Origin of the sequence: Flavobacterium flavipallidum (assembly GCF_038289905.1) — a bacterium.
GTDB lineage: Bacteria > Bacteroidota > Bacteroidia > Flavobacteriales > Flavobacteriaceae > Flavobacterium > Flavobacterium flavipallidum.
In genome coordinates this window covers 1-57,671 of sequence record NZ_JBBYHU010000028.1, presented here as the reverse complement: position 1 = coordinate 57,671, position 57,671 = coordinate 1, and the positions used below count along the sequence as shown (strand labels likewise).

Below are 57,671 nucleotides of genomic sequence, written 5' to 3'. Positions count from 1 at the left end.
GGACTTTAATTTATAAAACTTGAGAATGATTATTTTTTCTCAGATTTTTCCATTTTAGCTTTCAAAGCAGCTAACACATCATTGTTATCTCCTAAAGTAGCAGCAGGTGCATTAGTAGAAGTAGCAGATGCATTATTATCAGCAGCAGCTTTCACGTTTTTCTCTTCTTCTTCACGGAAGATAGCAGTGTGAGAAGCAACTACTCTTTTGAATTCTTTGTTGAATTCAATTACTTTGAAATCAGCAGATTCACCTTTTTTCAATTTCTTACCGTCTTCTTTTTCTAAGTGACGAGTAGGAATGAAAGCAACGATATCTTCACCAAATTCTACAGTAGCTCCTTTGTCAACGATTTCAGAAATCTCACCATTATGGATAGTTCCTACAGCGAAAGCTTCTTCATATTTATCCCAAGGATTAGCAGTAGTTTGTTTGTGACCTAAAGATAATTTACGTCCGTCAACATCTAATTCTAATACAACAACATCTAATTTCTCACCTACGTTTACAAATTCAGATGGGTGTTTGATTTTCTTAGTCCAAGATAAATCAGATATATAGATTAATCCGTCGATTCCTTCTTCTAATTCAACGAAAATTCCAAAGTTTGTAAAGTTTCTAACGATACCTGTGTGTTTAGAACCTACTGGGTATTTAGAAGTAATATCAGTCCAAGGATCTTGAGTTAATTGTTTGATACCTAAAGACATTTTACGATCGTCTCTGTCAAGAGTTAAGATAACTGCTTCAACCTCATCACCTACTTTTACGAAATCTTGAGCAGAACGTAAGTGAGTAGACCATGACATTTCAGAAACGTGGATTAAACCTTCAACACCTTCAGCAACTTCGATAAATGCACCGTAATCAGCGATTACAACTACTTTACCTTTTACTTTATCACCTACAGTTAAGTTAGCATCTAATGCATCCCATGGGTGAGCATTTAATTGTTTCAATCCTAATTGAATTCTTGTTTTCTCATCATCGAAATCAAGGATTACAACATTTAATTTTTGGTCTAATTCAAGAACTTCAGATGGGTGGTTGATTCTTGACCAAGATAAGTCAGTGATGTGGATTAATCCATCAACACCACCTAAGTCAATAAACACACCGTAAGAAGTAATGTTTTTAACAACACCTTCTAATACTTGTCCTTTTTGTAATTGACCGATGATTTCTTTTTTCTGTACCTCGATATCAGCTTCGATAAGCGCTTTGTGAGATACAACAACATTTTTGAATTCGTGGTTGATTTTTACCACTTTGAATTCCATAGTTTTGTTTACGTAAACATCGTAATCTCTAATTGGTTTAACATCAATTTGAGATCCTGGCAAGAACGCTTCGATTCCGAATACGTCTACGATCATACCACCTTTAGTTCTGCATTTAACGAAACCATTAACGATTTCTCCCGTTTCATTAGCAGCAATAACTCTATCCCATGATTTGATTGTACGTGCTTTTCTGTGAGACAATACTAATTGACCTGTTTTATCCTCACGGATGTCGATTAATACTTCTACTTTATCTCCAACTTTTAAGTTAGGGTTGTAACGAAATTCGTTTAAAGAGATAACACCTTCAGATTTAGCATTGATATCAACGATTACGTCTCTATCAGTAATTCTTACAACAACTCCTTCTACTACTTCTTCTTGGTCAGTAGAGATGAAAGTTTTAGATACTAATTCTTCGAATTCTTGTAAGTTTTTCTCATCAACTGCATCAATACCTTCTTCGAAATTGTGCCAGTTAAAATTTGCTAAAAACTCTTCTTGTGATTTTAATTGTTCAGACATGCTGATTAAAAATTTGTATTCTGTGTTCGCTTGAGCTTCTTAATGTGATAGAAAACTACAGAAGTGTTTATATAAATAGTTGATACCTAAAGGAAACTCTTATTCACCAAAAGGTGCGCAAAATTAAAACATTTATTTGTAACCACAAAACAAATCAAACTGATAATCACTAAGTAAACTAAATAATAAGCTAAACAGCGATTTTTATTGGTTTTTGAAGCAGAAAGTATTGATTTCTATAAGAACTTCCCTCCTGCTGTCCGCTCTATCTCTTGTCTCATCCAAAAGACGAGACAAGAGGATGCCACTTCCATCAGGGCTATTTAGAGCGTTTCATTCCCAAAATTTCTTTTGTAAAGATATTTTGATATATTTGAAAAGAAAAGAACTTCGCCAATCTACCTGATTTCGGGTGCATATACAAAGTTTGTTTCACCTATATACAAGTTATGCCTCAGTTTACAGAACCAAAACACCGACAGAAATATGAATAACAATGAAGTTAAAAACCATTTGATATTTTTCAAACAGAACATTGTCAATTTAAGAGACCAAGATTTATACCCAAAAATAGACAGATATTTTGACAGAACTTTGTTTATACAAAATATTGACTTTTTAGAAAGAAATAATTTGATAGTTGAAGACGATAATCGAGATTCTATATACTCCATAACCGACAAAGGAGAAGCTTTTTTAAAGCAAATAATTGAAGAAGATAAATATCTTGCCGAAAAAGAAAGAATAGAATTTGAAAAATCGAAAATAGATTTAGACCTAGCACAAAAAATGCTTAAAGAATATCCATACACAAAATGGTTTGCTAGAATTAGTATTTTCATTGCAGTAGTTTTAGCAATTTTAGAAATAATACAATGGAAAGACAAATAACTGAACTCACGCTGCCACAAGAATCCTTTCGTGTGGTAATTAAACATAATTATTAAAACTTAATGAGATCCTTCCTTCGTCAGGATGACAAGTTTGCGATAAAAAAAAGCCCTTCAAAATATCCTGACTTCAAAATACAAACTACTAAAAAACAACCATCCCAAAACTGAAAATTTGACATTTCTTTCTTAAAAATTAATAAAATTTTCAGAAACAAAATCATATCAAAAAACACAACAACTAACTTATTGTCAGTTTATTCCAAATGGTATTTTCTTTGTTATTCAATTATAAAAAGATTGTTTAACTTAAAATTTTATTATTATGACAGTTGTTAGATATCAAAACCAATGGCCTAGTTTATTTGACAGATTTTTTAATAATGATTTTGAAAGTTGGAATAGAGACAATTTTTCAATAACCAACACTACTTTACCTTCTTTAAACATAAAGGAAAACAAAGATTCTTTTTTTGTAGAAGTAGCTGCTCCGGGATTTGAAAAATCAGATTTCAAAATTGAACTGAATAATGATTTATTAACCGTTTCTTCTGAAAAAAAACTAAACAATGAAGTCAAAGACGGAGAGCGAATTACCAAACAAGAATTCAGCTACCAGTCTTTCAGCCGCTCCTTTACACTCCCTGAATTGGTAGATGAAGAAAAAATCTCAGCCAAATACGAAAACGGAATTTTGGCAATCAACATCCCGAAAAGAGAAGCCGCAAAACCAAAATCTCCAAAATTAATTGACATCAAATAACAGTTAACTTAAAAAACACTCAAAGAGGTTATCGATTAAAAGATAACCTCTTTTTTTTATGTCCCTGACCAAAATATTCTTTTTAAGAATTACATAAATCATCTTATGCAATACGTCTAATAATCAACAGCTCTAACCGACTATACAACAGCAATATATATAAGTAACCCGTTGGGTGAAATTATTAAAAAACGTTAGTTCGAGTGTTTTTTGTATAGTGAAACGGAACAAAAAATGTATCGAGAACCGTTTTTAATGAAATTTTTCTTGTTCTCGATACGATTTTCTGTCGAAAATCACTCGAACTGACGAAAAATTTTCATCAAAAACTAGTTTCACCCAACGGGTTATATAAGTATAAAAAAATTATCTGTTTTTTATTTGTATTTATTCTAAATAAAAATAACTTTACAAAAAATTAATATTTCTACCATGAGAAAAATTTGCATTATAGCCCTATTAAGTCTTACCACAATAGTAAGCGCACAAAGTGGTTCAGTAAAAGGAAAGATACGAACCGAAAACACTCCGGATTATTTATTTTCGACCGTTATAATTAAAGAAAACAATCGTCAGGCAGATGCTGATAAAAATGGAAATTATGAACTTAAAAATTTAAATTCCGGAACCTATACCTTACTTTTTACAGCTTTAGGATACATTAGTCAGGAAAAAAAAGTCACCTTAACCGAAAACGAAAATACAATCATTAATGTTACTTTGAAAGAAAACATTAATGCTTTACAAACGGTGGAAATTATCGGTAGAAAAGAAAAGTCATATAAAAATACCCGTTCTTTTATTGGTGCAAAAACTGAAATTGCATTAAAAGACCTGCCACAATCCGTTTCTTATGCGACAAAAGAACTAATTGCCGATCAGGGAACGATGCGTGTGGGCGAATTAGTTAAAAATTTTAGTGGCGTAACACAATTCACCTTTTACGATGATATTTCTATCAGAGGATTTAGAATCAACGGACAAAGCAACACCCAGTTATTAAACGGATTACGAACTTCTACCGGTTTCTGGAAACAGCCCTTAACCAATTACCTTGAACGTGTAGAGGTTTTAAAAGGTCCTTCTTCTGCCCTTTTCGGAAATGCTTCTCCGGGTGGTGTGGTGAACAGAGTTACTAAAAAACCATTGGATCAGGCTGCTAATAGCATCAGTTTTTCAACCGGAAGTTTTAATACCCTAAGAGCTTTAGGTGATTTTACGGGACCACTTAATGAGGATAAAACACTTTTATACCGCTTGAACATTGGTTACGAAAATGCCAACTCATTTAGAGATTTACAATTTGACAAGAACATCGTTATTGCTCCTTCTTTTTCATTCCTGCCTAACGACAAAACACGTGTGAACTTTGATTTAATTTACAACAGTTCCAAAAGTATTCTGGACAGAGGACAATCAACCTATGAAAATGATTTGTACTCTACCAATATTAGACAATCTCTCAATGCAGCAAACGACTACCTTAATGAAGAAACCTATATTCTTACCACTTCATTAAATCATCAATTTAATGACAAACTTTCCTTTTCGGCTTCCTATATAAGAACAGGATACAACGAGGATTTATTGGAACACCGCGGAGCCAATAAATATGCGGTAGATGGTGATGGTAATTCTATCCCAACTTCGATTGAAATGCAGGTTTTTATGAGAAAACGTAAAAGATATATCGATAACATTTCTAACTTTTTTGTTTACAAAACTAAAACTGGAATACTGGATCACAACTTAGTTTTAGGTTTTGATTATGCACAAGAAGAACTTCCTGCTGGTGCTTCTCAAATGGAAGCAAAAGGCTATCGAAATGCTACAAATACTGGTGCGATCAACACCTATAATCCTAATAATAAAAGTGCTTATTTATTAGATGCTAATGGAAATCCAGTTCCTAATGTCGCTCATTTCGATTTGACTAACCCATTGGGTTCACAGCAACTTAAAGACATGAGCAAATATTTTTATACTAACAGAGCCTTCGACCCTACTTTTTATTCTACTTATGGAATCTATTTGCAGGATCAAATAAAACTAGGTCCACTGAAAGCCTTACTTGGTGTGCGCTATGACGAATATATTGACAGAGAAAACTACACCAAAGACAACGAAAAGAAAGTAAAACAACATTCCTTTTTGCCACGTGTGGGACTTACCTACACTTTGACACCCAATATTAATTTATACAGTACTTATGTAAAAGGATACAATCCGCAAACGGCATCAATAATTTCAAATCCTAATGCAGGAGGCCCTTTTGATCCCTTGGAAAGCAATATGATTGAATTTGGTGGAAAATCATCATGGTTCAAAGAAAATTTATACGTGACTTTAGCTTTTTATAAAATCAAAGAAAAAAATAGTTTATACAATGCCAATGATTCCAATAATGTGGATCTAATGAGAGCCATTGGTGAACAGGAATCTAAAGGAATTGAAATTGACCTTAATGGTCGAATCACCAATCAATGGAGTATTTCGGCAGCTTACTCATTCAATGAAGCCAGTATTACCGATAGTCCGGTAGCAAGTGAAATAGGCCGACAAAAACCGAACACACCTAAACACCAAGGGAATATTTGGACAAGATATAATTTCACAGAAGGAGCTTTGAAAGATTTTGGATTGGCTTTTGGTTCTAATTTTGTTACCAGACGTAATCTGAGTATTAGTGCTACTCAAACAATTCCGGGTTATACTGTAATGAATGCAGCTTTATATTACACTATTAATAAATTCAAAATTCAGTTGAATGCCAACAATATAATGAACAAAACCTATTGGGTAGGTGGTTACGATTACATTCGCTTATTCCCGGGAGCGCCAAAAAACTGGTTATTAACTTTAGGTTATTCTTTTTAATTGACTTTTATTTGCAATCCCAAAAAAAATTATTCAACAAAATTCGTATGAATAAACAAATCAAAAAAAGCATTGGAAAAATACATTTATGGCTCGGACTTGCGTCCGGGCTTGTTGTATTTATTGTAGCCTTAACAGGAAGTATTTTAGTTTTTGAAGAAGAAATTGATCCCTTCATTCACCCGGAATTTTACAAAGTTGAAACTGTTGGAAAATCCAGAATACCGATTGACTTTGCTATACAATCATTAAGAAAAGAATACGCAACAGATAGTATCAATCGTATTTATACGTTTAATGATCCTGAACGTACCATTCTTGTAATGGGCAAAAATACCAAAGGCAACACTTTCTTTTTTGCTGTTAATCCTTATACCGGAAAAATCGTCAGTAGTATGGAGCAAAAAAAACATTTCTTTTCCATTGTCAATAAATTACATCGCAGTCTTTTACTTGGAGAAACTGGAAAATTCATCACAGGTTGTTCTTGCCTAATTTTTATAATCATACTATTAAGTGGCCTATTTTTATGGTGGCCCAAAAAACTCAAAAACTTAAAACAGCGATTAACAATCAAATGGAATGCTTCTTTCAAGAGAGTCAATTGGGATTTTCATTCCACTATTGGTTTTTATAGTTTTTTATTTTTATTAATTATTGCTCTTACAGGACTAACCTGGTCCTTTAAATGGTTTGAAAACAGTCTCTATTATCTAATGGATGGTGTTGCAAAAAAACCATCTATCAAAGTGGCAAATCCTCCTAAATCAAAGTTACTTTCTGAAGAAACATTTTTCTATCAAGACATTATTGATGAAACCAATAAAATCTATTCGTATCAAGGAAATGTTCAACTAAGAATGCCAAACGATACAATTAATAGCATTTTGGTCACCAAAGAAAATACGGAAAGAACAATACCTAATCAATCCAGTATTGCCTATTTCGACCGATATACGGCTAGAAATATCCAAATAAAACCTTATGAATCCTTCACAAAAGGAGATAAATTAAGAAGACTTATTTACCCCATACACACAGGAAGTATCTATGGTTTACCAACTAAAATTATTGCTTTTTTAGTATGCCTTTTTGCTGCAAGTGCACCAATTACAGGATTTTTAATTTGGTGGGGACGAAAAAGAAAAAAACACTAAAACCTGTTTTCAACTTCTTTGAAGTAAAATCATTTAATAAATTATTAACTGATTTTTTGTTTGACTAAATCCAAAACCAATTCAAATTGTTCTTCCCTGTTTAAATTAGAATTATCAATTTCGATAGCATCATCTGCTTTTACTAATGGCGAATTACTGCGATGGGTATCAATATAGTCACGTTCTTCTACATTTTGAAGTACTTCTTCAAAAGTTACCTGATCCCCTTTTTGAATTAATTCATCATAACGTCTTTGTGCCCGCGTTTGCGCACTGGCAGTCATGTAAATTTTAAGTTCGGCATCCGGAAAAACAACTGTCCCAATATCTCTGCCATCCATCACAATACCTTTGTTTTTACCCATTTGCTGTTGCTGTTCTACCAATTTAGCACGAACCTCCGGAATTTCAGCTACCTTACTCACAAAACTAGAAACTTCAATGGTACGAATTTGCTTTTCGACATTTTCACTATTCAAATACATTTCGGCAAAACCTAATTCAGCATTAAATTGAAATTGCAAAATGATATTTGGTAAACTTACAACCAAGGATTCTTTATCCAAATAATCGGTTTTTATATAGCCTTTTTGCATAGCAAAATAAGCAATAGCGCGATACATGGCTCCTGTATCTACATATACATATCCTAATGATTTAGCTAGTTGTTTAGCTAATGTACTTTTTCCTGTAGAAGAAAATCCGTCAATCGCAATGGTAATCTTTTTATCCAAAATATAATTTTTCTAAGTTGCTTTTTAAAAGCAATAAAAGTACATTTTTTTGAGTTTAGCAAACAAAGTTTTTCAGGATATAATTTTAAACAAAAACGGCTATTGAAATTCTCAATAGCCGTTACTTATACTTAAATTAATAATTATTTCACTTTAGTAAAAGGAATCTTTTGATCTTCACTTACAATTAAGTCAAAACCAGATTTGTCATCTTTAAATTTCAATTTTAAACCTGTTCGTTTAGATTCAAACAAATTCTCTCCTATTGGCTCAACAGTAAAAGTTGCATAATCAGGAATTTCTACATTCAAAAACGTATTCTTTTCAGTGATTGTAATTTTATAAGAAATTCTAGAATTAGAATACACACCTAAATATTCATCAGCTACTATAGCTTTTTCTACAATTCCTTTAGAGGCTGTCCAAACATTATTTGCTTCATTACTATCCGGAAAAACATGCTCTGGATCTAAGGTAATACTTTCTATTTCTTCAGTCGAATTATGTTTAAAAGTCCACTCTATGTTTTTTTGCCAAATTTCTACCGGCAATTTTACTCGGTCTACTTTTCCACTTTTGAATTTAATATCGAGAACAACCGGCATTGGTAATTTTTCGAAATTTTCAATTGTAATAAAAACACCTTTTGAAGGATCGTTTTTCACATATTTAATTCCATTGATCCCCTGATCAAATTTCCAGTTATTATGAAACCAACCTCTCCAAAACCAGCTCAAATCTTCGCCTCCAACATTTTCCATAGTTCTAAAGAAATCATCAGGTGCAGGATGTTTAAATGCCCAACGCTTAATATATGTTCTAAAAGCCAAATCAAAACGCTCTGGCCCTAAAACTTGTTCTCTAAGAATCACCAAACCAGCACTTGGTTTAGAATAACACAACTCACCGATATGAGCTTCTTTCATATTATCAGGAGAAGTCATAATAGGTTCTAATCCTGGGTCAGTATAAATAAGACTTGCCTCATGCATATCTTCTTTTTCGTCTTTATACTCCCCTTTATTAAAATCAACATTACTTAAGGAATTGATAAAAGTATTAAAACCTTCATCTTGCCAGCCAAAAACACGTTCATTTGAACCTACAATCATAGGAAACCAGTTGTGACCAAATTCATGATCAGTTACTCCCCACAAACTTTTACCTTTAGATTTCCAACTACAAAAGACTATTCCCGGATATTCCATTCCGCCTTCATTTCCTGCAACATTTGTAGCAACCGGATAAGTGTATTCAAACCATCTTTTAGAATAATTTTCAATTGAATTTTTAACATATTCAGTGGAACGACTCCAAGCACTTTTTCCAGCGCTTTCTTCAGGATAAACTGAAAGTGCCAATGATTTTTTTCCGCTTGGTAAATTAATTCGGGCACCGTCTAAAATAAAAGCCGCTGATGAAGCCCAGGAAACATCTCTAGCATTTAACAATTTAAACTTCCACGTTTTTACTGCTGAAGCATTATTTTTAGCTGCCAAAACACCTTCTAATGAACGAATCATCACAGTGCTTTCGCTTGCTTTAGCTTCATTATATTTTTTAAATTCTTCCGCCGAAAAAACTTCATTAGCATTTGTCAATTCTCCAGAACATACAACAATATGATTAGATGGTGCTGTAATCGAAATATCAAAATCACCATACTCCAAATAAAACTCTGACGCTCCTAAATAAGGATTTACATTCCATCCCTTAAGATCATCATACACACACATACGTGGATACCATTGCGCAATGGTGAAAATCTTACCATTTTTAGTTTCTAAAACACCTGTTCTATCAGAACCTTCATTTGGAGAAATATAAGAAAACTCGATTTTGAATTCTACTTTTCCCCCTTTTGATTTTAATTCTTCAGGAAGGAAAAGCTGCATACGCGTATCACTTATGATATATTTAGCTTCAACTTCATTAATCCTTTTGTTATCGATTTTAGTTATTTTAACCGATTTGATTTTGTGACCTCCGTCGAAAATTTGCCCTTGACGCCCATTTCTACTACCAATAACAGGAACAACAGCTTCACCGCGAGAATCTCCTCTAAATAAGTTTTGATCTAAATTCAACCACAAAAACGACATGGTATCAGTACTATTATTGGTATACGTAATAATATCTGATGCTGTGATTTCGTTTGTTTTTTCATTCAAAACAGCTGTCAATTTATAATCGGCACGATTTTGCCAATATTCCGCTCCGGGCTGTCCACTGGCTGAACGTGTAGTTGTTCCATTTTTAGTGTAAAAAAATGGTGCAAAAGCATCGCGATAATTATAATTAGAAATTTGTTTTTGAGTAGCATTTTCCTGAGCAATCAATGCAGAACCTCCTAATAAAATTGCTATTTGAAAAACAGCGACCGACTTATTTATCTTCATATATTTACATTTTGTTACAAATAAATAAAAAAAAAGACACATTTGTTGAATAAAAATTAGCTTTAAATTAATTTTAAGATTTATTCTAAAAAATTTTACTGAAATATAATTACATTAGCATTAATATTTTAAAACACCCCCATTGACAACAACAATTTCAAACCAATATCTTACGGCTAAAATCAACCACAAAGGAGCTGAATTATTTTCGCTTAAAACTACAAACACTGAGTATATCTGGGAAGGAAATCCTGCTTTTTGGGGCAAACATTCTCCGGTTTTATTCCCAATTGTAGGCACTCTTAAAAACAACACCTATTCATACAATAACACAAACTATCAATTATCCCGTCATGGTTTTGCTCGTGATATGACTTTTGATTTGATAGAAAAAACAGAAAACAGTGCCACTTTTTCTATTCAATCTTCTCAAGCAACTCTAGCCAATTATCCTTTTCTATTTGAGTTACAAATTGGCTATTCATTAGAGGATAAAAAATTAAATATAACTTACAAAGTAATAAACAAATCTGCTACACAGATGCCATTCTCTATTGGTGCTCATCCTGCATTTGCTTTAGCAGGAAATTTTGAAGATTATCAATTGGTATTTGAAAATGAGGAAGTTTTAGAATACAATTTATTAGAAGACAATTTAATTGTAAATACCACCGAAATTTTAGAAAAGAAAAATAGTCTTGTTCTATTAAACTATAAACTTTTTGAAAATGACGCCTTGATTTTCAAAAATTTAGCTTCTAAAAGCCTAAGCATTTTGCATCATAAAAGACCATTCTTAAGAGTAAACTATCAAGGCTTTCCACACTTAGGAATCTGGACCGTACAAAACGCCCCATTTCTTTGTATTGAACCTTGGTATGGTTATTCTGACACCAGCAAAAGCAATGGAAATCTTTTTGAAAAAGAAGGCATCCAAATATTAGAAGCAAATGGAATTTTTAACTCCAATTTTAGTATTGAAATTATCTAATCAAACTTTGGTAAAGATTTGACATACAACTCTTCTACTTTTTTCCTCGCCCAATCTGTTTTTCTTAAAAAGGTCAAACTAGAATTAACACTTGGGTTATGAGTAAAACAACGTATTGGGATTAATTCTGCCAAAGTATCAAAACCATAAAAAGCAGCTAGTTTTTCTACAATAACTTTTAAAGTTACACCGTGAAGCGGATCATTTGACTTTTGTTTTTCCATAAAAGCAAAAATAATTCAATTTCGCTTAAAAATTGTGGAATTTTGCTAATTGTTTCTACATTTGCAACCATGCTAAAAACAGTCAACATATTAAATAAAAGAGCACGATTTGATTATGAAATAATCGAAAAGTATACTGCTGGAATTGTACTTGCAGGAACTGAAATCAAATCAATCCGTTTGGGAAAAGCCAACATTGCCGAAAGTTTTTGTGAATTTAACGGTAAAAATGAACTCTTTGCTATCAACACTTATATTGAAGAATACGCTTTTGGAAATCAATTTAATCACAAATCCAGAAGTGAGAGAAAACTGCTTTTAAATAAAAGAGAATTAAAAAGTCTTGCCCGAAGTGTTCAGGCAAAAGGTTTGACTATTATCCCATTGCGATTATTTACTAACGAAAAAGGAATTGCCAAACTGGAAATCGGGCTATGTAAGGGTAAGAAGAATTACGACAAACGAGAATCATTAAAAGAACAGGATACGAAACGAGATTTAGACAGGATTAAGAAATCGTTTAACAGCTAAACCTAATTACATAGCTTCTTAAAACAAATCAATATGCTGTCTGGATTAAGTTCCAAATAACCCCAAAAAAAGTTTTGTAATATGGAAGAATGTATTTCGGTTTTTGACATGCTAAAAATAGGTATTGGACCTTCGAGTTCACATACTTTAGGACCTTGGCGAGCCGCCGAACGTTTTTTAAACGAACTAAAAGACCAAAATATTTTCCATTCAGTTACTAAAATAGAAGTCAACCTCTACGGCTCTCTATCATTAACAGGAAAAGGACACGCAACTGACTTAGCCATTATGCTGGGCCTTAGCGGACAAGACCCTGAATACATGCCGGTTAAAAACATCGATTCTATTATTCAGGCTATTCAAGCAGACAAACAACTCCAATTAGGCAACGAATTTTCTATTTCATTCGATGCTTCCGAAGCTATCATTTTCAATAAAGAATTCCTGCCTTTTCATGCCAATGGTATGACCTTAACTGCGTTGACTATAGACCAAAAAAAATACAGCAACACTTATTATTCTATTGGCGGTGGTTTTGTAGTAAATGAAGATATTGATAGTTCAAAAACAAAATTAGATATCAAATGCGCTTTCCCTTTTCAAATTGACAACGCCACACAATTACTACAACATTGTAAATCAGAAAATAAAAAAATCTCTGAGATTGTTTATGAAAATGAAAAATCGATGTTCACAGAGAAAGAAATTCACGATGGATTAATTCGGATTTGGGACACTATGCTGGAATGCATGTATATAGGCTGTCATTCTGAGGGGATTCTACCGGGAGGACTTAATGTCAGGCGTCGTGCTTTTGATATGCACAAAAATCTAATTGGGACAGCTACTTACAATTCGCCACAGAGTTGGCTGGAACAAATCCGATTGACGGAAGTTAAATTCAGACAAATTTTACAATGGGTTAGCTGTTTTGCTCTGGCTGTTAACGAAGTAAATGCTTCTTTAGGTCGAGTAGTTACGGCTCCTACCAATGGAAGTGCTGGTGTTATCCCTGCCGTATTGATGTATTATTTGGTCATTGAAAACCATAAAGCTGGAGAAGAAGAAATCAAACAGTTTTTATTAGTTGCCAGCGAAATTGGAAGTGTTTTCAAGCAAGGTTCAACCATTTCAGCTGCAATGGGTGGTTGTCAGGCCGAAATAGGTGTCTCCTCTTCTATGGCTGCTGCTGCTCTTTGTGAATTGATGGGAGGAACACAGGAACAGGTTTTAATTGCTGCCGAAATTGCCATGGAACATCATTTAGGATTAACCTGCGACCCAATTGGAGGTTTAGTCCAAATTCCATGTATAGAAAGAAATACTATGGGAGCCATTAAAGCCATAAATGCCGCCGAATTAGCCCTTGGCACAGACCCTAAAAACACTAAAGTTCCTTTGGACAAAGTAATCAACACCATGTGGGAAACCGCCAAAGATATGAATACTAAATACAAAGAAACTTCAGAAGGAGGATTAGCTATTGCCGTAAATATGGCGGATTGCTAATTTTTATCTTCTAATAAAGGAACGAAACGAAATTCACCCAATTCATGCTTTTCGAATTGGGTTTCGTTTTTACGAATCAACAAAGTCATGATCTGAATTTCATCACCCACAGGAATGACTAATCGTCCCCCTATTTTTAACTGCGCCATCAAAGGCTGCGGAATAAAAGGTGCTCCAGCAGTAACAATAATACTGTCAAACGGACCGTAAGTGGGTAATCCTTTATAACCATCCCCAAAAGTAAGATGCTTAGGTCTAATTCCTAATTTGGGCAACAAAGCAGATGTTTTTTTAAACAACTCATTCTGCCTTTCCACACTGTATACTTTAGCCCCCATCATACACAAAACAGCCGTTTGATAACCAGAACCTGTACCAATTTCTAAAACCTTATGATCTTTTTTTATTTCCAATAATTGCGATTGAAAAGCTACCGTATAAGGTTGTGAAATAGTTTGACCAGCACCAATAGGAAAAGCCTTATCCTGATAAGCATAATCTTCAAAACTAGAATTCAAAAAAAGGTGTCTTGGAATCTTTTTGATTGCATCAAGAACATTCAAATCAGTAATTCCTTTTTGTTGTAAAGTGCTTACTAATTGATTGCGAAGTCCTTGATGTTTGGCTGTATCTTTCAAAGTTTAGGGTTTATTTTTTGGTAAAAATAACAGTAAAAATTCCAAAATGCAAAACCCAAAATCCATTTCATTTATACTATTATTTTAAATTGAATTTCCTACTTTTGTTAAAAATACATTATCATGCTTAAAGTAGGAGTTTTAGGTGCCGGTCACCTGGGAAAAATTCATTTGCGTTTATTACAACAATCTGAAAAATACGAATTAGTTGGTTTTTATGACGAAAACCAGGAATACGCCGAAAAAATCTCAAAAGAATTTGGATACCAAAACTTCAACACTATTGCAAAACTGATTCATGCTGTAGATGTTATTGATATTGTAACACCTACCCTTTCGCACTACAAATGCGCCAGAGCAGCCATTAAATCAGGGAAACACGTTTTTATCGAAAAACCTATTTCGAACACTATTGAAGAAGCCGAAGAAATTATCGCTTTGGCCAATGAATACAATGTTAAAGGTCAGGTAGGACATGTAGAACGATTCAATCCAGCCTTCATTGCTACTAAAAGCATGATTGAAACCCCAATGTTTATAGAAACCCATCGTTTGGCCGAATTCAACCCTCGAGGTACCGACGTACCAGTTGTTTTAGACTTAATGATTCATGATATTGATGTTATTTTAAGTGTAGTAAAATCTAAGGTGAAAAACATCAGTGCCAGCGGTGTTTCGGTAATCAGTGAAACTCCTGATATTGCCAATGCCCGAATCGAATTTGAGAATGGTTGCGTAGCCAATTTGACTGCCAGTCGTATTTCGATGAAAAATATGCGCAAAACACGTTTTTTTCAAAAAGACGCCTACATCTCGGTTGATTTCTTAGAAAAGAAATGTGAAGTAGTAAAAATGAAAGATGCTCCTGAAGTTCCTGGGGACTTTGATATGATTTTGCAAAATGCCGAAGGTGTCAAAAAACAAATCTATTTTTCGAATCCTGAAGTAACACAAAACAATGCTATTTTGGACGAATTAGAAACATTTGCAGACGCAATTAACAATAATACAACACCAATTGTAACCTTAGATCAGGCTACTGAAGCTTTGAGAGTGGCACATCAAATTATCGCTTGTTTTAAGAAATAATATCATAAATTAGTTTAAAGTTTAAGGTTTAAAGGTGAAACACAACTTTAAACCTTAAACTTTTTTAAATTTAAAGAAAAAAATGAAAATAGTAGCAGTAATAGGTGCAGGAACTATGGGCAACGGAATTGCGCATACTTTTGCACAAAATGGTTTTACGGTTAAATTGATTGATATTTCTGAAGCTGCTTTAGAAAAAGGCATGCATACTATTTTTACCAACCTCGAAAGAATGCAAAACAAAGGAAGCATTACTGCCGAGAACAAAATGAAAACCCTTTCCAATATTATCTGCTACACTGATATTGAAGATGGCGTGGTTGGTGCCGATTTAGTTGTCGAAGCTGCAACTGAAAATCTGGATTTAAAACTTCGAATTTTTAAAAAACTAAACGATTACTGTTCGCACAATACTATTTTCGCCACTAATACTTCCTCGATTTCTATCACACAAATCGCAGCTGTAGTAGCTCATCCGGAACGTGTTATTGGAATGCATTTTATGAATCCAGTACCAATAATGCCTTTAGTAGAAGTTATTAGAGGATACAATACCAGTAATGAAGTCACCGAATTTGTAATGAATTTGGCAGCCAAATTAGGCAAAACTGCTGTGGAAGCTAATGATTATCCCGGTTTTGTTGCCAACAGGATTTTGATGCCCATGATCAACGAAGCCATCGAAACACTTTACAACAAAGTTGCCGGCGTAAGCGAAATTGACAACGTAATGAAACTCGGTATGGCGCATCCTATGGGACCTTTACAATTAGCTGATTTCATCGGTTTAGATGTTTGTCTTTCGATTATGAATGTGCTATATGATGGTTTTAAAAATCCTAAATATGCTCCTTGTCCCCTTTTGGTCAATATGGTCAATGCTAAAAAATTGGGAGTAAAATCAGGAGAAGGATTTTATGATTATTCCGAAAGCAAAAAAGCTGAAAAAGTTGCTAAACAGTTCCTTTAAGACATATCAATAAAACAATTCATTTAAGATGTCAATACAATCTAACTTACATAAAATAAAATCATCTTTACCAGAAAATGTAACTCTGGTTGCAGTTTCTAAAACCAAACCCGTTTCGGATTTAATGGAGGCTTACAATGCTGGTCAACGTATTTTTGGTGAAAATAAAATCCAGGAAATGCTTGAAAAATGGGAAGTCATGCCTAAGGACATTCAATGGCACATGATTGGTCATGTTCAGACGAATAAAGTCAAATTCATGGCTCCATTTGTGAGTTTAATTCACGGAGTGGACAGTTTAAAATTGTTACAGGAAATCAACAAACAAGCCATAAAAAACAACCGTATTATTGACTGCTTATTACAAATACACATTGCCGACGAAGAAACAAAATTCGGATTTGACGAAGAAGAGCTTGAAACTCTTTTAAACGCAACTGAATTTCAGGAAATGAAAAACATTCGTATTTTAGGACTCATGGGAATGGCTACTTTTACCGATAACCAAGAACAAATTCAAAAAGAATTCACCCATTTAAAATCCATTTTTGACAGCATTCAAATGCAAAAAAATTCTACTCTAAACCTCTCAATATTGTCAATGGGAATGTCCGGTGATTATAAATTAGCTATCGAATGTGGGAGTACGATGATTCGCGTTGGAAGCAGCATTTTTGGAAGTAGATAACGATTTAAAGATATTTGATTTCAGTTGTAAACTGAATACTAAAAACTGAATACTGAACACTATTTTGTACGCAATACTAGACATAGAAACCACCGGGGGACAATACAATGAGGAAGGCATTACTGAAATTGCCATCTATAAGTATGACGGACACCAAATTGTAGATCAATTTATCAGTTTGGTCAATCCTGAAATTCCTATCCAACCTTTTGTGGTAAAACTTACCGGCATAAACAACGCTATGTTACGTTCGGCACCTAAATTCTTCGAAGTAGCCAAACGCATTATTGAAATCACAACCGACTGTATCATTGTAGCGCACAATGCTGACTTTGATTATCGTATACTTCGAACTGAATTTAGTCGTTTGGGCTATGATTTTAAAGCCAAAACACTTTGTACTGTCGCCTTATCTCAAAAACTATTACCGGAACAAACATCTCATAGTTTAGGGAAATTAGTCCGCGCTTTGGGAATTCCAATGTCTGACAGACATCGAGCCAGTGGAGACGCTATGGCAACAGTAAAGTTATTCAAAATGCTTTTGGAGAAAGACTTAGAAAAAACCATCATTACCAGTCTCATTAAAACCGAAATCAAAAAAGGAATTGCACCAAAATTATTAGACATTATTGGAAGTTTACCTTCAAAAACTGGGGTTTATTATATTCATAATCAAAACGGAAACATTATTTATATTGGTAAAAGTAACAATATCAAAAAACGACTTAACCAACATTTTACTGGAATTACAAAAAAAAGTAAACGAATTCAAAACGAAGTTTACACTGTAAATTATGAAGAAACGGGAAGTGAATTAATTGCTTTACTAAAAGAAAGCCTCGAAATTAAAATCACCAAACCAATTCTTAATAGAGCACAACGTAAAAACGTCTTCATCTTTGCTCTTTATTTAGAAGTAGATACTAACGGTTACTTAACTTTTAAGTTACAGAAAACTGACGGTAGAAAAAAGGAAATAACCTCATTTGCTTCACTACAGGAAGGAAGAACTTTTTTACATAAAATAACCGAAGAATTTGGACTATGCCAAAAAATTAACGGGCTTTATGACTCCAAAAAAGAATGCTTTCAATACAATTTAAAAGAATGTAATGGTGCTTGCATCAATGAAGAACCTGTAGAAAGTTACAATGAGCGCGTTCAAAAATGCATCCAAAATTTAACTTTTGAAAATAAAAACATGATTATTATTGATCGTGGTCGAAACATAAATGAACGAAGTGCCGTTTTAGTTGAAAACGGACTTTTTAAAGGGTATGCTTTTTTTGATTTAAATTACCAAATAACCAACCCTGATATTTTAAAAAATATCCTCATTCCTATGGAAAACAACAGAGATGTTCAACGCATAATACAAGCTTATATTAGGAAAAAGAAAGTGTTAAAAATCATCTCTTTTTAAGCTTTCGTTCAAGTTAAGCAAAACACTTCATGAAATACTTAATCACCATAGTAGGCCCTACAGCAATTGGAAAAACAGCCTTAAGCATTCAATTAGCAAATTATTTCAATTGCGAGATTGTTTCCTGCGACAGTCGTCAGTTTTTCAAAGAAATGGCTATCGGAACTGCCGTTCCAAATGCAGATGAATTAGCCGCGGCAAAGCATCATTTTATCCAAAACAAATCGATCTTTGAAAACTATACCGTTGGTGATTATGAGAAAGAAGCCATCAATTGCATTGAAGAATTATTTAAAACAAATGATTATGTAATTTTAGTAGGCGGTTCTGGTTTGTATGTAAATGCGGTCTTAAAAGGTTTTGATGACTTTCCTGATATTGAATCGAATGTACGTGAGGAAGTAAATGCCAATTATGAAAAACTAGGCATTACTTACCTTCAAGAAGAACTAAAAAAATTAGACCCTTTTTATTTCAACAAAATAAATACTGAAAATCCGCAAACTTTAGTCAATCCACAACGCATGATGCGATTTGTAGAAGTTTGTATAGGAACCGGGAAACCATATTCTTCTTATTTAAATCAAAAGAAAAACGAACGCAACTTCACTCCTATTCTTATTGGCTTAGAAGCAGATCGAAATGTGATGTACAACCGTATCAACCAGCGTGTTGACATCATGATGAATGAAGGCTTACTCAAAGAAGCTCAAAATTTGTATCCAAATAAAGAATTAAACGCTTTACAAACGGTTGGCTACAGGGAATTATTTAGTTATTTCGACCAAGAATTCACTTTAGAATTTGCCATTGAGGAAATCAAAAAAAACACCCGTCGATTTGCAAAACGTCAATTAACTTGGTTCAAGCGGGATGAAAACACAAAATGGTTTGATTACATAACAAACAAAGAAATAATTATTGATTTCATAAAACAAAAAACATAAACTTCTTACAAAAAAACATTATCTTTAACTCAATCAAATCCATTTGAGATGAAAAAGATATTGTTATTTTGTTTTTTACTATGCCTTATTTCCTGCGAAATACAATATGATGGCGAAACTAAAATTGTACTAACCGGAAAGCTTATTGATGAAAATGGGAATTCTTTACCTAATAAAGATATTGAAGTTACTATAAATGGAGGAGGTACTTTATTTTCAAATTCCGATTTAATTTCTTTCGGGAAATCAAATCAAGATGGCAGTTTTAGCTTAATTTTCCCTACACCAAAAAATGATAATGAAATTTCCATTTCAATCAATAATCAAATCAATCAAGCAAATGAATTTCAGGAAAAAGAATTTAGTGTTAAAAAAATCAATTTCAAAAACTATAAACTAGATTTAAATAAAATTACTTTATATAAAAAAGAATCCATTACTAATCTAAATTTAGTTTTAAACAGAACTTCAACAAACACACGATTAGAAAACATAAAAATAGAAGGAAAATTACCTGAATTTTGGATAAATCCAAATCTTCTACCAGACAACTCTGATTATGTAGAGACATTTTACAATGTAATTAAAAATCAAAACATTACATTAAAATATACCATCATCGATTATTCTAATTCTACTATTACGTCTAAAGAAGAAACAGTTATCATTCCTATAAATGATACCCCTGTAACTTATAATCTTACCTACTAATCATGAAATATATTCTATTCGTTTTACTATTCTGTACAAAGCTATCTTACGGACAAGAAAAAAACACAAAAGGTATTCTAGCTTTCAAACCAGAATTTAGACTCTATGGGATTATACCAAATAGTTTTGGTGATAACTATTTGTCAAAAGCTAATAAACCTAAGATTGGAATAGGAATGAATTTTGATTGTATCGAATTGAAACATTTTCAAGTAGGAATAGGATATGAACATATCAATTATACAGTAACAGACATCACTAAAGCAGGAAACATCAACAATTCAGTATACACTTCTTTATATGGAAAAATGGGATATGAAATCAAACTCTCTAATAACTTTAATTTAAAACCTTACTTGGGCATAGGGTCTGCGAAATTGAAATTCAAATCTGAAGATCGAAATTTTGGACATCAAGACGGAACTAATTACAGAATTGGATTCAATACAAACTACAAATTAACACAGTTAATTTCTGCTTTTGCAGGAGTAAGTTATATTTATTCAAAATACAAAATAAATACTAGTCCTGAATTTGTTTCTTTTTATGATAATTCTAAAACAATACAATTAAATATTGGAGTTAAAATAAATTAAAACTTTAAAAAGTATACTATTCAAAGAATCATCATTATTTTTGTCAGACTACAAATGGTTTAAATTATTTATTAAAAAATACAATGCCAATTTCACCTGACTTCACTTCCATTTTAAGCAAAGATTTCGAAATCAATTTTACCCAATGTTTGCCTTCTGGAAATTTAAAATACACCGAATTATGCAATCTTTTGCAACTTACAGCTGCAGAGCATGCCGAAATTGGCGGGATTAGCTTCACAGATATGCAGCAATTTGATCAGGCTTGGGTGTTGAGCAGAATGCGTGTAGAAATAGTTATATTACCTAAATGGAAAGATACGGTTACTGTAAAAACATGGATTAACAGTCTGGAAAATTCGCGCTCAGTTCGTGCCATGGAAATGTATTTGAATGGTAAAAAAATAGCCGGATGCGAAACATTTTGGGCAGTTTTTAATACCAAAACTCGTCGACCTGAATTATTGAGCTTAAAACACGATCATTTTGAACTATTTCCAGATGTTAAAGCTACTCAGGAAGGATTTTCTAAAATTGATATTAATCCTGACAAAGAAGAAGTCTTTAGTAAAACCGTTATTTTATCTGATTTAGATATTGTAAATCATGTAAACAATGTCAAATATCTAGAATGGTGTATGGATTTAGTAGATGAAAATATTATTTTGAAACAAAAAGTTAAAAGTTTTGAAATGAATTTTATGAAAGAACTTTCGCTTCGAGATCAGGTTGTAATACATGAAAATATTTCTGATGATTGCATTGTTTTTAGTATTACCAAAGAAGATAAGAACTGCTATGCACTTCAGTTGAATTTATAGTTTTTATATCATTATAAAAAAACAAGCAGATTAAAATTGCATGTGTTTTTTCAAAAAAGTCAACTTTTATTTATTTCATATACTTTTTGCAACATATAATCGTTAGAAAATATAGAAAATAATAAAACTAAAATGAAAAAAGCAATACTAATCATGTGTTTGTTAACTTTAGCGGCTTGTAAATCAAAAAAAGTAAACTACAACGAACCTAAAGAAAATGACATAGTAAAACTAACCTCAAACCAAATCAACAACAGTCAAAAAATAAAGGCTTACGAATTAGGTAAACGAGTTTTAATGACCTGTAACACTTCTAAATTCAAAGCTTTTACTCCAAAAGAAGCTACAGCATCTGTAATTAACAATATAACTATTGAAAAATTATCAAAAACCTGTACGAAATACCGAATGTGGTATGGCAATTTTATCGATCTTCAATTTGTTGAAGTGTATCAAAATCAAAACAATCAAACTAACATTTACAGATTTAAAGCCTTGTATACCAAAAAAGTAGCCAACAAGGAATTACGTGTTTTCATGAACGCAGAAAACCTTGTTTCGGCAATAAAAACTTCAGATTGGACCGATAAGTTGTAATTAAATTAAATTTGAAATATTTCCCCAAATGCAACTGCAGCTTTGTGAACTAAAACGGGCCAATCCTCTGCAGCATTATCATCGGCGCCATCAGAAATATACTTGAGACACAAAAAAGGTATTTCTTCTTTCATAGCAATAGTTGCCAGCGCATAAGCTTCCATATCAACAACATCATATTTTGTCTCGGTATGCTCCATTTCAAAACTATCTCCAGTACCGCAAATACCCTGCGGAAGCGTCTCTATTTTAAAACCATACTCTAAAACCGAAGGAATATTTGCAAAAGGAGTAACATATTGCTCAACTCCCAATCCTCTAACATCCATATCCCTTTGTACAAATTGAGAACAACATATTACATCTCCTTTTTTAAATCGACTACTTCCAGCCGAACCTAAATTAATGATTAAATCGGGTTTGCGTTCATAAATTGCTTTAGTCAATTCATAAGCTGCGTTTACTTTCCCTACACCTACAAACAACGTATTAAGTTTTTCAAAAATTGCTGCTGCTTCCATTTCTAAAGCAAATACAAAAAGTACATTTTCTTTAGCAAATTGTACTTTATTATTGATCGTTATCATTTATTAAATTCTCTTTTATTGGATTGCTAAATTACTAATAAAACTAAAGCCTTTATAAAGTAAAAAAACCATCTTCGATAATTTCAAAGATGGTTTTTCACAATAAATAATTAAAAAATTATTTTTTCATTTTTGCTTTTAAAGCATTCTTTTCAGCTGTCATTTCTAAAGCTCCATATACACCTGAAAGCGTTTTAATGATATCTGCATTTTCAGGATCTAATTCGTAAGCTTTTTTCAAATAAGGCAAGGTACTTCTAAATAAATCTTCTCTTTTCTTTTTAAGTACTTCATAACGCTTATTATCTTTATCAGAAGTTCCTAACTTATTCATTTCTTCAATAATAGGTTTCTCATTCTGTAATTTCAAAACAGCCAAATTGATATATGCATTCAAATAATCAGGTTTTAATTCGATCGCTTTATTGTAATATTTCTCCGCTTCTGCATTATTATTGTTATTAGAAGCAATTACAGCTAAATTATATACTAAACCAGCATCATTTGGATTTTTAGCTAAAACTTCCGTAATAATCTGTTTGTATTTATCAAAATCTTTAGTTTGTAAATACAAATTAGCTTCTGTCAATTTTAATGAGGAATCTTCAGGATTTGCTTTTACCGCATCAGCAACTGCTTGTTTTGCTTCAGCAATTTGTCCTTTTTCTACTAAAATCAATGCCATGTTTTTATAAATCTCACCTCTTTTTGAAGGAATCTCTTCCGTTCTTGGCTTTTCATGAGTACCTAATTTAACCGCTCGGTCTCTTTCAGCAGCAGAAGCAAAACCAACTTCTTGCCCGTTTACTTTACTTACAGCTAAATATTCTGTTCCTTTTCCTGAATAATTGATTTTTTTTAATTCAGAATACAGCTCCATTGCTTTATCATAATCTTTTGCACTAACATAAGTTGAAGCAGCATAATATAGGTTTATGGTGTCTTTTTTATCTAACAAATAAGCTTCGTATAATTTTTGAGCACCACCAATATTATTATTTACTTTAGTTGCTTCAATACCACTATTAATTAATAAACCTTTAATTCTGGCAATTGAAGTAGCAGCCTGAGTTGAATATTTAACTTTTCCAGAAGTTTTTTCAGCCTCCAAAAGCTCTTTATATGTATCGGCAGCTAATTTCATATTCGCATCGGTATCTACTTTTTTCTCAACAAAATCCATATAAGCATTTGCCTTTAAAAATAGAGCCTGAGCCTTTTCTTCATCAGTAGCATTTGCAATTAATGGTTCTGCTGCTTTTAAAACAGCCAACACTTCTTTCATATCGCCTGCTTTTGCAGCTTTATCAGCCGCTTTCAATTCTTTTTTCTGAGCAAAAGTAGCCACAGATAGCAACAAAGCCGATGATAGCATTATAAATTTAGTATTCATAATTATTCACTTTTAATATTTATATTTTTTATTCTAAAATTTATTCGTCGTCGTCTGAATCATCGGCTTCATCATCAAGAACTTCTTCTTCATCCTCGTCTTCATCATCTTCTACTGAACCGTCATCTTCTAAAACTTCTAGAACAGGTTTAACTCTTTCAATTGTAGCGTCTTCGATAACATTTCCGTTTTCATCAACAACTACCTGCTCCTCGTCGTCTTTCATAACTTTAGCAACTGCTGCGATCGAATCACTACCTTTTAAGTTAATAAGTTTAACTCCCTGAGTAGCACGTCCCATCACTCTTAAATCTTCAATTGCCATTCTGATTGTTAATCCTGACTTATTGATAATCATCAAATCATCAGCATCAGTAACGGCAGAAATAGAGATTAATTGTCCTGTTTTCTCAGTAATATTAAGCGTTTTAACCCCTTTACCTCCACGGTTTGTAATTCGGTAAACATCTTCACCATCATCATCTACTAACTTCGTACGTTTACCATATCCATTTTCAGTAACAACTAAAATTTGTGATTCGCTAATAGCATCTTTATCAACAGTTACCATTCCGATTACTTCATCAGATTCATCTTTTAAAGTAATTCCGCGAACTCCCGAAGCAGTTCTTCCCATCGGACGCGTTTTAGTTTCTTCAAAACGAACTAATTTACCTGATTTAACTGCAAGGATAATTTGGCTTTCCCCATTAGTTAATTCAGCTCCCATTAATTCATCACCTTCTTTAATTGTAATTGCAGCCACTCCATTAGCTCTTGGTTTAGAATATTTCTCTAAAGAAGTTTTCTTAACCTGACCTTGCTTAGTAACCATTACTAAATTATGCGTCTTGATATAATCCTGATCTTTTAAGTCCTGAGTACAAATGAATGCTTTTACTTTGTCATCACTTTCAATGTTGATCAAGTTTTGGATAGCTCTTCCTTTAGCAGTTTTAGTTCCTTCTGGAATTTCGTAAACACGCATCCAGAAACATTTTCCTTTTTGAGTAAAGAACATCATGTATTGGTGATTTGTAGCCACAAACATATGTTCTAAGAAATCCTGATCTCTGGTTCCAGCACTTTTTTGTCCTACTCCACCTCGGTTTTGTGTTTTGTATTCCGATAAATTAGTACGTTTGATGTAACCTGCATGCGAAATAGTAATTACCACACTTTCATCGGCAATTAAATCCTCAATACTTACATCACCACCAGAATACTCGATTGTTGAACGACGTTCGTCACCATATTTATCACGAATTTCAATTAATTCTTCTTTAATTAAATCCGTTCTTAAATTCACATCAGCCAATAAAGCTTTCAAGTGATCGATTAACTTCATCAACTCTTCATATTCTGCGCGTAATTTATCTTGCTCCAGACCTGTTAACTGACGTAAACGCATCTCAACAATAGCACGAGCCTGAATATCTGAAAGTTTAAATCTTTCAATTAATTTTTCACGAGCTTCTTCTGTATTCTTTGAACCTCTGATTAAAGCAATTACTTCATCAATATTATCCGAAGCAATGATCAATCCTTCTAAAATATGCGCTCTTTCTTCTGCTTTGCGTAACTCAAATTGTGTTCTACGAATAACTACATCATGACGGTGCTCCACAAAATAATGAATCAAATCTTTAAGATTCAACATTTGAGGACGCCCTTTAACCAATGCAATATTATTTACACTAAATGAAGATTGTAATTGTGTAAATTTAAATAAGGTATTCAAAACTACATTTGGCGTAGCATCACGTTTCAAAATATAAACGATACGCATACCATTTCGATCCGATTCATCACGAATGTTTACAATACCTTCAATCTTTTTCTCGTTAACTAAATCGGCAGTACGTTTAATCATATCTGCTTTGTTAACCTGATAAGGAATTTCAGTTACAATGATACACTCTCTTCCGTCAACTTCTTCAAAATTAACTTTGGCACGCATAACCACACGTCCTCTACCTGTTTTGAAAGCTTCACGAACTCCCTCATAACCATAAATCACACCTCCGGTTGGGAAATCAGGAGCTTTAATATGAGTCATTAACTCATCAATTTCAATTTCATTATTATCAATATATGCTAAGGTACCATTTACAACCTCAGTAAGATTATGAGGTGGCATATTAGTAGCCATACCAACCGCAATACCCGTTGCTCCATTTACTAATAAAGTAGGAACACGTGTAGGCATTACTTTTGGTTCATATAAAGTATCATCAAAGTTTAATTGAAAATCTACTGTTTCTTTTTCGATATCCGCTAAGATTTCTTCTGAAATCTTTTTCATTCTGGCCTCGGTATAACGCATTGCTGCCGGACTATCTCCATCAACAGAACCAAAGTTACCCTGTCCATCAATTAATAAATAGCGCATACTCCACTCCTGGGCCATACGCACCATGGTGTCATACACTGAAGTATCTCCGTGCGGGTGGTACTTTCCTAAAACTTCCCCAACAATTCTCGCCGATTTTTTATGAGCAGATCTTGAAGTTACTCCTAAATCATACATTCCATAAAGAACTCTTCGATGCACAGGTTTCAATCCATCTCTAACATCAGGAAGTGCTCTGGATACAATTACCGACATTGAATAATCAATGTAAGCTGATTTCATTTCGTCTTCTATGTTAATAGGAATTAACTTTTCTCCTTCAGACATAAGTTGTTATATTAATTAATTATATTCGTTTCAAAACGTGCCAATATACGGATTTTTGAAATTTTTAAAAGCTTTTCGAAACACTAATTTCAACGATTTATTAACAAAGTAATCATCGCTTTTGTTTACTATTTTCACAGAAAAAACAAGTATTTGTCTCATTTTTTTTGTCTATTAGCTGACATAAGTACTTAGGTACGGTTTTTGTTTTTCAATTAGTAATTCACTAAATTTACAATACTAGAAATAAAGATTATGGATGACAATTTTTCACCAAGAGTAAAAGATGTTATTACCTATAGTAAAGAAGAAGCTTTACGACTGGGTCATGACTTCATTGGGACAGAACACTTGATGCTTGGTATCCTTAGAGATGGTAATGGTAAAGCAATACAGATATTAAACAACTTATCTATAGACCTGGATCATTTACGTAGAAAGGTAGAAATCCTAAGCCCTGCAATCCCAGGAATAGATAGTAACTTAGAAAAGAAAAACCTGCACTTGACACGTCAGGCGGAACGAGCCCTAAAAACGACCTTTTTAGAAGCTAAAGTTTTCCAAAGCCCGTCAGTCAGTACAGCACATTTGTTACTATGTATTTTAAGAAACGAAAACGATCCTACAACCAAGCTATTGAATAAACTAAAAATAGATTATGATGTAGCCAAAGAACAATATTTGAATATGACACCAAACGAAGAAGAATTCTTAGAGAACTTACCAAGAGCTACAGACTCTTACAATGACGATTTAGGACAAGATGACAGTCTAAAAGAGGGGAATTTTAATAATCCTGCTAATAAGTCAAACAAAAAATCAAAAACCCCTGTTTTAGACAACTTCGGTAGAGATTTAACAGAAATGGCTGAAGAAGGAAAATTAGACCCTGTTGTAGGACGCGAAAAAGAAATTGAGCGTGTTTGTCAAATTTTAAGCCGTCGCAAAAAAAACAACCCTTTATTAATTGGTGAACCAGGAGTGGGTAAATCTGCTATTGCCGAAGGTTTGGCTTTACGCATTATTCAAAAGAAAGTTTCCAGAATTCTTTTCAACAAACGCGTAGTTACATTAGATTTAGCCAGTTTAGTTGCTGGTACTAAATACAGAGGACAATTTGAAGAACGCATGAAGGCGGTGATGAACGAATTAGAGAAAAATGACGACATCATTCTTTTCATTGACGAAATTCACACTATCGTAGGTGCTGGTGGAGCTACAGGTTCACTTGACGCTTCAAACATGTTCAAACCTGCTTTAGCCAGAGGTGAAATCCAATGCATTGGGGCAACAACTTTAGATGAATACAGACAATACATTGAAAAAGACGGTGCTTTAGAAAGACGTTTTCAAAAAATTATTGTGGAACCAACATCTGTTGACGAAACAATCACTATTTTGAATAATGTGAAAAACAAATACGAAGACCACCACAATGTAACTTATACACCGGAAGCTATCGAAGCATGCGTTAAATTAACGAACCGATATATGTCGGAGCGCTTTTTACCAGACAAAGCTATCGATGCAATGGACGAGGCTGGTTCTCGTGTACACATTACCAATATTGAAGTTCCTAAGAAAATACTAGACTTAGAACGTCAATTGGAAGAAATTAGAGAATTAAAAAATGCTGTAGTTAAAAAACAAAAATACGAGGAAGCCGCTAAACTTCGTGACGACGAAAAACGTCTTGAAAAAGATTTAGCTATCGCTCAGGAACAATGGGAAGAAGATGCTAAAAGCAACCGTATTCAGGTAACAGAAGACAATGTTGCTGATGTAGTTTCTATGATGACCGGAATCCCTGTGAACCGTATTGCACAAACCGAAAGTAATAAATTAGCTAAACTACCAGAACTTATTGAAAGTAAAGTTGTTGGTCAAAAAGAAGCTGTTGTTAAAATTGCTCGTTCTATCCAAAGAAATCGCGCAGGATTGAAAGATCCTAACAGACCAATTGGTTCCTTTATTTTCTTAGGACAAACTGGTGTTGGTAAAACACAGTTGGCTAAAATTTTAGCTAGAGAGCTTTTCGATTCTGAAGATGCTTTAGTTCGAATTGACATGAGCGAATACATGGAAAAATTTGCTATTTCACGTTTAATTGGTGCTCCTCCGGGATACGTAGGTTACGAAGAAGGCGGACAATTAACTGAAAAAGTACGTAGAAAACCATACGCCGTAGTACTTTTGGATGAGATTGAAAAAGCACATCCGGATGTGTTCAACATGTTATTACAAGTTCTTGACGATGGTTTCTTAACAGATAGTTTAGGTCGAAAAATTGACTTTAAAAACACTATCATCATCATGACTTCCAATGTTGGAGCCAGACAATTAAAAGACTTTGGTCAGGGTGTTGGTTTTGGTACTGCTGCAAAAGCTGCTCAGGCAGATGATAACTCAAAAAGCATTATCGAAAATGCTCTGAAGAAAACTTTTGCACCTGAATTCTTAAACCGTATTGATGATGTAATTGTATTCAACGCATTAGAAAAACACGATATCGATCTAATCATCGAAATTGAATTGAAAAAACTATATGCCAGAATTGCTGATTTAGGATATATTTTAAAATTATCTGATAAAGCCAAAGCATTTATAGCAGAGAAAGGTTTTGATAAGCAATTTGGAGCAAGACCTCTAAAAAGAGCTATTCAAAAATATGTTGAAGATGCACTTGCAGAAGAAATCATTACATCAAAAATTGCAGCAGGAGACGAAATCTTTATGGATATCGAAGATGGTTCTCAAGAATTAACAGTAAAAATTCAAAAAGCAGGAGAAGCTACTAATTTATAAACCAAGCCTTCCTCAAAACAATAAAACCCGTTACGTTTTCATAACATAACGGGTTTATTCATTTAACACTGTTTTCTTTCTTCAGAAAAACAAATAACTACTTTTGATATTGTAAATTTCAATAAAAAAACAATGAATAAAGTTGTCGTAGGTAGCGAAGAATGGTGCTCTTTTCCTGATTTAGGAATACCTACAATTAAAGCAAGAGTCGATTCAGGAGCAAAGACTTCTGCCCTGCACGCAATCAATATCGCCCCTTTTATCAAAGACGAATCTAATTGGGTAAAATTCGATATTAATCCTATCCAAAACAACTCTAAAACAATTATACACTGTGAAGCTCCTTTGATAGATAAAAGAGTTGTAAAAAGCTCTAGCGGATTCAGAGAGCAACGCTATGTTATTCAAACGAGTCTAAAAATTGGTGAAGCGACTTGGCCTATCGAGGTGACTTTAACGAATAGAGATACTATGGGTTTCCGAATGTTATTGGGTCGCGAAGCTATGAGTGGAAGAATTTTAGTCGATCCGGAACAACAATTCCTATTAGGAGAACCTAGTAATGATAATCTGAAGGAAATATATAAGAATTCAGAAAAAAAGCCAAACGGTTTACGCATTGGTTTATTAGCTAGTAATTCTGAACTGTACAGCAATAAAAGAATTATGGAAGCCGGAGAAATGCGTGGACATGAAATGCATTTTTTAAACATCAAAGAATGTTACATAAAACTGGATGCCAAAAAACCAGAAATTCATTATCGTGGAGGAAAAATCCTGAACGAATTTGATGCTATTATCCCACGAATTCGTCCAAGTGTTACCTTTTACGGCTGTGCTTTAACACGTCAGTTTGAGGCATTGAATGTATTTTGTCTGAATTCATCAACCGCTATAACCCAATCCAGAGACAAACTCTTTTCTTTGCAATTACTGCTTCATAGTGGAATTGGAATCCCAACGACTGGTTTTGCTAATTCTCCACTCGATACGGACGATTTAATCAAAATGGTTGGCGGACCTCCATTAGTCGTAAAATTACTGGAAGGAACTCAAGGAAAAGGAGTCGTTTTAGCAGAAACCAAAAAAGCTGCCGAAAGTGTTATCAATGCTTTCAAAAGTCTGAATGCCAATATACTGGTTCAGGAGTTTATCAAAGAAGCCAACGGAAAAGACCTGCGCCTTTTTGTAGTTGACGGAAAAGTAGTAGCTACAATTCAACGAGAAGCCATGCCAGGCGAATTTAGAGCTAATATTCATCTTGGCGGAACAGCTTCAGTTATCAAAGCCACACCGGAAGAAAAGAAAATTGCCATCAAAGCCGCTAAAGCAATGGATTTGAAAGTAGCCGGAGTAGACATTATACGTTCAACAAAAGGACCTTTATTACTCGAAGTAAACTCTTCGCCAGGACTGGAAGGTATTGAAACTGCAACCAACAAAGATATTGCCGAAGAAATGATTAAAGCTATTGAAAAGAATTTCAAATTAGATGGAACAACTAAACCGAAAGAACAATAAACAATATCGAAAGAAGCGCTAAAACCAATCCTGCGTAATTCAATTTTGATAGTTTTTCTTTAAAAGCTAATACTCCTACTATACTTCCAAGCAAAATAACTCCCATATTCATCCCTGCAAAAACAGTGGATGGATTTGCGGAGTAAGCTTGGTGTGCTTTTAAATAAAATAAGATATTTCCAAAATTGAAACAACCAACAACCAAACCAAAAGCTAGATTTTTTAATTCGAAAGATATTTTTTGAATCAATAACTCATACATAACTGCGAGCAACATAAAACAAAAAGCTATTCCAAAAATCACAAACAATGAAGTGGTATAAGGAACAGCTGTAAAAGCTGCTACTTTTTTGAATAAAATATCAATAACTCCAAAACCCAAAAACACCAAAACCGGGTATTTAAAATTAGATTTATCCGAATCAGCAGTCTTATTCAAAACACAAAACAAAGCCAAAAAACCCACCAAAATCCCAATTACTTTAGCAATAGCAAAAGCTTCTTTAAACAAAATCCAAGCTGCTAAAAGCGAAATAAACAAAGACAATCTTTGCGCTGCATCCGTTTTTACAATACCTATATTTTTGATGGAAGCAATTAAAAACAAAAAGACAACAGGCAATAAAATCCCTAAACCAATATACAATGAAAAAGGTGCGTCTGAAGCAATAAGTTGCACATTAGGCGCAAAAACAAAATAACAAAGCAACAAAGCAAAACCATAATTAAACAGTACAATTTGCTTCGCATTAGCAGCTGTTTTACGGGCTATTTTAAAAATCACTCCTACAGCTACACTACAAATAACACTTAATAACAAATACAACATGACCAACTAATTTTATACTAAAAAACAAAAGCCATCCGACGAATCGGATGGCTTTCTATAAATTGAAATCTATTTTTACATAAAAATATTTAATATGTAATAACAGATTGCTGCTAAAAGAGCTGAAACAGGAATTGTCAATACCCAAGCCCATAACAAACTAACTGTTACTCCCCATCTTACAGCCGAAACACGCTTGGTCAAACCAACTCCAATAATCGATCCTGTAATGGTATGTGTTGTACTCACCGGTACTTTAAAATGCTCTGTGAAATAAAGTGTCAAAGCACCAGCCGTTTCAGCTGCCACTCCTTCAAAAGAAGTTACCTTAGTAATTTTAGACCCCATTGTTTTCACAATTTTCCATCCACCACTCAAGGTACCAACAGCAATAGCCGTATAACAGGCTAACGGAATCCATTCTGGCATTACACCTTTAATTCCTTTATCATCATCCGGAAGAACTACTTGCAACCAATCCGGTAAAGTCATAATATCCACCCCACTTGTTTTGATATAAACCGCAACTGCTGCCGCAATAATACCCATTACTTTTTGTGAATCATTTCCACCGTGACCTAAACTAAATGCTGCCGACGATAATAACTGCATTTTTTTCAAAACAGCCTCTGATTTATGTAAATTCAAACTGCTAAAAAACAAAGCAAATGTTGAAATGGACAAAATAATAAAAGCTACCAAAAACCATTTGATGTTATGAGATTCAAATATTACACTCCAAAAATGAGACTCAAATCGAGGTTTTTCGATATCAGCGTAGGAAACTAACTGGCTATTAACAAACCAAACTGTTGCCACCATTAATGCAACGGTAAACAACTTAGGACCAAAACTTTTACGTGAAGTATTCAATAACCAAATTGATAAAAAATAAGAAGCTAAAACCCCCAATAAAGGTGCTAAAACAATGAAAGCGATAATAACAACAACTCCTGAAGGCATCCCTCCATCTTTTCCAGCTTTGTACCAGCTTACAATATCATACCAATGTTTTGTATGTTGCACGCCATCTTCAATGATAGTATAATCAGAAAAACCATGAATTGCAATCGCATGTGCAATCGCAGCCCCAGCAAATCCCCCAATCAATGTATGAGAAGAACTCGATGGAATTCCCTGCCACCAGGTAATTAAATTCCATGCAATTGCTGCAATAACCCCAGCTAGTATTACAGTTAAATTAATTTGGCTGGCATCAGCAGTTTTTGCAACTGTATTAGCCACTCCTAAACCAAAAACCCAATAGGCCAGAAAATTAAAAAAAGCAGCCCAAATAACCGCCTGAACAGGAGTCAACACTTTTGTAGCAACTACCGTTGCAATAGCATTAGCCGCATCATGAAAACCGTTAATGTAATCAAATACAAGTGCTAAAACTATAATTGTGATAAGTAAAGTCATACGTTATTACTTCAAAAGAATAATTAAATTAAGAATGTTTAACCGCAATAGATTCTAAAACACTTGCCACACTCTTACATTTGTCTGTAGCTGATTCCAAAATAGATAATACTTCTTTGTATTTAATGATGCTCTTCGCGTCTGTTTCGTTTTCAAAAATTTCAAAAACAGCTTTATTATAAACGTTGTCTGATTTATTTTCTAACTTAGAAATCTTAGCACAAGCCGCTTTGATCTTGTGTGCGTTTTTAAAATCTCTTAATTCTTTAACTGCAATTTCTATGTTTTGACAAGCCTCAAGATTAATTTCTGTCAATTTTCTAATTGATTTTGTAATCTTGTCCACCTGATACAAACGCATAATGCTGGAAGCACCGTGCAAACGATCCGCAACGTTATCAATAGAAGTTACCAACGAGTGAATATCTTCACGGTCAAACGGCGTAATAAAGTTTTTACTCAATTCTAAATTTGTCTGACGTGTAATATCTTCTCCTCTTTGTTCTAATTCATCAATTTTATGAAAAAGAACTTCTCTTTCTTTTAAAGGAAGATTTACAGCTTCGTGTAAATTAGAAGCTAACTCAATCAAATTACTTGAAGCTTCTTCAAAAAGTGGAAAGAATTTTTTATCCTTTGGTACTAAAAATTGGAAAATACTGTTTATTGACATTGTTTTACTTTATTTTTTAGACAGCAAAAATACTTTTTTTTATTTCATGTTAAAGGTATTTTAAAAAATTATAGCTTCTAGACTTCCTTTTTTATACCCAGCATAGCTTTTAACTGCAAAATAAAAAACAACAAAATACTATATAACCGTCAAAATTCAAACCTGCTCTACTCTCAAACAAACAATTAATGATAGATTTTTTTTCAACTTAAAATAAATAATGCTTCAAAGTAACACTCAAGTTTGACCGAATCATTTTAAAAACGCTCACCACTACATTTCTTTTCTTTTTCATTTTATGTTAAAAAAAAGAACTCTTTGCAAAAAATTAAAGACTAATAGCTATAATAAAAGCTACTAAAAACATATATTTGCTGTTTTTTTAAAATTATTCACAAAAACCGAGATAAGGGTTTTTGATTTTTATAAAAAACTGTATTTTTGGGAACGATTATGAAAAACAACAGAACAACATATCAGTCTTTGATAACAACTCAAATTTGGGTTACTATTTCTGTTACAACTACTACCACCCCTTAGGGGTATATTTCTTTACATATAATCCTGATTTATACATGCTTTTATTAAATAAAGAAAGATGTTGGCTGTATAAAAAATAGTGCATTTTAAAATAAAACAAACAAAATGAGAGTATTAAAATTTGGCGGAACTTCGGTTGCCAATGCAAAAAATATAAAACTGGTTTTAGATATTGTTCTAAACAAAGCCAAAAAAGACAAACTAATCATAGTGGTTTCTGCGCTTAGCAAAGTAACTGATTTGTTGCAATTAGCAGCTTCAAAAGCAGCAGCTAACGACGAAAGTTACAAAGAAATCGTTGCTGAAATCGAAAAAAAACACTTAGACGCCTTAAAAGAATTAATTCCTGTAAGCGAGCAGAGCAGTTTATTAAGTCACATAAAAAGAATCATCAACCATCTGGAAACTATTTTAGACGGTTGTTTCCTTCTTGGCGAATTATCTGCAAGAACTTCAGATACTATTTTAAGTTTTGGAGAATTACTTTCTTCATACATCATTGCCGAAGCTTTAAAACAAAATCTTAAAAATAGCAATTACAAAGACAGCCGTGAGTTGATTAAAACCAACAATAATTACGGAAAAGCAGCTGTAAACTTTGAAGTAACAAATGCTTTAGCTACTGCATTTTTTGCTAACAATGATGCTCAAGTTGTAGTGATGCCTGGCTTTATTGCTTCATCTTTAGACGAAATCAACACTACTTTAGGTCGTGGAGGTTCTGATTACACGGCAGCAATTTTAGCAGGAGCCTTAAATGCGGATGAATTAGAAATTTGGACTGACGTAAACGGTATGTTTACTGCTAACCCTAAGATTGTAAAACAAGCTCAACCTATTGCTACTATTTCATATCAGGAAGCCATGGAGTTGTCGCATTTTGGTGCGAAAGTTTTATATCCGCCAACAATCCAGCCGGTACTAAGAAAAAACATTCCTATTCATATCAAAAATACTTTTGAGCCGGAAGCCGAAGGAACTTATATTTCTAATGTTTCTGTTTCAAATGGCATGCCTGTAAGAGGAATTAGCCATATCGACAATATTACTTTGATCACTCTGGAAGGTCCGGGAATGATTGGAGTTTCAGGTTCTTCAAAAAGACTTTTCGAAGTGTTGTCAAATGAAGGCATCAATGTTATCTTCATCACTCAGGCTTCTTCTGAGCATTCTATCTGTATCGGAATTTTAAATTCAGATGCTGATGTTGCCGAAAATGCCATCAACAAAGCATTCGAAATCGAAATTGCTCAAAACAAAATCGATCCTTGCATTGTGGAACAAAATCTTTGCATCATTGCATTAGTAGGTGAAAACATGAAAAACCACCAGGGACTAAGCGGAAGAATGTTTAGTACTTTGGGTAAAAATAACGTAAACATCCGAGCGATTGCTCAGGGTGCTTCCGAAAGAAATATCTCGGCTGTAATCAACGAAAGAGACGTTAAAAAAGCATTAAACACTTTGCACGAGAATTTCTTTGAAGAAAACACAAAACAATTGAATTTATTTGTAATGGGTGTGGGTAATGTAGGTGAGAAATTCATCGAGCAAATCCACCAACAAAAGAAATTCTTAAAAGAAAATCTAAAAATCAATGTTCGTGTAATTGCATTATCGAATTCAAGAAAAATGCTTTTTGACGAAGATGCTATCGATTTAAATTCATGGCAGGCAGCTCTTGAAAACGGAGAAACAGCTAACAAAGAATTATTTATCGAAAAAGTAGCAGCGTTAAATTTACGAAACTCCATTTTTGTAGACATCACTGCCAATGCAGATGTTGCAGCTATCTACGAGCGTTTCTTAAAACAAAGTGTAGGTGTGGTAACTTGTAACAAAATTGCCTGTGCTTCGGCTTTTGACAATTACAAGAATTTGAAAAAATTATCAAGACAATACAATGCTCCTTTCTTGTTTGAAACCAATGTAGGTGCTGGATTGCCAATTATCGATACAGTAAAAAATTTAATCGCTTCGGGTGATAAAGTACACAAAATCCAGGCGGTTTTATCTGGAAGTTTGAACTTTATCTTTAACAATTTTGACGAAAACAATTCGTTCCATGATGTCGTTAAAGAAGCAGGAGTTCAGGGATTCACAGAACCGGATCCTAAAATTGACCTTAGCGGAATTGACGTAGCCCGTAAAATTCTGATTTTAATTCGCGAAAGCGGATACAAAATGGAAATTGAAGATATTGAAAACAAATCATTCTTGCCGGCAGCCTGTATGGCAACGACTAACAATGAAGATTTTTTCAAATCTTTGATTGAATACAATAGCCATTTTGAAGGTATTTTGGCGGAAGCTAAAGCAAAAGACAGCCGCTTAAAATTTGTTGCTGAATTTGTAAACGGAAAAGCGAATGTAGGATTACAATTTATCACAAAAGACCATCCGTTCTATAACTTAGAAGGAAAAGACAATATTGTTTTATTCTACACAGATCGTTATGTGGACCAGCCTTTATTGATAAAAGGTGCTGGTGCCGGTGCGGCGGTTACAGCTTCGGGAATTTTTGCCGATGTAATCAGAATTGGAAATGTTTAAAAAGAGTAACTAAGATACTAAGTCGCAAAGTTTCAAAGTTTACATACGAAACTTTGCCGCTTTGAAACTTTGTCACTCAGAAACTATAAAAAAATGAATGAAGTAAAAGTATTTTGTCCTGCAACCATTGCGAACCTTTCCTGCGGATTTGACGTACTGGGATTGTGTTTAGACAATGTAGGTGACGAAATGATTGTTCGAAAATCAGCTGAAAAAGGGGTTCGCATTACTAAAATAGAGGGTGCCAATTTACCTTTGGAAGCCGAAAAAAACGTAGCCGGAGTAGCTTTATTGGCGATGTTGGAAGAAACTGAAGCCGATTTTGGGTTCGAAATCGAAATCTACAAACACATCAAAGCCGGAAGCGGAATTGGTAGTTCGGCGGCAAGTTCTGCGGGAGCGGTTTTTGGAGCAAACGAATTATTAGGCAATCCGTTTAGCCGAAAAGAATTGGTAAAATTTGCCATGCAGGGTGAAAAACTGGCTTCGGGAAATGCCCATGCTGATAACGTTGCCCCTGCCCTTTTAGGTGGTTTTACGTTGGTAAGAAGTTCGAATCCTTTGGACATTATCAAAATTGATAGTCCTAACGAATTATTTGCTACGGTAATTCATCCGCAAATTGAATTAAAAACATCTGATGCCCGTTCGGTATTAAAACAAAACGTTTCTTTAAAAAGCGCTATTACGCAATGGGGAAATGTCGGCGGATTAGTAGCGGGATTGTACACTCAGGATTACGATTTAATCGGACGTTCTTTGCACGACGAAATCGTGGAGCCTTTGCGTAGCGTATTGATTCCTGGATTTGATTTAATCAAACAATCAGCTTACGAAAACGGGGCTTTGGGTTCAGGAATTTCAGGTTCAGGACCTTCTATTTTTGCGTTAAGCAGAGGAAAAGAAACCGCCGAAAAAATTGCCAAAGGCATGAGTGCCGTTTACGACGCAATCAACTTACCATATGAAATCCATGTGTGTAAAGTGAACGATACGGGAATGAAAGTGATTTAGTCCCGAGTGCTTAGTCCATAGTCCCTAATTTTACTACTAACGACTATGGACTAACAAACTAAGGACTCATAAAAAATAAAGCTATGGACTAAGGACTATAAATCTTTAAGGACTAATAAACTAAGGACTATAAAAAAAATGAAATATTACAGTTTAAATCATAACGCACCAAAAGTTTCTTTTCAGGAAGCCGTAATACAAGGATTAGCAGCCGATAAAGGATTGTATTTTCCGGAAAGCATCACGCCGCTTCCACAATCTTTTTTCGACAATATCGAAAACTTAAGCCACGAGGAAATTGCTTTTGAAGCAATTCAACAATTTGTGGGTGACGAAATCCCAACAGCAACTCTAAAACAAATCATTGCTGAAACGTTATGCTTTGATTTTCCAGTTGTTCCGGTTGAAAACGGCATCTATTCGTTGGAATTATTCCACGGACCAACGATGGCGTTTAAGGACGTTGGAGCTCGCTTTATGTCGCGTTGTTTGGGTTATTTCAACAAAGATAAAAAAGACAACAGCAATACTGTTTTGGTAGCAACTTCAGGTGATACCGGAGGAGCGGTTGCCAGCGGATTCCTTGGTGTACAAGGTGTTGAAGTGGTGATTTTGTATCCGTCAGGAAAAGTAAGCGACATTCAGGAAAGACAATTGACTACGCTGGGACAAAATATCAAAGCGCTGGAAGTGGATGGTGTTTTTGACGATTGTCAAGATATGGTTAAAAAGGCGTTCTTAGATGAAACTTTGGCGCATAAAAATCTGACTTCTGCTAACTCAATTAATATTGCGCGTTGGTTGCCACAAATGTTTTACTTCCTTTTTGCTTACAAAGCCTTGAAAGGACAAAACAAACCATTAGTATTTTCTTGCCCAAGTGGGAATTTCGGAAACATTTGTGCAGGTATCATCGCTAAGAAAATGGGCTTGCCTATTGAACATTTTGTAGCTGCTACGAATGTGAATGATACCGTTCCAAGATTCTTAGTGAACGGAATCTACGATCCAAAACCATCTATTGCTACGATTTCGAATGCTATGGACGTAGGAAATCCAAGTAACTTTATCCGTATTCAAGAAATGTATGGAAACGATTTGGAGCAGTTCAAAAAAGACTTTTCTTCTTATACCTATACTGACGAAGAGACTCTGGCTGCTATGAAAACCATTTACAACACCGATGGTTACATTGCCGAACCACACGGAGCCGTAGGTTATTTAGGATTGAAAAAAGAATTGGAAAATTATCCAAATGCCATTGGTGTTTTCTTAGAAACCGCTCATCCTATCAAGTTTTTAGATGTGGTAGAACCTGCTTTAGGAGTAACTTTACCAATTCCTGCGCAAATAGAAAGCGTATTAAACAAAGAAAAAGTAAGTACTAAAATTAAAACTTACGAAGAATTGAAAGCGTTTTTAGGATAAACTTTCAAAACTTAAATATACAAACGGCTAAGGAGTAATCTTTAGCCGTTTTTTTTTGTTTGATACTCCGTATATTTGGCTTTGAGGGAAGCAACCAAAAAATGGTCGATGCCAATCCAAAACTGGGGATTAATCCTCAATCAGTTCTTAACTATATTTGAAAAAAGGGTTCAACTTTAATTAAAAGTCAAACCCCGTTATTTTTTTAACTTACACACTTTTTAGGATAGTGTCTTAAACTTTCAAAACACAAATATCAAACGGCTAAGGAGTACTCTTTAGCCGTTTTTTTTTATGGGACTACTTCAATAAAGTTGATTTATTTTTTATTTTTTTCAACAAAATCAAACTATAAACTATTTATCTAGTTCGTCACAAAAAAAAAACACTTCATAATAAAAATCCGATTAGCACAAACTAATCGGATTTTTTTGAGAAAATTTTAATCTATTAAATTTACCTTTATTCTATATGTTCTCAATAGATTTAAAAACCTATCTTCTTTCAAATACTTTTTATAAACTTCGTCTTCTTTCATTATTCTTTCAAAATTTTCAGATGTCATCCCAAAAATAAAAGATAATTGAAGGTTTTTATAAAACTCATCATTATTATTAATTTCTCCATAAATCTCAGCTAATGTACCACTAGCGAAAGAACTTTTAGGTTCTAATTCTAAACTTTTATAAACATATTCAAAAGCTTTTTCATATTGTTTTAAAAGTCTATAAGTATTACCAACAGAATTATATCCTCCGTGAGAATCTGGAAAATATTCAACTAATTTCAATTGATACCCTAATGCCTTTTCATAATTCAATTTCTTACAATATAAATTTCCTAAAAGTGATAAAGCACCATAATGCTTTTCATTTAATTTTAATATATCCTCAAGAACCAATACTGCTTCATCCAATTTAAGTAACCCAAAAAGACTAAATCCTATATTAAATTTATAATTTAAGTTTTCATTATCAATATTAGCTGCTTTTTTTGCAAATGAAAGCGCTTCATCGTATTCTTTTAAGTCATTATAAATATAAGCCATCAAGCCAAATGCTTCATGAGAATTAGCGTTTAGCTCAATTGCCTTCTTAAGTTTATTAATTTTTATGGCTTTATCCGTAGTGTTTTTAGCTTCTTCAATTAACAATTCCGATTCTCTTAATGCGTTAAATCTAAATAATTCCTCCTCTGTTAAATCTCCTTTCGTTAATTCTTCAAACAGCATTAAATAATCCTCTTCAATAGGAACAATTTGATCAATCGAAATATCTCTTTCTGAAATCGTATTAATCTTAAATCTCTCTTCTTCCTCTAAATCTCTATCTGAATGAATAACAAATACTTTTTCTATTAAATTATCATTTTGGTTTATCGCTGCCAAAGCTTTCCTAATAATCCTAATTTCTTTATGCTTTTCGTCAGGACTTGAATAATAGGGAATTCTGGTTAAAACAAAATGTATCTTTGGTAGTTTGCCCAATAAGTTATTTTCATTATTCATTAAACTTTTAATTATTCTAGCTGTCCCTGAAATATTTTCATCATTGTTTGCAGCTAAAGTAACAACACTATCTGCTAATAAAGTCATTGCAATACCAGAAATATCAGTAATCCCTGTTCTAGAATCTATTAGAATAAAATCCGGATTTAAATCTTTTTTTATCAATTCTTTTAAATGCAATAATAGATTGACACCATTATTTTCATTAGAATAAAATAATTCTTTCCAATTAATAGAAGATAAATTTTTCCAATATTCATCACTATAAATATTTCCAGCCGGTATTAATTTTATAGAACCATTAAGAGTTCCTAAATAATTTACATCCGTTACATACTCATTAACAGATTTAGGTATAAAATCTTTATTTTGAAAATCAGAAATATATTCTACAATTCCTTTATTTATTTCTGATTGATTAATGTGTTTGTTAAATTTAAGATGTAAACCAGGAGCTTCTAAATCAAAATCAACAATACATACTTTTTTCCCTAAATCAGCCAATCGCATTGCAATATTTGATAATGTAAGAGACCTACCAACTCCACCTTTATATGAATAAAAAGTTATTGTTTTCATTTTTTACGTACACATTTTTACAGTTGTACCCCTGCTTCTTATTTTATTTCTTATTAAATCTGGATTAATTCCTTGAGGAACTAAAAAGTCTGATGTTTCAAAATGCCTTTTTTTATTAAAATTAAATGTTGTATCGACTTCAACTTCAAGAACAACTACTATTTCCTGCAAACGCTTTAAACTAATATTAGAATAATTTTCAGCTTCATACTTTTGAACTTGTTGTTCACTAGTTTTTAGCAATTTTGCAAATTGTTTTTGATTTAAACCTCTAGCAATTCTACTTTCAATAATACCACAACTCAAAGTCTCAAACCCCCTAGAAACATTTGTGATTTCGCCTTTTTTTAAACCTTCATACATTTTTATTTCTTCTTCAAAAACATCTATTTGACTTTGAATAGAATCTATTTGAAGCTTTAATAATAATGGATTTTTCGAACTACCTGAATCAGATATTACTTTTAACGCATCTTGAAATTTCTTTAGATTGTTTTTTGTCACACCATATTGTTTTTCATTTTTTATCATAGCTCAAATTTTAAGTCCAATTATTCCTTTTGGGTTTCCATCTCTGTCTTGTTGAAAAAAATCTATAAATGTTTTATCGGGAGGCTCTGCAACAAAATCACATGGAAAAAATTCACAACCAAATTTATCTTTCTGAGACTTTCTTCCAGAACTAAAATCCCAAAGAACAGGTTCAATTACTACGAGAAAATCTAGATCCACTCCTCCAGTTTCCCAACAAACATCAATATCTCCAGGATTTTGTTTTGAAGTTGAAAAACTACCATCTATATATATTGTTTCACAACCAGCTCTTTTTAAACTTATGATTGCATTTTCAAGACCAATAATTAATTCAATTCTTCTTTCAGAAAAACATAGCTTTTCCTTAACCTCTTCTATCGTACTCCAATGAATACCTGAAGGTAAAATCCCGTTAGGTTGAAAATTTGGTATCAAACAATTATTTAGTTGTGTTAATGTATTACACAAATATATAAATGTGTTTTTGATAAACAATGAAAACTTTACGATTTAACACCTAATTTAACGTCATAGAGTGATTCGCAACCATTCCGATGCTCTCGTTTGCAAAGAGCGCCAGCTTACTTCAATAAACAAATCGAAGCGTTTGCAACTCGGTTAAAAACACTATTATCACAAAATACCCGCGTTGCAAACGTTACATTTTCCTTTATAATTTCAATTAGGTACTCGCCTCAGGCAAGCACCAGAATTATGGAAAAGCAATCCACTGTCAGTTCGAGCGCAGTCGAGAACCTTTACTAACAACAAAACATCTCGACTGCGATCAATGTGACAAAACATAATATAAATTATGCTCAATTAAGTACTCACCACAAGCAAGACCAGAGTGAATCAAGTTTGTACTGTCAGTTCGAGCGCAGTCGAGAACCTTCAATAAGAACAAAACATCTCGACTGCGCTCGATGTGACAAAACGTAATATAAATTCTGCTACAATTTGCAAATACTATAAAATACCATTTTTATTCCTATTTTCGTTTCCCGAAATACTCGTTTTTTGGAAAGAACGATTTACAATAAAAAACAATGCATGAATACATTTTCAAGAGAAGTAGACAACGAAAACATTTGGTTGTCTCAAAATAACCAAGCCGAATTTACCATTACAGATTACGGCGTAAAACCTATTGTTCTTGGTACTGAAGCCGAAGTAGGACAAGCCATGTTACAGGAACTATACAAAACCGCACAAGCTAAAGAAGGCGATATTAATATTGCGCTGCTGGGTGGCAGAGGTGCTCAGGAATTACACCGTTTGCTGGGAGCCTTAGCGCAAACATCAGAACAGGACGAATTACTTGGAAGACTAAATGTGTTTACTCAGGATGCGCTGGCTCCTTTGGGAATGAGTAATAGCTTTAGTTTTGTCAGGGATTTTGAGCGTATTTTAGGTGTTGCCTTTTTCAAAAAAATAAAAAGCTTTACTCCTATGCAAACCGATACCCAGGATATCGAGTCGGCTTTGATTGCTTATTTGAATAAACTCGAAGAGTTGGGTGGTTTGGATATCTTTTTTATTGGTCATGGCCCTGAAGAAAATGAGGCTTCTCACCTTGCCTATATCAAACCTTTTTCGGGAGCAAAACCGCAACATATTGCTGGTATTATCCCTATTTCCAGCAGTATTTTAGAGCACCACATCAGCAAGTTTAAAGCTGGTGGAAGTTTAGTCAATGAAAGTGACGAAACGGAATGCCGAGCGGCTCAATATATCTTGACTTTAGGACCGGCTGCCATTTTACAAGCCAAAAAGATTGTCCAGTCGGTTGTCGATGCCGATTCTGCTCCAGCTAAAGTTAAGACCTATGCCAACGTGCTGAACACAAAGTTGAGTTCCAACAAAGAAGAAGCATTACAACAATTGAATGCTAATCCAGGCCTTTGGATTAAATTGCATCCAAATACCAAATCGTTTGTATTGCCTAATTTAGGTTTGTAATAGCGAATAAACCACCCCGACAAAGGAAGGGAAGTTGCATAATTTCCCCTCCTTTGTCGGGGTGTCTGAAAGAAGGGTTGGTCTTTCTATATTCAGGAGGTTAGCTAATACCTCGCACTTACTACACTACAGTTTTTAATACTAACTTTTAAAACAAAACGAGTTTTGAAAGTTTTATCGTATTTTCGTTTCAAAAAGCAGTAACCCCAAATTGATGTAAATGTTAGCCATCCTTTTTTTAAAAAAAAGAATCCCTCAAATACTTTTAGCGCTCTTATTGGTACAATGCAGTACTATCAAAAAAGACAATGCCCGTTTACAGCAGCTGATTCCAGTGAATGCTCTCCATGAAGATGTGGATTTTACCCATAGAAAACTTCAAAAACTCCATCCAAATCTGGATTATTATATCAGCAAAGAAAAACTGGACTATCAATTTGACAGCTTAAAAAAGTGCCTGACTAAGCCATTGACTCCATTGGAATTTTACAAGAAAATAAGTCCGCTAGTAGCTGCTGTCAGACAAGGACATAGCTATGTTTTAGCGCCTCAAAAAGCATATACCAAAAAAGAAACCAAAAGCATAACAAAAAAAGGAATTGGTCCTTTTTCGCAATTTGATTTCAGCTATTACAATGACAAATTATACGTTCTTAAAAACAAATCCTATATTAAAAGCATCATTCCAGGTACAGAAGTCCTTTTGGTAAACGGAATTAAACCTCAGGAACTTATAAATGAATACAGTCATTATTTTAGTTCTGACGGTTTTAATACTACTTTCAAGAAAGCAGCAGCGTCCAAAAGATTTGTTTCCTATTTTACCATTGAAAACGGCATTAAAGACAGTTTACACTATGTTTTTAAATACAATGACAGCATCAAAAGCATTACTATTAAAAGATTCAAACAGGATAGTTTAGATGCGAAAAATAAAAAACAAGTTGAAAGAAAAGTGGTTTTAGACAAAGCCAAACAGCAAATTTTAAAAAAGAAAAAAAGAATTAATGGCTTTGATAAAACATCGAATACTTTTATCCGGGAACTCCACTTTGTATCTAAAGACAGTAGTGTCGCTTTACTAAAAATCAGAGGTTTTAAAGAGGGGCACTATCGCAAATTTTACAAAAACAGTTTTGCTGAACTTCAAAAAAGAAAGACAAAAACACTTATCATTGACCTGAGAAACAACGGCGGCGGACGTTTAAGTGAAATTGTTCATCTATACTCCTACCTTGCCGATTCAAGCTTTGTTTTCCTTAAAAAAACCGAAGTAGTTTCCAAAGCTAGTTTGTTTGAAGGTGTATATTTTAACAAAGGAAATGCTGTTGTAAAAACGATTAAAACCCTATTTTCTCCTATTGTTTACAGCTATTTGCTTTTGACCGTACACAAAGACAAAGACGGCAAAAATTATTTTGATACTGATACGAAACCGCGGTCTATAAATAAAAATGCCTTTAAAGGAAAAATGTATGTACTGATAAATGGTGGCAGTTTTTCGGCATCAAGCATTTTATCTACTAATTTAAAAGGATCCAAAAGAGCAACATTTGTAGGCGAAGAAACTGGCGGTGACTATAACGGAACTGTCGCCGGATTTATGCCAATTGTAAAATTACCGCATTCAAAACTCCATCTCCGAATTGGGACTATGAATTTTACTCCCTTCTACCAGAGCCCTGTTCATGGTCGTGGTATTTTTCCAGATGTATCCATCCTGCCTACATTGGAAGACCAAATTCAAAACAATGATCCAGAACTGAATTGGATTTTAAATCAGCCTTAAATTTTCTATCAAAAAAGCAATTTATTCTCTATTAACAACTTAGAACTCATTTATTTTAACAGCTCATTTACTTTCTATTGTTTTAAAAATCACTAACTTAGTAGAACCAATTTAAACATACAGCAATATGAACAATGTAAAACAATTAAATAAATGGGCCAATGCGCACACTTATTTCACATTAGATTTGCTACGAATTGCACTTGGGGTGTTTTTATTCGTAAAAGGAGTTAAATTCATTACTAACATTCAATATTTAGTTGAATTGATTTCTCCTATTGACCAAATTGGAGGAGGAATGTTCCTCGTTCATTACATTACTCCTGCCCATATGATTGGCGGAATAATGATTGCTTTTGGTTTGCTAACCCGATGGGCTATTATTGCGCAATTACCTATTTTAATGGGTGCAATTCTAGTAAATTTTACGGGCGAAATGCATACTGAAAATTTATTTTTAGCCTTAGGAATTTTGGCTATTTGTTTATTCTTTTTGATCTACGGAAGCGGAAAACACTCTGCCGACTATTATTTTAAAATGTCACAATAAAAAATCCGTCAAAGAGTTAAGCGTAAAGCCCAAATTAATTACAATCTCTTCTCATAAAAACTAAAGCTCGATTTGCATCGGGCTTTTTTGTTATTTCATTTTTTGCAATAAAAAATAATTTTCTACGTATTTTATTTATTTACATTTAAGTAAAGCAACCGTTTTCTAAGTACAATTTACAGGCTGTTTTTTAAACAACTACAATTACTACTTAGCATATATAAATAAAATAAAACATTACTAAACAGTGATTTAGTTTAAAAAACTGTTTTAATACATTCTTTTATTTGCTAAAAAAAATAAAATTTAAAGGTTTAAAAGACTAGTTTTTCTTGCGCAAGAAATAATATATAAGTAAAATTACGTAAGTATGTTTGCAATGTAATAATCTAACAAAAACAATTTTTTAAATCAACTATTATGAAATTACTTAAAACACTTTCTTTATCAGTAATAGGCCTTTTAGGTACTGGTGCAATGGCTCAGGAATTTAGTTCAGATATCCAAATCAGACCTAGATATGAATATACAAACGGTTTTGGAACATTGTTAACACCTACTACCGAACATACTTCATTTGTTGGAAATCGTTCAAGATTAAATCTTAATTATAAAGACGAAAAATTGGCTGTGAAATTGGCTTTACAAAATGTACGCACTTGGGGTGCTGTAAACCACTTAACCGGAAATCTTTCGAATTCAACAAACAATAGTTTTGTACTATTTGAAGGATGGGCACAATACAATTTTGATGCTAAATGGAGCACAAAAGTAGGTCGCCAAGTAATTGCTTATGACAACCAAAGAATCTTTGGAGGATTAGATTGGGCTAACCAAGGTCGTAGCTTTGATGCGGCTTTAATCAAATTCAAAGGTGCTAAAAGTCAGTTAGATTTTGGATTTGCATTAAATGCAGCTAACGAAAATAAAACTGTTGCCAACCCATTAGGCACCGTTACATTTGGAACAGATCTTGATTTTAAAGATTTTCAATATGCATGGTACCACACTTCTATTAAAAAATTAGGCGTAAGCTTTTTAGCCTTAAACATTGGAAGAGACTATTTAAAAGGAGCAGAAGTAGAAACAAATTACTACCAAACATTTGGTACTTATGCGAATTATGCAGGTAAAAAATTAAGCTTAGACTTTAGTTTTTATGGTCAAACAGGAAAAGTTGGAGCTAGTCAGGTTTCAGCTTATGAAGCAGCTGCAAATTTGGGATATATGTTTACTCCAAAATTCAAAGCAACATTAGGATATGAATTCTTATCAGGTAAAGACCAAGGAACATCTCCAAATATGGTAAAATCTTTCAACCCTATGTTTGGTACTAACCACGCTTTCAATGGTTTCATGGATTATTTCTACGTAGGAAATCATGCAGGTTCAGTAGGATTACAAGATTTGACATTAAAATTAGATTTCCCTATCAAAAAAGTAAACCTTTCTGTAGCTCCTCACGTGTTCCATACTGCTAATAAATTAACAGCTACTAGTGATAAATACTTAGGAACTGAAGTTGATTTAACTGCGGTTTACAAAGCAAGCAAAGACATTACATTGACTGCAGGGTACTCTCAAATGTTTGCTACTAACACCATGGTTGCTTTAAAAGGTGGTATAGATGATACTACTAACAACTGGGCTTATTTAATGGTTAACATCAATCCGCAAATATTCTCTTCAAAAAAATAATACGATTACAATCGAAAAGAGTTTCAATCTTGTATAAAAGGAGAGAAAACAACACTTAAATTATTTTACAACAAAAAATCGAAGCCTCAAAACTTCGATTTTTTTTTATGCATTATCCAAATGAAATGAGTAATCTTGCAGAAATGAAAAACTTTTTTAGAAAAAAAGTAACACAGAATAATATTAGCCACAGATCAGAAAGATTCTCACAGATTAATCTAGTTTAATCTTTTTTATCTGTGGCAATTTTTAAAAGATTTAGCAAAAAGAAAAAACTTAATTTTTTTTTAATGAACATCGAAGAACTCGTAGGCAAATTCCAAATTATAGGCAGCAATCAAGATGCCGAAGAGCATACTTATAAAGGAACACTTTCGTTAAGTTTAGACCGAAATAAAAGAATTAAAGCCAAATGGTTCATCAATAATGAACAGTTTCAAACCGGCAACGGATTTTTTAGAGATAATATTTTAGTCATCAATTTCAAATATGAAGGAGAAAATGATACTATTTTCAAAGGCGTTGTTGTATACCGATGTCTATCCAAAGATTTACTGGATGGCTTTTGGTCAGAAAAACATGGAAATCCCAAGTTTTTAGGAACAGAACGTGCTTTTAGAATTGCAAATACTTCAAATTAATTTATTAAATTCTTCTCCATCACATAGTCTTCCATTAAATAACCTTGTCCAATTTCTATATCAATTTCTTCAACTATGCTAAAACCCATTTTTTCATAAAAACCTAATGCTTTATTAAAACGGTTAACATTCAGTATCAAAACCTTGGCATTATTTTCTTTTGCAAATTGTGCTATTGCATTAACCAACAGCTTTCCAATCCCTTTTCCCTGCGATTCTGGTAGCATATAAATTTTATGAATTTTGGTCGCAGCTCTATTTTGATATTGGTGTTCAAATGAAGCGAAACCAAGAGCAGCTCCTTCCTCAAGAGCCAAAATAAATTCATGTCCGTTATTAATATTAGCTTGTAAACTTTCTTCTGAATAAAATGCATTGAGCATATAATTCAATTGTGCTTCCGACAAAATCTCACCATAAGTAATCGGCCAAGTTATTTGGGCAATATCAGCGATTGTTTTTAAATCATCTACAGTTGCTGTAGTTATTGTAATCATAAATTATTCATTGGTAAAAATTCTATTTTCCTGTTCACTTACGCGAATAAAAGTCGTTCTCTTTGTTAGTTCTTTTAGTCTTGAAGCACCTACATAAGTACAACTACTGCGTAATCCTCCTAAGATATCCCAAATTGTATTGACCACATCGCCTTTAAAAGGAATCTTCACTGTTTTTCCTTCACTAGCTCTGTATTCCGCTACTCCTCCTACATGTTTATTCATCGCTGTGGTAGAACTCATCCCATAAAATTGTTTGAATTTTTTACCATTTACTTCCAGTAATTCTCCCCCACTTTCGGTATGTCCGGCAAGCATTCCGCCTAACATTACAAAATCGGCACCGGCACCAAAAGCTTTTGCCACATCTCCAGGTGTCGTGCAACCACCATCACTGATGATATGTCCACCCAAACCATGAGCAGCATCGGCACATTCTATAATCGCGGATAATTGCGGATAGCCCACTCCGGTTTTAATTCGGGTAGTACAAACTGATCCCGGACCAATACCCACTTTGATGATATCGGCTCCAGCCAAAAGTAATTCTTCGACCATTTCACCGGTGACTACATTTCCCGCAATGATTACTTTGTCTGGAAATTGTTTACGTGTTTGTTTTAAAAAAGTAACAAAATGCTCCGAATAACCATTGGCCACATCAATACAAATAAATTTTAACTGCGGATGTGCTGAAATAATTTCAATCAATTTTTTAAAATCATTTTTACCTGTTCCGGTACTAATGGCAATATAATCGTATATTTCATCGGGAGCTGAAGCTAAAAAAACATTCCAATCTAAAACCGAATAATGCTTATGGATGGCTGTAAACAATTTATGTTTGGCTAATTCAGCAGCCATTTCAAAAGTTCCTACGGTATCCATGTTGGCCGCCATAATGGGAATTCCAACCCATTTTGTGGTACTATGCAAATACTTAAACTCTCTTTCTAAAGAAACTTGAGACCTGCTCTTTAAAGTAGATCGTTTTGGTCGGATCATTACATCTTTAAAGCCTAATTTTAAATCGGTTTCTATTCGCATAATTATCACTTTTTAGGAAGTTATCGAAAAATATCTTTTGCTTTTCTTAAAAGTAATGAATTTTTAGCAAGAATTATGCAATAAACAAAGAGACTTATCAACGATATATTAACCAACAATCACGCAAAGTTTTGCTAAGATTCCACAAAGAGACACCAAGATTTTAAATCTGGTAATTTTCAACTTTACCCAAGATTACAAACTGTCTGCGTTCTGAAATCTAAAAGCTGAAATCTAAAATACTAACCGTGAATGGTTTCGTTCTTTCCATAATTACTAATAATTGATTCTTCAAACGCTAACCATTCCCTCCAGCGTTTTTCTACGTCAATTCCTTCGCCATATTTTCGGGCATAAGTAATAAAAGTAGTGTAATGTCCGGCTTCGCTTTCCATTAATTCTCTGTAAAAAACTGCCAGTTCTTCGTCCTGAATATTTTCAGAAAGTACTTTGAAACGTTCACAGCTTCTAGCCTCAATCATTGCCGAAAAAAGCAATCTTTCCACTAAACCGGAAACGCGACTTCCGGTACTACTTCTTTTCATGTATTGATACAATTCATTTACATAGTCATCTTTTCGTTCACGCCCTAATTTTAAGCCTCTTTTGATGATGATATTATGTACCTGATCAAAATGGTCAATTTCTTCTTTGGCTAAAGCCAATAAATCTTTTACCAAATCCTGATGTTCTGAATTATTCACTATAATCGTCATGGCATTAGTAGCCGCTTTTTGCTCACACCAAGCATGATCGGTCAAAATTTCTTCTATATTTTTCTCTACAATATTTACCCATCTTGGGTCAGTTGGTAATTGCAAACGTAAAACTCCCATTTTTTTGGTTTAAGGTTTAAATTGTTTAAGGTTCAAAGTTATCTAAAATAAAAAAGTTTAAGGTAAATTCTGTGACCGTAAAATCACAGAACTTTAAACCTTAAACTTTAAACTTTTAGAAACTAAAGAATTAGAAAACGAAAATCGCTCTTTCGCTCATCATTTCGTTAACTTCTTCAGCTACTTCTTCGATAATATCTTCGTTAGTATGATTCATTAATACTTTATCAATCATTGCTACGATAGTTTCCATATCTTCTTCTACTAAACCACGAGTTGTGATTGCAGCAGTTCCTACACGGATACCAGAAGTAACAAATGGAGATTTGTCATCAAATGGAACCATGTTTTTATTTACAGTGATTTCTGCTTTCACAAGAGCATTTTCTGCCTCTTTTCCAGAAATTCCTTTGTTTCTTAAGTCAATTAACATCATGTGGTTATCAGTACCTCCAGAGATGATATCGTATCCTCTTTTTACAAAAGCCTCAGCCATAGCTTTAGCATTCTTTTGTAATTGACGAGCATATGTAAAGAACTCATCTTGTAAAGCCTCACCAAAAGCTACCGCTTTAGCAGCGATAATGTGCATTAAAGGTCCACCTTGATTTCCAGGAAAAACAGCTAAGTCTAATAAAGATGACATCATTCTGATTTCTCCTTTAGGAGTTGTTAATCCCCATGGGTTTTCGAAATCTTTACCCATTAAGATCAAACCACCTCTAGGACCTCTTAATGTTTTGTGAGTTGTAGTGGTTACGATATGACAATGAGGAATTGGGTCAGTTAATAAACCTTTAGCAATTAAACCTGCAGGGTGAGAAATATCAGCCATTAAAATTGCACCTACGCTATCCGCAATTTGACGGAAACGAGCAAAATCCATATCACGAGAATAAGCCGATGCTCCAGCGATGATTAATTTTGGTTGCTCTTTAGTTGCAATTTCTTGAATTTTATCATAGTTCAAACGACCTGTTTCTTTGTCAACACCATAGAAAACAGGATTGTAAACACGCCCTGAAAAGTTTACAGGAGAACCGTGAGTCAAGTGACCACCGTGAGATAAATCAAAACCTAAAATTTTATCACCTGGTTTCAAACAAGCATGAAAAACAGATGCGTTAGCCTGAGAACCAGAGTGTGGCTGAACGTTAGCATACGCTGCTCCAAACAATTCTTTTGCTCTGTCAATAGCAATTTGCTCAACAATATCTACTACTTCACAACCTCCATAGTATCTTTTACCAGGATAACCTTCTGCATATTTATTTGTTAAAACTGAACCAGCAGCTTCCATTACTTCATCACTTACAAAGTTCTCAGAAGCAATAAGTTCCAAGCCGTGTATTTGTCTGTCTTGTTCTTCAAGAATAAGTTCAAAAATTTGTTTGTCGCGTTGCATTTTTTTGATTTTAAATAATTTTGGGCAAAAATACAAAAAAACGTTTGTTAAACAGTTAGATTATAATATATTTGATATATAATTTTCAACAAAAAATTAACAAAATATGCCTTTATCCGCCAACAATACTAAAAGAAAATCATGGATTGAAGTTCCTGCAAATAGTGATTTCCCAATCCAAAACATTCCTTTTGGTGTTTTTCTAACCAAAGAAAATGTGGTGACAGTAGGAACACGAATTGGGGATTCGGCTATCGATTTAGGTGCTTTGCAACAATTGGGCTATTTTTCGGGTATTGATTTAACCGATGACATGTTCATGCAGGACACCCTAAATGACTTTATTTCGGATGGAAAAAAAACCTGGCGATTGGTTCGCAACCGTATAGCCGATATTTTTGATGAAACCAATGCTACTTTACGCGATAATGAAAATCATAAAAGTATCATCATTTTTAAAATTGATGAAGTTGAAATGCAATTACCCGTTTTAATAGGTGATTACACTGATTTTTATTCCAGTAAAATACACGCATCCAATGTAGGCAAAATGATTCGTAACGAAGAAAACGCTTTGTTACCTAACTGGCCACAAATGCCTATTGCTTATCACGGTAGAAGTTCCACAATAATTCCTTCTGGAATTTCGGTACATCGTCCTTTAGGACAAACACTTCCTCCGGATGCAACCACTCCGGTTTTTGGAGCTTCCCGTTCTGTTGATTTCGAATTAGAAACAGCATTCATCACTACCGATGCTAACATCATGGGGGAAATGATTCCAATTAGCGAAGCGGAAGATTATATTTTCGGGATGGTTTTATTGAATGACTGGACAGCAAGAGATATTCAAAAATGGGAATACATGCCTTTAGGACCTTTGTTATCTAAAAATTTTGCTACATCCATATCACCTTGGATTGTAACAATGGACGCATTGGAACCTTTCAGAGTTGCCAGTCCTAAGCAAAACCCGAGTCCGCTACCTTATTTACAACAAAAAGGAAAACATTCATTTGATATTAACTTAGAAGTATCCATAAAACCTGAAAAATCGGAACCAACGATAGTTTCGAAATCTAATTTCAAACATATGTATTGGACCATGAACCAACAATTAACGCATCATACTTCCAATGGTTGCCGTGTAAATTCGGGCGATATGATGGGTTCAGGAGCTATTTCAGGGCCAACACCCGATAGCTATGGCTCTATGTTAGAATTGACTTGGGGAGGAGAAAAACCATTGAAATTGAATGATGGCAGTGAGCGTAAATTCATCAACGATAATGATACCGTTATCATAAAAGGCTTTTGTGAAAACAGTCAGGTACGCATTGGTTTTGGAGAAGTTTCCAGTAAATTACTTCCTCCGTTTGTGAGAAAATAAAAATAAATCATACTCAAAAAAAAAGTCCCGCTTGAAATTCAAACGGGACTTTTTTATAAATACAGAGTAACGAATTACTTGTTACCTTTTTCGAAATCAGCAACAAATTGCGCCAATCCGATATCAGTTAATGGGTGTTTCAATAAACCTGCAATTGAAGATAAAGGTCCAGTCATTACATCAGCACCAATTTTAGCACAGTTAACAACGTGCATTGTATGACGAACAGATGCAGCCAAAATTTGAGTCTCATAACCATAATTATCATAGATATCTCTGATTTCCTGGATCAAATTCAACCCGTCAGTTGAAACGTCATCTAATCTTCCTAAGAATGGAGAAACATAAGTAGCTCCTGCTTTTGCAGCTAATAAAGCCTGTCCTGCAGAGAAAACTAAAGTTACATTTGTTTTAATTCCTTTATCAGAAAAATATTTTGCAGCCTGAACTCCTTCTTTTGTCATAGGTAATTTAACAACGATTTGCTCATGCAATTCAGCTAACTCCTCACCTTCTCTCACCATTCCTTCAAAATCCAAAGCATTTACTTCAGCACTTACATCACCGTCAACTAAGTTACAAATATCAACATAGTGTTTTAAGATATTATCTTTTCCAGTAATTCCTTCCTTAGCCATTAAAGATGGGTTTGTAGTTACACCATCTAATACACCTAAAGATTGTGCTTCTTTAATTTGAGCCAAATTAGCCGTGTCAATAAAAAATTTCATAATTAATCTATTTAATTGTTTTTAGTTGATTTTTAAAAGTGTGCAATATACACTTAATTTTATATATGCACGCAAATTTACAATTAAAAATTAGTTATTTAAATTCTTTTTATTCAAATCTTTCAATTCGTCACGTATTTCCTCTAAAACGTTTAATAAATCATCTCTATGCTGTTCAGCATTATTTATTTTATCACTTATCCCCTGAAATACTCGACGGATGATAAACCAAATCAGTAAAATAACTAAAACAGGAATAATCATCTCTTTTAAATCTTCGATATTTTTCATTTCCATAACCTATAATTTATAATGATTCATTAACATTTTTTCATAAACTCTATCGGGTAATATACGCTTCAAAACTATAGAGAATTTCTGTAAAAACGCACCCACTTTATAATGCATTTTCGGATTTTTGTTTTGAATAATATTATATACCGCTACAGCCATTTCATTAGGATCGCTTCCACTATCAACATGTTCGTCCATCATTTTCAAAGTATTACCATAAGGAATTTCATAAGCAGAACCTTGGACAAGTGGCGCATGAAAACGCCCTGAAGCAATATTGGTAGCAAAATCACCCGGAGCTACATTGGTAATTTGAATACCAAAAGATTTTACTTCCATACTTAACCCTTCACTAATTAATTCCAAAGCTCCTTTTGAGGCTGAATAGACACTGCGATACGGTAAGCCCATATAGGCCGCAATTGAAGTTACATTGATGATTAAACCTAATTTTTGTTGGCGCATTTGCGGTAAAACCGCTTTCATCACTTCGATAGGTCCAAAAAAATTAGTTTCGAAGTTATTTTTGATTTCGGAAGTTGAAATTTCTTCCAAAGGCCCTGTAATACCCACACCTGCATTATTAATCACCACATCCAGTCTTCCGGTTAAAGCAACAACTTTAGCAACAGCATTCTGAATAGTTTCCGGTTTTCTAACATCTAAAGCTACTAATGGAAATACCGAATTCTCGACCCTTTCAGGATTTCTGCTTGTACCATAAACAACAAAACCTTTTTGATGCAAAAATTCGCCAATGGATTTTCCAATTCCCGAAGAACCTCCGGTAATCAATACTACTTTACTCATTTGTTTATAAGTTATGCGTTATGAGTTGTACGTTATGGATTGTAAATTGAGAGCTGTGGGTCTATTTCAACATGAGTCATTCCCTAAAACTCTTAACTTAAAACTCATAACTTCCCAAAAGGTCCAAAAATAAAAAAATCCCCCCGAAGGAAGACTACTTTTGAATAATTATAAAATAAAAAATGGCAAGCGACCTACATCGCACCGCTCAACCGCGTACCCTTGCTATGTTCCCATCCTGGGGGAGTGAGCAGGAGCTGGTCGTGTAGGACTTGCCGGTGCAAATATACAATCTTTTTATATTTTTGCAAGCCCTTTTGTGAGCTTAAAATAACATTGTATATTAGGACTTTTAAAATTCAGAACATGAAAAAACATAACTTACTATCTTTCATTTTATTAGGAACACTACTTTCTAACTGTGGAGATACAAAAAATAGAGAAAATAGTATATTTAATTTTGATTCTTCCAAAATTTCGGCACAATATCAGCCTCAAGAGACACTTGATTTAACTATTTTGAACCCGAAATCGAAGACTGTTGACAGCATTGTGTATTATATTAATGATACTAAAATTAAAACTGCTAAAGGTCTTGAAAATTTATCTTACCCATTAAAAGACCAAAAATTAGGTTACCAAAACATAAAAGCCTTAGTCTATTTTGAAGGTGAAAATGCAGAAACAACTGCAAGAATTGAAGTGGTTTCCAATGTGACACCTAAATTATTAAAGTATAAAATTGTAAACACCTATCCTCACGACATTAAATCTTTTACCGAAGGATTAGAATTCTACAAAGACACCCTATACGAAAGCACGGGGCAAAATGGCAACTCCTATTTTAGAAAATACGATTACAAAACGGGGAAAGTTTTCAAACAAGTAGACATGGATACCGCACATTTTGGTGAAGGAATAACTTTTATCAACGGAAAACTATTTCAATTGACTTGGCAAGATAAAATTGGCTACATCTATAATGCCAACACCTTAAAACTGGAAAAAACATTTGCTTATACCAAAGAAATTGAAGGTTGGGGAATGACTAATGATGGAAAAAACATTTATCAATCTGACGGAACTGAAAAAATATGGAAAATGGATCCGGCAACTCAAAAAATGGTAGACTATATTAATGTATACTCTGGAAATTCTAAAATAAAAGCGGTGAACGAATTAGAATTGATTGACGGAAAATTTTATGCTAACATTTGGCAAAAAGATGCTATCGCAGTTATCAATCCTACTAATGGTGCCGTAGAAGGAATTATTGATATGTCAGGTTTAAGAAAATTAATTCATGTTACTCCTGAAGATGTCCTAAACGGTATCGCTTACAATCCTAAAACTAAAACCATATTTGTTACTGGAAAAAACTGGGACAAAATGTTTGAAATTACAGTTTCGGAATAATTTTCCCCATATTTCAGAAAAGTATTGAACAAAAAAAAGAGGAGCTTTACTCCTAGTCATGGTCGGAAGAAATTCTGGCCATTTTTTTATGTTTTAAATACTTTATCAGGATTTCCACCTGCGAATATTATCAAAATCGCTGTAATCATATCTCTAAGTTCCATTGCGATTCTT

Annotated in this window: 49 protein-coding genes and 1 other RNA gene; 28 read left to right on the top strand and 22 right to left on the bottom strand. The window is 33.6% G+C overall.

The features are described 5' to 3' along the window. Positions 1 to 29 precede the first annotated feature (29 nt). Positions 30 to 1,808 (bottom strand): 30S ribosomal protein S1, encoded by a 1,779-nt coding sequence (gene rpsA / locus AAEO59_RS12755; protein ID WP_341701133.1) that lies wholly within the window; start codon positions 1,806 to 1,808, stop codon positions 30 to 32. A gap of 486 nt (positions 1,809 to 2,294) precedes the next feature. Between rpsA and AAEO59_RS12750 the strand changes: the two genes are divergently transcribed. From AAEO59_RS12750 to AAEO59_RS12735, 4 genes are all read left to right on the top strand, one after another. Then, positions 2,295 to 2,699 (top strand): hypothetical protein, encoded by a 405-nt coding sequence (locus tag AAEO59_RS12750; protein ID WP_341701132.1) that lies wholly within the window; start codon positions 2,295 to 2,297, stop codon positions 2,697 to 2,699. A gap of 324 nt (positions 2,700 to 3,023) precedes the next feature. Continuing rightward, the gene (locus AAEO59_RS12745; RefSeq protein WP_341701131.1) at positions 3,024 to 3,461 is read left to right on the top strand and encodes an Hsp20/alpha crystallin family protein; all 438 of its coding nucleotides are present in this window, start codon (positions 3,024 to 3,026) and stop codon (positions 3,459 to 3,461) included. Positions 3,462 to 3,893: 432 nt separating this feature from the next. Continuing rightward, positions 3,894 to 6,338: a TonB-dependent siderophore receptor gene (locus AAEO59_RS12740; RefSeq protein ID WP_341701130.1), complete on the top strand. Its 2,445-nt coding sequence runs from the start codon at positions 3,894 to 3,896 to the stop codon at positions 6,336 to 6,338. A gap of 47 nt (positions 6,339 to 6,385) precedes the next feature. Next, positions 6,386 to 7,495 carry a PepSY-associated TM helix domain-containing protein gene (locus tag AAEO59_RS12735; RefSeq protein WP_341701129.1) on the top strand — a complete coding sequence of 370 codons (1,110 nt, stop codon included), beginning with the start codon at positions 6,386 to 6,388 and terminating at the stop codon, positions 7,493 to 7,495. Positions 7,496 to 7,539: 44 nt separating this feature from the next. Here AAEO59_RS12735 and cmk read toward each other — a convergent pair whose 3' ends face one another. Together cmk and AAEO59_RS12725 are read right to left on the bottom strand one after the other, a co-directional pair. After that, a complete protein-coding gene (gene cmk, locus AAEO59_RS12730) occupies positions 7,540 to 8,229 on the bottom strand; it encodes a (d)CMP kinase (protein WP_341701128.1) in 690 nt (229 codons plus the stop codon). 143 nt (positions 8,230 to 8,372) lie between these two features. Then, positions 8,373 to 10,628: a M1 family metallopeptidase gene (locus AAEO59_RS12725; RefSeq protein ID WP_341701127.1), complete on the bottom strand. Its 2,256-nt coding sequence runs from the start codon at positions 10,626 to 10,628 to the stop codon at positions 8,373 to 8,375. 142 nt (positions 10,629 to 10,770) lie between these two features. On the opposite strand from AAEO59_RS12725, the gene AAEO59_RS12720 reads away from it, so the two are divergent. Then, on the top strand, positions 10,771 to 11,619 hold the full coding sequence (locus AAEO59_RS12720; protein ID WP_341701126.1) for an aldose 1-epimerase family protein: 849 nt from the start codon (positions 10,771 to 10,773) through the stop codon (positions 11,617 to 11,619). Here AAEO59_RS12720 and AAEO59_RS12715 read toward each other — a convergent pair. Beyond that, complete coding sequence (locus AAEO59_RS12715) at positions 11,616 to 11,843, bottom strand: VF530 family protein (protein ID WP_341701125.1); 228 nt, start codon at positions 11,841 to 11,843, stop codon at positions 11,616 to 11,618. The two genes, AAEO59_RS12720 and AAEO59_RS12715, sit on opposite strands and share 4 nt — an antisense overlap. A gap of 69 nt (positions 11,844 to 11,912) precedes the next feature. On the opposite strand from AAEO59_RS12715, the gene smpB reads away from it, so the two are divergent. Both smpB and AAEO59_RS12705 read left to right on the top strand, forming a co-directional pair. Beyond that, the gene (smpB, locus tag AAEO59_RS12710) at positions 11,913 to 12,374 is read left to right on the top strand and encodes an SsrA-binding protein SmpB (RefSeq protein ID WP_341701124.1); all 462 of its coding nucleotides are present in this window, start codon (positions 11,913 to 11,915) and stop codon (positions 12,372 to 12,374) included. An 81-nt stretch (positions 12,375 to 12,455) separates the two neighbouring features. Further along, entirely contained in the window at positions 12,456 to 13,883 is a 1,428-nt protein-coding gene (locus AAEO59_RS12705) for an L-serine ammonia-lyase (RefSeq protein WP_341701123.1), read from the top strand. On the opposite strand, the gene AAEO59_RS12700 is transcribed toward AAEO59_RS12705, so the two are convergent. Beyond that, positions 13,880 to 14,521: a protein-L-isoaspartate(D-aspartate) O-methyltransferase gene (locus AAEO59_RS12700; protein ID WP_341701122.1), complete on the bottom strand. Its 642-nt coding sequence runs from the start codon at positions 14,519 to 14,521 to the stop codon at positions 13,880 to 13,882. The genes AAEO59_RS12705 and AAEO59_RS12700 overlap by 4 nt on opposite strands. Before the next feature lie 123 nt (positions 14,522 to 14,644). Between AAEO59_RS12700 and AAEO59_RS12695 the strand changes: the two genes are divergently transcribed. The 9 genes from AAEO59_RS12695 (at position 14,645) to AAEO59_RS12655 (ending at position 22,366) form a co-directional block, all read left to right on the top strand. Further along, a complete protein-coding gene (locus AAEO59_RS12695) occupies positions 14,645 to 15,610 on the top strand; it encodes a Gfo/Idh/MocA family protein (protein ID WP_341701121.1) in 966 nt (321 codons plus the stop codon). 82 nt (positions 15,611 to 15,692) lie between these two features. Beyond that, entirely contained in the window at positions 15,693 to 16,580 is an 888-nt protein-coding gene (locus AAEO59_RS12690) for a 3-hydroxyacyl-CoA dehydrogenase family protein (RefSeq protein WP_341701120.1), read from the top strand. A 28-nt stretch (positions 16,581 to 16,608) separates the two neighbouring features. Beyond that, positions 16,609 to 17,268, top strand: a complete 660-nt coding sequence (locus tag AAEO59_RS12685) for a YggS family pyridoxal phosphate-dependent enzyme (RefSeq protein WP_341701119.1) — start codon at positions 16,609 to 16,611, stop codon at positions 17,266 to 17,268. A gap of 64 nt (positions 17,269 to 17,332) precedes the next feature. Beyond that, positions 17,333 to 18,694, top strand: a complete 1,362-nt coding sequence (locus AAEO59_RS12680; RefSeq protein WP_341701118.1) for an exonuclease domain-containing protein — start codon at positions 17,333 to 17,335, stop codon at positions 18,692 to 18,694. A gap of 29 nt (positions 18,695 to 18,723) precedes the next feature. Further along, positions 18,724 to 19,641, top strand: coding sequence for a tRNA (adenosine(37)-N6)-dimethylallyltransferase MiaA (miaA, locus tag AAEO59_RS12675; RefSeq protein ID WP_341701117.1), 918 nt, complete (start codon positions 18,724 to 18,726; stop codon positions 19,639 to 19,641). 48 nt (positions 19,642 to 19,689) lie between these two features. Next, the gene (locus AAEO59_RS12670) at positions 19,690 to 20,352 is read left to right on the top strand and encodes a hypothetical protein (protein ID WP_341701116.1); all 663 of its coding nucleotides are present in this window, start codon (positions 19,690 to 19,692) and stop codon (positions 20,350 to 20,352) included. 2 nt (positions 20,353 to 20,354) lie between these two features. Then, positions 20,355 to 20,948 carry an outer membrane beta-barrel protein gene (locus AAEO59_RS12665; protein ID WP_341701115.1) on the top strand — a complete coding sequence of 198 codons (594 nt, stop codon included), beginning with the start codon at positions 20,355 to 20,357 and terminating at the stop codon, positions 20,946 to 20,948. A gap of 83 nt (positions 20,949 to 21,031) precedes the next feature. Then, complete coding sequence (locus tag AAEO59_RS12660) at positions 21,032 to 21,769, top strand: acyl-[acyl-carrier-protein] thioesterase (protein WP_341701114.1); 738 nt, start codon at positions 21,032 to 21,034, stop codon at positions 21,767 to 21,769. 132 nt (positions 21,770 to 21,901) lie between these two features. After that, positions 21,902 to 22,366 (top strand): hypothetical protein, encoded by a 465-nt coding sequence (locus tag AAEO59_RS12655; protein WP_341701113.1) that lies wholly within the window; start codon positions 21,902 to 21,904, stop codon positions 22,364 to 22,366. A 5-nt stretch (positions 22,367 to 22,371) separates the two neighbouring features. Here the strand turns inward: AAEO59_RS12655 and AAEO59_RS12650 are convergent, their stop codons facing one another. The 3 genes from AAEO59_RS12650 to gyrA form a co-directional block, all read right to left on the bottom strand. Beyond that, positions 22,372 to 22,953, bottom strand: a complete 582-nt coding sequence (locus AAEO59_RS12650) for a 5'-methylthioadenosine/S-adenosylhomocysteine nucleosidase family protein (protein ID WP_341701112.1) — start codon at positions 22,951 to 22,953, stop codon at positions 22,372 to 22,374. 118 nt (positions 22,954 to 23,071) lie between these two features. Continuing rightward, positions 23,072 to 24,346: a tetratricopeptide repeat protein gene (locus AAEO59_RS12645; RefSeq protein WP_341701111.1), complete on the bottom strand. Its 1,275-nt coding sequence runs from the start codon at positions 24,344 to 24,346 to the stop codon at positions 23,072 to 23,074. Positions 24,347 to 24,386: 40 nt separating this feature from the next. Next, complete coding sequence (gene gyrA / locus AAEO59_RS12640; protein ID WP_341701110.1) at positions 24,387 to 27,026, bottom strand: DNA gyrase subunit A; 2,640 nt, start codon at positions 27,024 to 27,026, stop codon at positions 24,387 to 24,389. A 255-nt stretch (positions 27,027 to 27,281) separates the two neighbouring features. On the opposite strand from gyrA, the gene AAEO59_RS12635 reads away from it, so the two are divergent. Together AAEO59_RS12635 and rimK are read left to right on the top strand one after the other, a co-directional pair. Continuing rightward, complete coding sequence (locus tag AAEO59_RS12635) at positions 27,282 to 29,831, top strand: ATP-dependent Clp protease ATP-binding subunit (protein WP_341701109.1); 2,550 nt, start codon at positions 27,282 to 27,284, stop codon at positions 29,829 to 29,831. Positions 29,832 to 29,963: 132 nt separating this feature from the next. Continuing rightward, entirely contained in the window at positions 29,964 to 31,352 is a 1,389-nt protein-coding gene (gene rimK, locus AAEO59_RS12630) for a 30S ribosomal protein S6--L-glutamate ligase (RefSeq protein WP_341701108.1), read from the top strand. On the opposite strand, the gene AAEO59_RS12625 is transcribed toward rimK, so the two are convergent. From AAEO59_RS12625 to AAEO59_RS12615, 3 genes are all read right to left on the bottom strand, one after another. Then, positions 31,333 to 32,181 (bottom strand): EamA family transporter, encoded by an 849-nt coding sequence (locus AAEO59_RS12625; RefSeq protein ID WP_341701107.1) that lies wholly within the window; start codon positions 32,179 to 32,181, stop codon positions 31,333 to 31,335. The two genes, rimK and AAEO59_RS12625, sit on opposite strands and share 20 nt — an antisense overlap. Before the next feature lie 75 nt (positions 32,182 to 32,256). After that, the gene (locus AAEO59_RS12620) at positions 32,257 to 33,603 is read right to left on the bottom strand and encodes an inorganic phosphate transporter (RefSeq protein WP_341701106.1); all 1,347 of its coding nucleotides are present in this window, start codon (positions 33,601 to 33,603) and stop codon (positions 32,257 to 32,259) included. Between the two features lie 28 nt (positions 33,604 to 33,631). Continuing rightward, complete coding sequence (locus tag AAEO59_RS12615) at positions 33,632 to 34,276, bottom strand: DUF47 domain-containing protein (protein ID WP_066329103.1); 645 nt, start codon at positions 34,274 to 34,276, stop codon at positions 33,632 to 33,634. Between the two features lie 645 nt (positions 34,277 to 34,921). Here AAEO59_RS12615 and thrA point away from each other — a divergent pair. From thrA to thrC, 3 genes are all read left to right on the top strand, one after another. Next, entirely contained in the window at positions 34,922 to 37,369 is a 2,448-nt protein-coding gene (gene thrA / locus AAEO59_RS12610) for a bifunctional aspartate kinase/homoserine dehydrogenase I (RefSeq protein WP_341701105.1), read from the top strand. A 93-nt stretch (positions 37,370 to 37,462) separates the two neighbouring features. Continuing rightward, positions 37,463 to 38,383 (top strand): homoserine kinase, encoded by a 921-nt coding sequence (locus AAEO59_RS12605; RefSeq protein WP_341701104.1) that lies wholly within the window; start codon positions 37,463 to 37,465, stop codon positions 38,381 to 38,383. 138 nt (positions 38,384 to 38,521) lie between these two features. Beyond that, positions 38,522 to 39,811, top strand: a complete 1,290-nt coding sequence (thrC, locus tag AAEO59_RS12600; RefSeq protein WP_341701103.1) for a threonine synthase — start codon at positions 38,522 to 38,524, stop codon at positions 39,809 to 39,811. A 442-nt stretch (positions 39,812 to 40,253) separates the two neighbouring features. On the opposite strand, the gene AAEO59_RS12595 is transcribed toward thrC, so the two are convergent. From AAEO59_RS12595 to AAEO59_RS12585, 3 genes are read right to left on the bottom strand one after another with little or no spacing between them, the layout of a single operon-like run. Next, the gene (locus AAEO59_RS12595) at positions 40,254 to 41,897 is read right to left on the bottom strand and encodes a KGGVGR-motif variant AAA ATPase (protein ID WP_341701102.1); all 1,644 of its coding nucleotides are present in this window, start codon (positions 41,895 to 41,897) and stop codon (positions 40,254 to 40,256) included. Between the two features lie 3 nt (positions 41,898 to 41,900). Then, a complete protein-coding gene (locus AAEO59_RS12590; protein ID WP_341701101.1) occupies positions 41,901 to 42,428 on the bottom strand; it encodes a helix-turn-helix transcriptional regulator in 528 nt (175 codons plus the stop codon). 3 nt (positions 42,429 to 42,431) lie between these two features. Further along, positions 42,432 to 42,866, bottom strand: coding sequence for a DUF6932 family protein (locus AAEO59_RS12585; RefSeq protein WP_341701100.1), 435 nt, complete (start codon positions 42,864 to 42,866; stop codon positions 42,432 to 42,434). Positions 42,867 to 43,484: 618 nt separating this feature from the next. Here AAEO59_RS12585 and AAEO59_RS12580 point away from each other — a divergent pair. From AAEO59_RS12580 to AAEO59_RS12560, 5 genes are all read left to right on the top strand, one after another. Further along, a complete protein-coding gene (locus AAEO59_RS12580; RefSeq protein WP_341701099.1) occupies positions 43,485 to 44,393 on the top strand; it encodes a hypothetical protein in 909 nt (302 codons plus the stop codon). A 220-nt stretch (positions 44,394 to 44,613) separates the two neighbouring features. After that, on the top strand, positions 44,614 to 46,182 hold the full coding sequence (locus AAEO59_RS12575; protein ID WP_341701098.1) for a S41 family peptidase: 1,569 nt from the start codon (positions 44,614 to 44,616) through the stop codon (positions 46,180 to 46,182). A gap of 127 nt (positions 46,183 to 46,309) precedes the next feature. Continuing rightward, positions 46,310 to 46,732, top strand: a complete 423-nt coding sequence (locus AAEO59_RS12570; protein WP_341701097.1) for a DoxX family protein — start codon at positions 46,310 to 46,312, stop codon at positions 46,730 to 46,732. Positions 46,733 to 47,152: 420 nt separating this feature from the next. Further along, positions 47,153 to 48,430: an alginate export family protein gene (locus tag AAEO59_RS12565; RefSeq protein WP_341701096.1), complete on the top strand. Its 1,278-nt coding sequence runs from the start codon at positions 47,153 to 47,155 to the stop codon at positions 48,428 to 48,430. 290 nt (positions 48,431 to 48,720) lie between these two features. Beyond that, positions 48,721 to 49,071 carry a hypothetical protein gene (locus AAEO59_RS12560; RefSeq protein ID WP_341701095.1) on the top strand — a complete coding sequence of 117 codons (351 nt, stop codon included), beginning with the start codon at positions 48,721 to 48,723 and terminating at the stop codon, positions 49,069 to 49,071. Here the strand turns inward: AAEO59_RS12560 and AAEO59_RS12555 are convergent. The 4 genes from AAEO59_RS12555 to glyA form a co-directional block, all read right to left on the bottom strand. Further along, on the bottom strand, positions 49,068 to 49,568 hold the full coding sequence (locus AAEO59_RS12555) for a GNAT family N-acetyltransferase (protein WP_341701094.1): 501 nt from the start codon (positions 49,566 to 49,568) through the stop codon (positions 49,068 to 49,070). The genes AAEO59_RS12560 and AAEO59_RS12555 overlap by 4 nt on opposite strands. A gap of 3 nt (positions 49,569 to 49,571) precedes the next feature. Beyond that, positions 49,572 to 50,615 carry a GMP reductase gene (gene guaC, locus AAEO59_RS12550; RefSeq protein WP_341701093.1) on the bottom strand — a complete coding sequence of 348 codons (1,044 nt, stop codon included), beginning with the start codon at positions 50,613 to 50,615 and terminating at the stop codon, positions 49,572 to 49,574. 242 nt (positions 50,616 to 50,857) lie between these two features. After that, entirely contained in the window at positions 50,858 to 51,451 is a 594-nt protein-coding gene (gene miaE, locus AAEO59_RS12545) for a tRNA-(ms[2]io[6]A)-hydroxylase (RefSeq protein WP_341701091.1), read from the bottom strand. 130 nt (positions 51,452 to 51,581) lie between these two features. Continuing rightward, entirely contained in the window at positions 51,582 to 52,856 is a 1,275-nt protein-coding gene (gene glyA / locus AAEO59_RS12540) for a serine hydroxymethyltransferase (protein WP_341701089.1), read from the bottom strand. A 106-nt stretch (positions 52,857 to 52,962) separates the two neighbouring features. On the opposite strand from glyA, the gene fahA reads away from it, so the two are divergent. Then, the gene (gene fahA / locus AAEO59_RS12535; RefSeq protein WP_341701088.1) at positions 52,963 to 54,246 is read left to right on the top strand and encodes a fumarylacetoacetase; all 1,284 of its coding nucleotides are present in this window, start codon (positions 52,963 to 52,965) and stop codon (positions 54,244 to 54,246) included. Between the two features lie 74 nt (positions 54,247 to 54,320). Here the strand turns inward: fahA and fsa are convergent, their stop codons facing one another. From fsa to ffs, 4 genes are all read right to left on the bottom strand, one after another. Further along, on the bottom strand, positions 54,321 to 54,977 hold the full coding sequence (gene fsa, locus AAEO59_RS12530; protein ID WP_341701087.1) for a fructose-6-phosphate aldolase: 657 nt from the start codon (positions 54,975 to 54,977) through the stop codon (positions 54,321 to 54,323). Between the two features lie 90 nt (positions 54,978 to 55,067). After that, entirely contained in the window at positions 55,068 to 55,274 is a 207-nt protein-coding gene (locus AAEO59_RS12525; protein WP_341701086.1) for a hypothetical protein, read from the bottom strand. 3 nt (positions 55,275 to 55,277) lie between these two features. Continuing rightward, positions 55,278 to 56,081 carry an SDR family oxidoreductase gene (locus AAEO59_RS12520; protein WP_341701085.1) on the bottom strand — a complete coding sequence of 268 codons (804 nt, stop codon included), beginning with the start codon at positions 56,079 to 56,081 and terminating at the stop codon, positions 55,278 to 55,280. A 180-nt stretch (positions 56,082 to 56,261) separates the two neighbouring features. Next, positions 56,262 to 56,359: signal recognition particle sRNA small type (gene ffs, locus AAEO59_RS12515), an RNA gene on the bottom strand. Positions 56,360 to 56,447: 88 nt separating this feature from the next. Here ffs and AAEO59_RS12510 point away from each other — a divergent pair. Beyond that, positions 56,448 to 57,497: a glutaminyl-peptide cyclotransferase gene (locus AAEO59_RS12510; protein ID WP_341701084.1), complete on the top strand. Its 1,050-nt coding sequence runs from the start codon at positions 56,448 to 56,450 to the stop codon at positions 57,495 to 57,497. The last annotated feature ends 174 nt before the right edge of the window (positions 57,498 to 57,671 follow it).

What these genes read in the sequence shown, in the direction of transcription:
- glyA (WP_341701089.1), bottom strand. Translation starts at nt 52,856, where the DNA reads ATGCAACGCGACAAACAAATTTTTGAACTTATTCTTGAAGAACAAGAC.
- AAEO59_RS12650 (WP_341701112.1), bottom strand. Translation starts at nt 22,953, where the DNA reads ATGATAACGATCAATAATAAAGTACAATTTGCTAAAGAAAATGTACTT.
- AAEO59_RS12525 (WP_341701086.1), bottom strand. Translation starts at nt 55,274, where the DNA reads ATGGAAATGAAAAATATCGAAGATTTAAAAGAGATGATTATTCCTGTT.
- AAEO59_RS12690 (WP_341701120.1), top strand. Translation starts at nt 15,693, where the DNA reads ATGAAAATAGTAGCAGTAATAGGTGCAGGAACTATGGGCAACGGAATT.
- fahA (WP_341701088.1), top strand. Translation starts at nt 52,963, where the DNA reads ATGCCTTTATCCGCCAACAATACTAAAAGAAAATCATGGATTGAAGTT.
- AAEO59_RS12685 (WP_341701119.1), top strand. Translation starts at nt 16,609, where the DNA reads ATGTCAATACAATCTAACTTACATAAAATAAAATCATCTTTACCAGAA.
- AAEO59_RS12745 (WP_341701131.1), top strand. Translation starts at nt 3,024, where the DNA reads ATGACAGTTGTTAGATATCAAAACCAATGGCCTAGTTTATTTGACAGA.
- AAEO59_RS12575 (WP_341701098.1), top strand. Translation starts at nt 44,614, where the DNA reads ATGTTAGCCATCCTTTTTTTAAAAAAAAGAATCCCTCAAATACTTTTA.
- AAEO59_RS12555 (WP_341701094.1), bottom strand. Translation starts at nt 49,568, where the DNA reads ATGATTACAATAACTACAGCAACTGTAGATGATTTAAAAACAATCGCT.
- smpB (WP_341701124.1), top strand. Translation starts at nt 11,913, where the DNA reads ATGCTAAAAACAGTCAACATATTAAATAAAAGAGCACGATTTGATTAT.
- AAEO59_RS12735 (WP_341701129.1), top strand. Translation starts at nt 6,386, where the DNA reads ATGAATAAACAAATCAAAAAAAGCATTGGAAAAATACATTTATGGCTC.
- guaC (WP_341701093.1), bottom strand. Translation starts at nt 50,615, where the DNA reads ATGCGAATAGAAACCGATTTAAAATTAGGCTTTAAAGATGTAATGATC.
- AAEO59_RS12520 (WP_341701085.1), bottom strand. Translation starts at nt 56,081, where the DNA reads ATGAGTAAAGTAGTATTGATTACCGGAGGTTCTTCGGGAATTGGAAAA.
- AAEO59_RS12620 (WP_341701106.1), bottom strand. Translation starts at nt 33,603, where the DNA reads ATGACTTTACTTATCACAATTATAGTTTTAGCACTTGTATTTGATTAC.
- AAEO59_RS12705 (WP_341701123.1), top strand. Translation starts at nt 12,456, where the DNA reads ATGGAAGAATGTATTTCGGTTTTTGACATGCTAAAAATAGGTATTGGA.
- AAEO59_RS12560 (WP_341701095.1), top strand. Translation starts at nt 48,721, where the DNA reads ATGAACATCGAAGAACTCGTAGGCAAATTCCAAATTATAGGCAGCAAT.
- AAEO59_RS12565 (WP_341701096.1), top strand. Translation starts at nt 47,153, where the DNA reads ATGAAATTACTTAAAACACTTTCTTTATCAGTAATAGGCCTTTTAGGT.
- miaA (WP_341701117.1), top strand. Translation starts at nt 18,724, where the DNA reads ATGAAATACTTAATCACCATAGTAGGCCCTACAGCAATTGGAAAAACA.
- AAEO59_RS12740 (WP_341701130.1), top strand. Translation starts at nt 3,894, where the DNA reads ATGAGAAAAATTTGCATTATAGCCCTATTAAGTCTTACCACAATAGTA.
- AAEO59_RS12670 (WP_341701116.1), top strand. Translation starts at nt 19,690, where the DNA reads ATGAAAAAGATATTGTTATTTTGTTTTTTACTATGCCTTATTTCCTGC.
- fsa (WP_341701087.1), bottom strand. Translation starts at nt 54,977, where the DNA reads ATGAAATTTTTTATTGACACGGCTAATTTGGCTCAAATTAAAGAAGCA.
- AAEO59_RS12660 (WP_341701114.1), top strand. Translation starts at nt 21,032, where the DNA reads ATGCCAATTTCACCTGACTTCACTTCCATTTTAAGCAAAGATTTCGAA.
- AAEO59_RS12510 (WP_341701084.1), top strand. Translation starts at nt 56,448, where the DNA reads ATGAAAAAACATAACTTACTATCTTTCATTTTATTAGGAACACTACTT.
- gyrA (WP_341701110.1), bottom strand. Translation starts at nt 27,026, where the DNA reads ATGTCTGAAGGAGAAAAGTTAATTCCTATTAACATAGAAGACGAAATG.
- AAEO59_RS12590 (WP_341701101.1), bottom strand. Translation starts at nt 42,428, where the DNA reads ATGATAAAAAATGAAAAACAATATGGTGTGACAAAAAACAATCTAAAG.
- AAEO59_RS12570 (WP_341701097.1), top strand. Translation starts at nt 46,310, where the DNA reads ATGAACAATGTAAAACAATTAAATAAATGGGCCAATGCGCACACTTAT.
- AAEO59_RS12715 (WP_341701125.1), bottom strand. Translation starts at nt 11,843, where the DNA reads ATGGAAAAACAAAAGTCAAATGATCCGCTTCACGGTGTAACTTTAAAA.
- AAEO59_RS12725 (WP_341701127.1), bottom strand. Translation starts at nt 10,628, where the DNA reads ATGAAGATAAATAAGTCGGTCGCTGTTTTTCAAATAGCAATTTTATTA.
- AAEO59_RS12615 (WP_066329103.1), bottom strand. Translation starts at nt 34,276, where the DNA reads ATGTCAATAAACAGTATTTTCCAATTTTTAGTACCAAAGGATAAAAAA.
- AAEO59_RS12635 (WP_341701109.1), top strand. Translation starts at nt 27,282, where the DNA reads ATGGATGACAATTTTTCACCAAGAGTAAAAGATGTTATTACCTATAGT.
- rimK (WP_341701108.1), top strand. Translation starts at nt 29,964, where the DNA reads ATGAATAAAGTTGTCGTAGGTAGCGAAGAATGGTGCTCTTTTCCTGAT.
- AAEO59_RS12605 (WP_341701104.1), top strand. Translation starts at nt 37,463, where the DNA reads ATGAATGAAGTAAAAGTATTTTGTCCTGCAACCATTGCGAACCTTTCC.
- rpsA (WP_341701133.1), bottom strand. Translation starts at nt 1,808, where the DNA reads ATGTCTGAACAATTAAAATCACAAGAAGAGTTTTTAGCAAATTTTAAC.
- AAEO59_RS12645 (WP_341701111.1), bottom strand. Translation starts at nt 24,346, where the DNA reads ATGAATACTAAATTTATAATGCTATCATCGGCTTTGTTGCTATCTGTG.
- AAEO59_RS12665 (WP_341701115.1), top strand. Translation starts at nt 20,355, where the DNA reads ATGAAATATATTCTATTCGTTTTACTATTCTGTACAAAGCTATCTTAC.
- miaE (WP_341701091.1), bottom strand. Translation starts at nt 51,451, where the DNA reads ATGGGAGTTTTACGTTTGCAATTACCAACTGACCCAAGATGGGTAAAT.
- AAEO59_RS12580 (WP_341701099.1), top strand. Translation starts at nt 43,485, where the DNA reads ATGAATACATTTTCAAGAGAAGTAGACAACGAAAACATTTGGTTGTCT.
- AAEO59_RS12625 (WP_341701107.1), bottom strand. Translation starts at nt 32,181, where the DNA reads ATGTTGTATTTGTTATTAAGTGTTATTTGTAGTGTAGCTGTAGGAGTG.
- thrA (WP_341701105.1), top strand. Translation starts at nt 34,922, where the DNA reads ATGAGAGTATTAAAATTTGGCGGAACTTCGGTTGCCAATGCAAAAAAT.
- thrC (WP_341701103.1), top strand. Translation starts at nt 38,522, where the DNA reads ATGAAATATTACAGTTTAAATCATAACGCACCAAAAGTTTCTTTTCAG.
- AAEO59_RS12655 (WP_341701113.1), top strand. Translation starts at nt 21,902, where the DNA reads ATGAAAAAAGCAATACTAATCATGTGTTTGTTAACTTTAGCGGCTTGT.
- AAEO59_RS12695 (WP_341701121.1), top strand. Translation starts at nt 14,645, where the DNA reads ATGCTTAAAGTAGGAGTTTTAGGTGCCGGTCACCTGGGAAAAATTCAT.
- AAEO59_RS12750 (WP_341701132.1), top strand. Translation starts at nt 2,295, where the DNA reads ATGAATAACAATGAAGTTAAAAACCATTTGATATTTTTCAAACAGAAC.
- AAEO59_RS12595 (WP_341701102.1), bottom strand. Translation starts at nt 41,897, where the DNA reads ATGAAAACAATAACTTTTTATTCATATAAAGGTGGAGTTGGTAGGTCT.